The 56,491-nt window shown below is 60.8% G+C and carries 50 protein-coding genes and 1 pseudogene; 27 read left to right on the top strand and 24 right to left on the bottom strand.

Going from position 1 to position 56,491, the window contains the following annotated elements; all coding sequences use genetic code 11:
* The first annotated feature begins 35 nt into the window (after positions 1–35).
* Complete coding sequence (locus AC3ZU9_RS21655) at positions 36–725, top strand: MlaA family lipoprotein (RefSeq protein WP_102060924.1); 690 nt, start codon at positions 36–38, stop codon at positions 723–725.
* Positions 726–788: 63 nt separating this feature from the next.
* Here AC3ZU9_RS21655 and AC3ZU9_RS21650 read toward each other — a convergent pair whose 3' ends face one another.
* Positions 789–1,085, bottom strand: coding sequence for a PilZ domain-containing protein (locus AC3ZU9_RS21650; protein ID WP_320400367.1), 297 nt, complete (start codon positions 1,083–1,085; stop codon positions 789–791).
* A gap of 276 nt (positions 1,086–1,361) precedes the next feature.
* Here AC3ZU9_RS21650 and rssB point away from each other — a divergent pair, with 276 nt between their 5' ends.
* Together rssB and rssC are read left to right on the top strand one after the other, a co-directional pair.
* Positions 1,362–2,543, top strand: coding sequence for a two-component system response regulator RssB (rssB, locus tag AC3ZU9_RS21645; protein ID WP_012722871.1), 1,182 nt, complete (start codon positions 1,362–1,364; stop codon positions 2,541–2,543).
* Positions 2,543–3,025, top strand: coding sequence for an anti-sigma factor antagonist RssC (gene rssC / locus AC3ZU9_RS21640; protein WP_003172602.1), 483 nt, complete (start codon positions 2,543–2,545; stop codon positions 3,023–3,025). The genes rssB and rssC overlap by 1 nt, the downstream gene beginning before the upstream one ends.
* A 201-nt stretch (positions 3,026–3,226) precedes the next feature.
* On the opposite strand, the gene tal is transcribed toward rssC, so the two are convergent.
* Together tal and dusA are read right to left on the bottom strand one after the other, a co-directional pair.
* Complete coding sequence (gene tal / locus AC3ZU9_RS21635; RefSeq protein ID WP_012722872.1) at positions 3,227–4,153, bottom strand: transaldolase; 927 nt, start codon at positions 4,151–4,153, stop codon at positions 3,227–3,229.
* A gap of 253 nt (positions 4,154–4,406) precedes the next feature.
* Positions 4,407–5,402, bottom strand: coding sequence for a tRNA dihydrouridine(20/20a) synthase DusA (gene dusA, locus AC3ZU9_RS21630; protein ID WP_102060923.1), 996 nt, complete (start codon positions 5,400–5,402; stop codon positions 4,407–4,409).
* A 722-nt stretch (positions 5,403–6,124) separates the two neighbouring features.
* Between dusA and AC3ZU9_RS21625 the strand changes: the two genes are divergently transcribed.
* The 4 genes from AC3ZU9_RS21625 to AC3ZU9_RS21610 all read left to right on the top strand — a co-directional run bounded on the left by AC3ZU9_RS21625 (position 6,125) and on the right by AC3ZU9_RS21610 (position 9,130).
* Positions 6,125–7,771, top strand: a complete 1,647-nt coding sequence (locus AC3ZU9_RS21625) for an S-type pyocin domain-containing protein (RefSeq protein WP_490091302.1) — start codon at positions 6,125–6,127, stop codon at positions 7,769–7,771.
* Position 7,772: 1 nt separating this feature from the next.
* Positions 7,773–8,042, top strand: coding sequence for a hypothetical protein (locus tag AC3ZU9_RS21620; protein WP_490091296.1), 270 nt, complete (start codon positions 7,773–7,775; stop codon positions 8,040–8,042).
* Positions 8,043–8,404: 362 nt separating this feature from the next.
* A complete protein-coding gene (locus AC3ZU9_RS21615) occupies positions 8,405–8,764 on the top strand; it encodes a DUF6124 family protein (RefSeq protein WP_490091295.1) in 360 nt (119 codons plus the stop codon).
* 144 nt (positions 8,765–8,908) lie between these two features.
* Positions 8,909–9,130, top strand: coding sequence for a hypothetical protein (locus tag AC3ZU9_RS21610; protein ID WP_490091294.1), 222 nt, complete (start codon positions 8,909–8,911; stop codon positions 9,128–9,130).
* Between the two features lie 100 nt (positions 9,131–9,230).
* Here the strand turns inward: AC3ZU9_RS21610 and AC3ZU9_RS21605 are convergent, their stop codons facing one another.
* Complete coding sequence (locus AC3ZU9_RS21605) at positions 9,231–10,418, bottom strand: MFS transporter (protein WP_490091293.1); 1,188 nt, start codon at positions 10,416–10,418, stop codon at positions 9,231–9,233.
* A gap of 156 nt (positions 10,419–10,574) precedes the next feature.
* Here AC3ZU9_RS21605 and AC3ZU9_RS21600 point away from each other — a divergent pair, with 156 nt between their 5' ends.
* The 4 genes from AC3ZU9_RS21600 to AC3ZU9_RS21585 all read left to right on the top strand — a co-directional run bounded on the left by AC3ZU9_RS21600 (position 10,575) and on the right by AC3ZU9_RS21585 (position 18,280).
* Positions 10,575–13,397, top strand: a complete 2,823-nt coding sequence (locus AC3ZU9_RS21600) for an ATP-binding protein (RefSeq protein ID WP_490091292.1) — start codon at positions 10,575–10,577, stop codon at positions 13,395–13,397.
* Positions 13,394–14,593: a response regulator cyclic di-GMP phosphodiesterase PvrR gene (gene pvrR, locus AC3ZU9_RS21595; protein WP_064052312.1), complete on the top strand. Its 1,200-nt coding sequence runs from the start codon at positions 13,394–13,396 to the stop codon at positions 14,591–14,593. The genes AC3ZU9_RS21600 and pvrR overlap by 4 nt, the downstream gene beginning before the upstream one ends.
* 124 nt (positions 14,594–14,717) lie before the next feature.
* The gene (locus AC3ZU9_RS21590) at positions 14,718–17,633 is read left to right on the top strand and encodes a hybrid sensor histidine kinase/response regulator (protein WP_490091291.1); all 2,916 of its coding nucleotides are present in this window, start codon (positions 14,718–14,720) and stop codon (positions 17,631–17,633) included.
* Complete coding sequence (locus AC3ZU9_RS21585) at positions 17,633–18,280, top strand: response regulator (protein WP_046035089.1); 648 nt, start codon at positions 17,633–17,635, stop codon at positions 18,278–18,280. Before AC3ZU9_RS21590 ends, AC3ZU9_RS21585 begins: the two co-directional genes overlap by 1 nt.
* Here the strand turns inward: AC3ZU9_RS21585 and AC3ZU9_RS21580 are convergent, their stop codons facing one another.
* From AC3ZU9_RS21580 to AC3ZU9_RS21555, 6 genes are read right to left on the bottom strand one after another with little or no spacing between them, the layout of a single operon-like run.
* Positions 18,281–18,769: a fimbrial protein gene (locus tag AC3ZU9_RS21580; protein ID WP_102060913.1), complete on the bottom strand. Its 489-nt coding sequence runs from the start codon at positions 18,767–18,769 to the stop codon at positions 18,281–18,283.
* Entirely contained in the window at positions 18,766–19,233 is a 468-nt protein-coding gene (locus AC3ZU9_RS21575; protein WP_102060912.1) for a fimbrial protein, read from the bottom strand. The genes AC3ZU9_RS21580 and AC3ZU9_RS21575 overlap by 4 nt, the downstream gene beginning before the upstream one ends.
* 10 nt (positions 19,234–19,243) lie before the next feature.
* Positions 19,244–20,137 carry a fimbrial protein gene (locus AC3ZU9_RS21570; protein WP_256581502.1) on the bottom strand — a complete coding sequence of 298 codons (894 nt, stop codon included), beginning with the start codon at positions 20,135–20,137 and terminating at the stop codon, positions 19,244–19,246.
* A 2-nt stretch (positions 20,138–20,139) separates the two neighbouring features.
* On the bottom strand, positions 20,140–22,716 hold the full coding sequence (locus AC3ZU9_RS21565) for a fimbria/pilus outer membrane usher protein (protein ID WP_490091290.1): 2,577 nt from the start codon (positions 22,714–22,716) through the stop codon (positions 20,140–20,142).
* Positions 22,717–22,746: 30 nt separating this feature from the next.
* The gene (locus AC3ZU9_RS21560; protein ID WP_231808311.1) at positions 22,747–23,445 is read right to left on the bottom strand and encodes a fimbrial biogenesis chaperone; all 699 of its coding nucleotides are present in this window, start codon (positions 23,443–23,445) and stop codon (positions 22,747–22,749) included.
* 58 nt (positions 23,446–23,503) lie between these two features.
* A complete protein-coding gene (locus AC3ZU9_RS21555) occupies positions 23,504–24,076 on the bottom strand; it encodes a fimbrial protein (protein ID WP_490091289.1) in 573 nt (190 codons plus the stop codon).
* A 381-nt stretch (positions 24,077–24,457) separates the two neighbouring features.
* On the opposite strand from AC3ZU9_RS21555, the gene mqo reads away from it, so the two are divergent.
* On the top strand, positions 24,458–26,104 hold the full coding sequence (gene mqo, locus AC3ZU9_RS21550; RefSeq protein ID WP_012722900.1) for a malate dehydrogenase (quinone): 1,647 nt from the start codon (positions 24,458–24,460) through the stop codon (positions 26,102–26,104).
* An 85-nt stretch (positions 26,105–26,189) separates the two neighbouring features.
* Here the strand turns inward: mqo and AC3ZU9_RS21545 are convergent, their stop codons facing one another.
* Positions 26,190–26,855 carry an NADPH-dependent F420 reductase gene (locus AC3ZU9_RS21545; protein WP_490091288.1) on the bottom strand — a complete coding sequence of 222 codons (666 nt, stop codon included), beginning with the start codon at positions 26,853–26,855 and terminating at the stop codon, positions 26,190–26,192.
* Between the two features lie 100 nt (positions 26,856–26,955).
* Between AC3ZU9_RS21545 and AC3ZU9_RS21540 the strand changes: the two genes are divergently transcribed.
* Both AC3ZU9_RS21540 and AC3ZU9_RS21535 read left to right on the top strand, forming a co-directional pair.
* Positions 26,956–27,852 (top strand): LysR family transcriptional regulator, encoded by an 897-nt coding sequence (locus tag AC3ZU9_RS21540; RefSeq protein WP_122809806.1) that lies wholly within the window; start codon positions 26,956–26,958, stop codon positions 27,850–27,852.
* Positions 27,853–28,028: 176 nt separating this feature from the next.
* A complete protein-coding gene (locus AC3ZU9_RS21535; RefSeq protein ID WP_043204977.1) occupies positions 28,029–28,358 on the top strand; it encodes a YXWGXW repeat-containing protein in 330 nt (109 codons plus the stop codon).
* 7 nt (positions 28,359–28,365) lie between these two features.
* Here the strand turns inward: AC3ZU9_RS21535 and AC3ZU9_RS21530 are convergent, their stop codons facing one another.
* From AC3ZU9_RS21530 to AC3ZU9_RS21515, 4 genes and pseudogenes are all read right to left on the bottom strand, one after another.
* Positions 28,366–28,740: a hypothetical protein gene (locus tag AC3ZU9_RS21530; protein WP_046035083.1), complete on the bottom strand. Its 375-nt coding sequence runs from the start codon at positions 28,738–28,740 to the stop codon at positions 28,366–28,368.
* Positions 28,741–28,939: 199 nt separating this feature from the next.
* Positions 28,940–29,050 (bottom strand): annotated as a pseudogene (locus AC3ZU9_RS21525) (AbrB/MazE/SpoVT family DNA-binding domain-containing protein); the annotation flags it as partial.
* Positions 29,051–29,203: 153 nt separating this feature from the next.
* Positions 29,204–30,577: a nucleotide 5'-monophosphate nucleosidase PpnN gene (gene ppnN, locus AC3ZU9_RS21520; RefSeq protein ID WP_025856956.1), complete on the bottom strand. Its 1,374-nt coding sequence runs from the start codon at positions 30,575–30,577 to the stop codon at positions 29,204–29,206.
* 150 nt (positions 30,578–30,727) lie between these two features.
* The gene (locus AC3ZU9_RS21515; protein WP_490091287.1) at positions 30,728–31,552 is read right to left on the bottom strand and encodes an aspartyl/asparaginyl beta-hydroxylase domain-containing protein; all 825 of its coding nucleotides are present in this window, start codon (positions 31,550–31,552) and stop codon (positions 30,728–30,730) included.
* Positions 31,553–31,862: 310 nt separating this feature from the next.
* On the opposite strand from AC3ZU9_RS21515, the gene fabV reads away from it, so the two are divergent.
* The gene (gene fabV, locus AC3ZU9_RS21510) at positions 31,863–33,056 is read left to right on the top strand and encodes an enoyl-ACP reductase FabV (protein WP_231808313.1); all 1,194 of its coding nucleotides are present in this window, start codon (positions 31,863–31,865) and stop codon (positions 33,054–33,056) included.
* 218 nt (positions 33,057–33,274) lie between these two features.
* Positions 33,275–33,898 (top strand): HAD family hydrolase, encoded by a 624-nt coding sequence (locus tag AC3ZU9_RS21505; protein WP_490091286.1) that lies wholly within the window; start codon positions 33,275–33,277, stop codon positions 33,896–33,898.
* Here AC3ZU9_RS21505 and AC3ZU9_RS21500 read toward each other — a convergent pair.
* Positions 33,895–34,800, bottom strand: a complete 906-nt coding sequence (locus AC3ZU9_RS21500) for a LysR family transcriptional regulator (protein ID WP_490091285.1) — start codon at positions 34,798–34,800, stop codon at positions 33,895–33,897. The genes AC3ZU9_RS21505 and AC3ZU9_RS21500 overlap by 4 nt on opposite strands.
* A gap of 102 nt (positions 34,801–34,902) precedes the next feature.
* On the opposite strand from AC3ZU9_RS21500, the gene AC3ZU9_RS21495 reads away from it, so the two are divergent.
* Entirely contained in the window at positions 34,903–36,072 is a 1,170-nt protein-coding gene (locus tag AC3ZU9_RS21495; protein ID WP_012722911.1) for an aspartate aminotransferase family protein, read from the top strand.
* Positions 36,073–36,193: 121 nt separating this feature from the next.
* Here AC3ZU9_RS21495 and punR read toward each other — a convergent pair whose 3' ends face one another.
* Positions 36,194–37,108, bottom strand: a complete 915-nt coding sequence (gene punR, locus AC3ZU9_RS21490; RefSeq protein ID WP_490091284.1) for a DNA-binding transcriptional activator PunR — start codon at positions 37,106–37,108, stop codon at positions 36,194–36,196.
* A gap of 122 nt (positions 37,109–37,230) precedes the next feature.
* Here punR and punC point away from each other — a divergent pair, with 122 nt between their 5' ends.
* Positions 37,231–38,415 (top strand): purine nucleoside transporter PunC, encoded by a 1,185-nt coding sequence (gene punC, locus AC3ZU9_RS21485; protein ID WP_046035080.1) that lies wholly within the window; start codon positions 37,231–37,233, stop codon positions 38,413–38,415.
* Positions 38,416–38,543: 128 nt separating this feature from the next.
* Here punC and AC3ZU9_RS21480 read toward each other — a convergent pair whose 3' ends face one another.
* Positions 38,544–39,377: a hypothetical protein gene (locus tag AC3ZU9_RS21480; RefSeq protein WP_046035079.1), complete on the bottom strand. Its 834-nt coding sequence runs from the start codon at positions 39,375–39,377 to the stop codon at positions 38,544–38,546.
* 158 nt (positions 39,378–39,535) lie between these two features.
* Between AC3ZU9_RS21480 and AC3ZU9_RS21475 the strand changes: the two genes are divergently transcribed.
* Positions 39,536–41,038: a nucleobase:cation symporter-2 family protein gene (locus AC3ZU9_RS21475; protein ID WP_012722915.1), complete on the top strand. Its 1,503-nt coding sequence runs from the start codon at positions 39,536–39,538 to the stop codon at positions 41,036–41,038.
* Between the two features lie 115 nt (positions 41,039–41,153).
* Here the strand turns inward: AC3ZU9_RS21475 and AC3ZU9_RS21470 are convergent, their stop codons facing one another.
* Together AC3ZU9_RS21470 and AC3ZU9_RS21465 are read right to left on the bottom strand one after the other, a co-directional pair.
* Positions 41,154–42,086 (bottom strand): proline iminopeptidase-family hydrolase, encoded by a 933-nt coding sequence (locus tag AC3ZU9_RS21470; protein WP_490091283.1) that lies wholly within the window; start codon positions 42,084–42,086, stop codon positions 41,154–41,156.
* Positions 42,087–42,178: 92 nt separating this feature from the next.
* Positions 42,179–42,943, bottom strand: a complete 765-nt coding sequence (locus AC3ZU9_RS21465) for a LuxR family transcriptional regulator (protein WP_122809803.1) — start codon at positions 42,941–42,943, stop codon at positions 42,179–42,181.
* Between the two features lie 182 nt (positions 42,944–43,125).
* Between AC3ZU9_RS21465 and AC3ZU9_RS21460 the strand changes: the two genes are divergently transcribed.
* The 6 genes from AC3ZU9_RS21460 to AC3ZU9_RS21435 are packed head-to-tail and all read left to right on the top strand — an operon-like array spanning position 43,126 to position 49,286.
* Positions 43,126–44,013: a proline iminopeptidase-family hydrolase gene (locus AC3ZU9_RS21460; RefSeq protein ID WP_012722918.1), complete on the top strand. Its 888-nt coding sequence runs from the start codon at positions 43,126–43,128 to the stop codon at positions 44,011–44,013.
* A 3-nt stretch (positions 44,014–44,016) separates the two neighbouring features.
* A complete protein-coding gene (locus tag AC3ZU9_RS21455) occupies positions 44,017–44,964 on the top strand; it encodes an ABC transporter permease (protein WP_012722919.1) in 948 nt (315 codons plus the stop codon).
* A complete protein-coding gene (locus AC3ZU9_RS21450; RefSeq protein ID WP_012722920.1) occupies positions 44,961–45,818 on the top strand; it encodes an ABC transporter permease in 858 nt (285 codons plus the stop codon). Before AC3ZU9_RS21455 ends, AC3ZU9_RS21450 begins: the two co-directional genes overlap by 4 nt.
* Positions 45,815–46,771: an ABC transporter ATP-binding protein gene (locus tag AC3ZU9_RS21445; RefSeq protein ID WP_046035078.1), complete on the top strand. Its 957-nt coding sequence runs from the start codon at positions 45,815–45,817 to the stop codon at positions 46,769–46,771. The genes AC3ZU9_RS21450 and AC3ZU9_RS21445 overlap by 4 nt, the downstream gene beginning before the upstream one ends.
* Entirely contained in the window at positions 46,768–47,739 is a 972-nt protein-coding gene (locus AC3ZU9_RS21440; RefSeq protein WP_012722922.1) for an ABC transporter ATP-binding protein, read from the top strand. The genes AC3ZU9_RS21445 and AC3ZU9_RS21440 overlap by 4 nt, the downstream gene beginning before the upstream one ends.
* Positions 47,740–47,771: 32 nt before the next feature.
* Entirely contained in the window at positions 47,772–49,286 is a 1,515-nt protein-coding gene (locus tag AC3ZU9_RS21435; protein WP_012722923.1) for an ABC transporter substrate-binding protein, read from the top strand.
* 129 nt (positions 49,287–49,415) lie between these two features.
* Here the strand turns inward: AC3ZU9_RS21435 and AC3ZU9_RS21430 are convergent, their stop codons facing one another.
* From AC3ZU9_RS21430 to AC3ZU9_RS21415, 4 genes are all read right to left on the bottom strand, one after another.
* Positions 49,416–50,156, bottom strand: coding sequence for a YciK family oxidoreductase (locus tag AC3ZU9_RS21430; protein ID WP_490091282.1), 741 nt, complete (start codon positions 50,154–50,156; stop codon positions 49,416–49,418).
* A gap of 178 nt (positions 50,157–50,334) precedes the next feature.
* Positions 50,335–51,006 carry an N-acetylmuramic acid 6-phosphate phosphatase MupP gene (gene mupP, locus AC3ZU9_RS21425; RefSeq protein ID WP_012722925.1) on the bottom strand — a complete coding sequence of 224 codons (672 nt, stop codon included), beginning with the start codon at positions 51,004–51,006 and terminating at the stop codon, positions 50,335–50,337.
* A gap of 4 nt (positions 51,007–51,010) precedes the next feature.
* Positions 51,011–51,709, bottom strand: a complete 699-nt coding sequence (gene ubiG / locus AC3ZU9_RS21420; protein WP_003172645.1) for a bifunctional 2-polyprenyl-6-hydroxyphenol methylase/3-demethylubiquinol 3-O-methyltransferase UbiG — start codon at positions 51,707–51,709, stop codon at positions 51,011–51,013.
* 64 nt (positions 51,710–51,773) lie between these two features.
* Positions 51,774–53,105 (bottom strand): TRZ/ATZ family hydrolase, encoded by a 1,332-nt coding sequence (locus tag AC3ZU9_RS21415; protein WP_102060903.1) that lies wholly within the window; start codon positions 53,103–53,105, stop codon positions 51,774–51,776.
* Positions 53,106–53,213: 108 nt separating this feature from the next.
* On the opposite strand from AC3ZU9_RS21415, the gene mtnA reads away from it, so the two are divergent.
* A complete protein-coding gene (mtnA, locus tag AC3ZU9_RS21410; protein ID WP_102060902.1) occupies positions 53,214–54,290 on the top strand; it encodes an S-methyl-5-thioribose-1-phosphate isomerase in 1,077 nt (358 codons plus the stop codon).
* A gap of 423 nt (positions 54,291–54,713) precedes the next feature.
* The coding region (gyrA, locus tag AC3ZU9_RS21405; RefSeq protein ID WP_490091281.1) for a DNA gyrase subunit A at positions 54,714–56,491 on the top strand (1,778 nt) is incomplete at its 3' end.

Below are 56,491 nucleotides of genomic sequence, written 5' to 3'. Positions count from 1 at the left end.
AGCGCCCATGACAGACCATTCAAGGAGCAAAAGCTATGCGCTGGAGCCACTATTTCGCTCAGCTGTCGGTGTGTGCCACTGTACTGCTGGCGCCGTTTGCCGCACACGCAGCGTCGGAAGACGATCCGTGGGAAAGCATCAACCGCCCGATCTTCAGCTTCAACGACACCGTTGATACCTACGCCCTGAAGCCGTTGGCCCAAGGCTATGAGTGGATTACCCCGCAGTTTGTCGAAGACGGTATCCACAACTTCTTCCGCAACATCGGCGATGTGGGCAACCTGGCCAACAACGTGCTGCAACTCAAACCGCATAACGCCGGTGTCGACACCGCCCGTTTGCTGGTCAACACCACGTTCGGCGTGCTGGGCTTTATCGATGTCGGCACCAAAATGGGGCTGCAACGCAGCGATGAAGACTTCGGCCAGACCCTCGGTTATTGGGGCGTGGGCAGTGGTCCTTACGTGATGATCCCGCTGCTGGGCCCAAGCACACTGCGTGATGCGCCGTCCAAGTACGTGGACAGCTACACCCAACCGTACCGCTATATGAACGATATCGGCTGGCGCAACAGCACCATGGGCCTGAACATTGTCGACACCCGTGCCAGCCTGCTCGACAGTGAGAAGCTGATCACCGGCGATAAGTACACCTTTATCCGCAACGCCTACCTGCAGAACCGCGAGTTCAAGGTCAAGGATGGCAAGGTGGTTGACGATTTTTAAGCTGTGATGTTTTGAAATGAAAAAAAAGGCGACCCTGGGGGTCGCCTTTTTTGTGCGCGGGTTTCAGCGCATTTTCAAGATCTTAAGCCCCAGCTGTTGCTCTTCGCCTGCCGTCTTGGTCCATACCACTTCGGTATCCGCCTCCAGGCCGGCAAGGGCGGCATGCTCCGAATCGATGCGTACGGTCAATTCATCTCCCACGTTGAACTGGCGGGGTGCCTGCACCTGCATCCCGGAGCTGGAAAGGTCCACGCATACCCCGGCAATCTCCTGGCCGGCATGGATCAAAGACACATCGGCATCCACACGCATGCGGATGAAATCGCGTTTTTCGGCATAGTCGCGCTCGTGTTCGCTCATAGGTTCCATCCTTACTTTGTGTTGTGGTCGTGGCTGTTCTTATAACTCCCGGTGATTTGCGATGTAAAGACGCCCGGCGACCATCGGCATGAGCTTGAAACCCCTCACGGATGGGAGTACCGTCTGCGCCTTAGAAGGGCACCTCTGCTTTACCTTTGTGCATGGGCGAAATCCCAATGCTTTGTAGGACAGAGAGGCTAGAAAGCGAATCCAGTACGTGAGTCCGGCCATTGCCGAGCCGCCTACGCCAACCTAATTCTGGCGCCGTTTGCCCACATGCAAAAAACCAGTGCCACGCTGCTGATAATCGATGACGACGAAGTAGTGCGCGCGAGCCTCGCGGCCTATTTGGAAGACAGTGGCTTCAGCGTCCTGCAGGCCAGTAATGGCCAACAGGGTCTCCAGGTATTCGAGCGCGACCAGCCCGACCTCGTGATCTGCGACCTGCGCATGCCCCAGATGGGCGGCCTCGAGCTGATTCGCCAGGTGACCGAGCGCGCGCCGCAGACCCCGGTGATTGTCGTGTCCGGCGCGGGCGTGATGAACGATGCCGTCGAGGCCCTGCGCCTGGGCGCTGCCGATTACCTGATCAAGCCCCTGGAAGACCTGGCGGTGCTGGAGCACTCGGTGCGCCGTGCCCTGGACCGTGCCCGCCTGCTGGTGGAGAACCAGCGCTATCGCGAGAAGCTCGAAACCGCCAACCGCGAACTCGAAGCCAGCCTCAACCTGCTCCAGGAAGACCAGAACGCCGGTCGCCAGGTGCAAATGAACATGCTGCCGGTCAGCCCCTGGACCATCGACGAATTTCAGTTTGCGCACCAGATCATCCCGTCGCTGTACCTCTCGGGTGATTTTGTCGACTACTTCCGCGTTGACGAACGGCGTGTCGCGTTCTACCTGGCCGATGTATCCGGCCATGGTGCTTCCTCTGCTTTTGTCACCGTGTTGTTGAAGTTCATGACCACACGGTTGCTGTTCGAATCCAAACGCAATGGCACCTTGCCGGAGTTCACCCCCTCCCAGGTGCTGGGCCACATCAACCGGGGCCTGATCAGCTGCAAGCTGGGCAAGCACGTGACGATGGTCGGCGGCGTGATTGATGAAGAAACCGGTCTTTTGACCTACAGCATCGGCGGTCACCTGCCGATGCCGGTTTTGTACACTCCTGACAGTGTGCGTTACCTGGAAGGGCGTGGTTTGCCGGTGGGCTTGTTCAATGAAGCCACCTATGAAGACCACATTCTGGAGTTACCGCCGACGTTCAGCCTTACGCTGATGTCCGACGGTATCCTGGACCTTCTTCCAGAGCCTACACTCAAAGAGAAAGAAGCCGCCTTGCCTCAAAAGGTCAAGTCGGCGGGCGGCAGCCTGGATGGCCTGCGGCAGGTTTTTGGATTGGCCACGCTAGGGGAGATGCCGGATGATATCGCCCTATTGGTGTTGAGCAGGAATCTTTGATGAGTACCGGAAGAATCCAATTCGCCGAGCAAGACGGGACCTTTGTCCTGAAATTTGTCGGTGAAGTGCGCCTGACCTTGTGTTCGGCGCTGGATGCGACGATTGAGCGGATCTTCACAGCGCTGAACTTCTCGGCGATCGTGATCGATCTGACCGAAACCCGCAGCATCGATAGCACCACCCTGGGTCTCTTGGCCAAGTTGTCCATTCTGTCTCGGCAGAAGGTTGGCCTGTTGCCGACGGTCGTCACCACCCACGAAGACATCACCCGTCTGCTGCAGTCCATGGGCTTCGACCAGGTGTTCAACATCGTTGACCGCCCGATCCCCTGCCCGGAATGCCTGACCGACCTGCCGTCCCAGGACCAGTCCGAGGAAGTGGTGCGGGTCAAGGTGCTGGAAGCGCACAAGATCCTGATGGGCCTGAACGAGTCCAACCGTGAAGCCTTCCACGACCTCGTCAACGCGCTGGAACGCCACTGATCCAAATCCTGGAACACGGTCAACTGTGGGAGGGGGCTTGCCCCCGATGGCGGTGGGTCAGTTATGAATTTATTGACTGTCACTCCGCTATCGGGGGGCAAGCCCCCTCCCACCTTTGATCGCTGCTTGGCTTGAGACCGGGAAAAGGCAAAAAAAGGGCGGTACCCGCGAAGGTACCGCCCTTTTTGCCGCCTGCGCTTTTTACAGCTTGGCCGACAACAGCGCTTCCAGCTTCTCCTGGTCCCGAGCAAACTGACGAATCCCCTCCGCCAGCTTCTCAGTCGCCATCGCATCCTCGTTGGACTCCCAACGGAACTGCGCTTCAGTCAGATGCACCCGCGCTTCACCGGCATGGCCTGGCGACAACTTACGCTCCAGCTTGCCTTCATCCGCCGCCAGCTTCTCCAGCAGATCCGGGCTGATGGTCAGGCGATCACAGCCAGCCAACTCTTCGATCTGGCTGAGGTTGCGGAAGCTCGCACCCATCACCACGGTCTTGTAGCCGTTGGCCTTGTAGTAGTTGTAGATGCGCGTCACAGACTGCACACCCGGGTCTTCAGCACCGGTGTAGTCGTTGCCGTTGGCCTTTTTGTACCAATCGTAGATACGGCCCACGAAAGGTGAGATCAGGAACACGCCAGCCTCAGCACAGGCTACCGCCTGGGCGAAGGAGAACAGCAGCGTCAGGTTGGTCTGGATACCTTCTTTTTCCAGCTGCTCGGCGGCGCGGATGCCTTCCCAGGTGGAGGCGATCTTGATCAGCACACGGTCGCGGCCAACGCCGGCTTTGTCGTACAGGTCGATCAGACGGTGCGCACGCTTGAGTACGGCGTCAGTGTCGAACGACAGGCGGGCATCCACCTCGGTGGAAATACGGCCCGGCACCACTTTGAGAATCTCTTGACCCACCGCCACCGCAAAACGGTCGCTGGCCAGGCCTACATCACCATTGCAGTCCTGTACGCACTCATCGAGCAGCTTGGCATAGCCTGGGATCGACGCAGCCTTGAGCAGCAGGGAAGGGTTGGTGGTGGCGTCTTGCGGCTTGAGCTTGGCGAGGGTAGAAAAATCGCCGGTATCGGCTACGACGGTGGTGAATTGCTTGAGTTGTTCCAGCTTGGAAGTCATGGGCGTGCTCTGTCCTGTGGGTCTGATGACATTACCCGAGCGCCGACAGGCGCTCAAGGGCGCAAATGCGTTCGATCGTTTGCGAGGGCAACAACCTGAAAACAGCCGTTTGAATGACCGGCCGTGCTGCAAGATAGGAGGGCAAAACGTTCGGCAGGTTCAACCCAATTACCGCATGACCACCACAACCCAAATGTGGGAGGGGGCTTGCCCCGATAGCGGCAGGCCAGTCACCCCGGACCTGCACGGACACTCACCGCCCTTCCAGCAAAGCCCCAGCCTGATCCAGCAACGCCAACGGATCACTCGCCTTATGAATATCCACCGACAACAACTGCCTGAACTTGCGCGCCCCTGGAAAACCAGTGCCCAACCCCAGAATATGCCGAGTGATATGGTGCATCGAGCCACCGGTCGCCAAATGCTCAGCAATATAAGGCCGCAACTGCACCAGCGCCTCAGCCCGGCTGATCACCGGCGTGTCACTGCCAAACAACTGCTGATCCACCTCCGCCAACACATACGGATTGTGATAAGCCTCGCGCCCCAGCATCACCCCATCAAACGTCTGCAGATGCTCATGGCACTGCTCCAGCGTCTTGATGCCGCCGTTGAGCACAATTTCCAACTCAGGAAAGTCCTGCTTCAACTGCGCCGCCACGTCGTAGCGCAAAGGAGGAATGTCACGGTTCTCCTTCGGTGACAGCCCTTCCAGGATCGCGATCCGCGCATGCACGGTAAAACTGGTGCAGCCAGCGTCCTTCACCGTCCCGACGAAATCACACAACTGGGCATAACTGTCCCGCCCGTTGATCCCGATACGGTGCTTCACCGTCACCGGAATCGACACCGCATCACGCATCGCCTTCACACACTCCGCCACCAACGCCGGATGCGCCATCAAGATCGCGCCGATCATATTGTTCTGCACCCGATCACTGGGGCAGCCGACGTTCAGGTTTACTTCGTCGTAGCCTGCGGCTTCGGCCATACGTGCGCAGGCGGCCAGGTCGGCGGGCACGCTACCCCCCAATTGCAGTGCAAGCGGGTGCTCGGCTTCGTTATGGCGCAGGAAACGGTCGTGATCGCCGTGGAGGATCGCGCCGGTGGTGACCATCTCGGTGTAGAGCAGCGCGTGCTTGGAGAGCAGGCGCAGGAAGAACCGGCAGTGGCGGTCGGTCCAGTCCATCATCGGGGCGACGGAGAAGCGGCGGGAGAGGGCTTGCGGTGGAGCTTTTTCTGAGGGCATTGGGATCTGGGGGGGTGAATGCGAAGGGTGAGCAGTTTATCAGGAATGGGCTAGAGCGGCCGGGTGTTGATCGTGCGATGCGGAGTCGATGTTAAATAGATCTGTCCCATTTTTGGTCGTCAGTCGATCCGTTCTCCCACAGAAATGGCTAATACGAAGTAGTACCATTTGTCAGTTTTATGCATAAATGCATATAATTAGTTGCTCATGATGACTGTATGAATATACAGTTCATCTGCGACGTGCTGTAAGAAGGTAGAGAGTGGCGTTTTTGGTACAAATCACGAGGGTGACCCGTCAACCCAAGGAAGGAACCGCTCGTGAGGGCGTATCAGGTTGTGAAGAACCAGATGCCCATTTCATACAAATTAGTGCTGCATTACTACAATATCGGTTCCTCTGGATGTAGCCTGATTAGAACAAGCAGAGGGACCACAAAAACAAGGAGAGTTTTTATGTCTAATCCTGGCAGTTACCTAGGCCCTGGGTTTGTGCAGACAGGCCCAGGATCGTACGAGTTGCCATCTATTAACGTTGGCGCCGTAAACTATGAACCTCAGGTGTTTGGAAGTGGGGGGCGAGATGACAGTGATTTTTCTCACAGTCATACCGGGCAGCTAATTAACGTAGCGACACGTACTTATATTCTTAATACATTCCCCCCTGTCATTGCTCAGAATGTTAAGGACCAGGAGGCGAGTTTTGCAGCAAGTCTTCAGTCTATGCCCACGTCTATCGCACAAAGCATTTACTCAATAGAACAGGCTGAAGGAAACGCCGAGAACGAAGTCGCGCAAATTGAAAAACATATTCGTTCGATAGACACCCTTATCGCTCAAAAAGCACAGGCGTACACGGCTCAGCAAAAAATTGCTGATAAGTATTACTATGGTCATGATTTTTTTAGCCATCCCACCAGTCAGTTTATCAGTGATGCGATCAGCGGCAGTAAGACGAATTACCCTCCAGATAAAAACTATAAAGAATGGTACGCTTCACTTGAGGCTGCGTATGCTGCGAAATATAGCAATCTTGAAATCGATTATTTAAATGCTCTGAAGCAGAATCTTCAACAACAGGCTAACCAAGCACGTGCAGACGCCGAGGCCAAACGTATTACCGATGAGGCGGCGGCGATGGATGCAAGAATTGCTGCGGAGACCGCAGAACAAGCGCGACTTGCTGCTGAGGAAGAGGCGCAACGTGTGGCCGCTGAAGCTGCTGCTGACGCGGCTAGGGTGGCTGCTAGGGTAGCCGCTGAAGCCGCAGCGATTAAAGCCGCTCGTACGTTCAGGCTTCCCGCAGCTGGTGCAACGCAACTGAGTACTGCGGCAGGTTCTATTGTTATTACGACAGGGTCAGGCATTACACTTGAAGCCGCGATTCAAGCAGCTAAGGTCGCACTGGGTACAGTTGTTGGTGCAGCCACAGCAGTCGGTATTGGGGCGTTGACGTATTCAGAATCCCTTGGCAACGGGGAGTTGCCCACGACAATGCTGGACCTGCCAGCTAAGGACTTGGCACCTAACCTACCTGCTGATCTGCTCAATGTCGCGGCGGTAGGTGGGACGGTCGATGTGCCCTATCGGATTTATGGCGACCAATCGAAGTATTCGGTACTAGTTACGCAAGCTACCGGCGGGTTAACGTCAGCGGTGCCGGTAATGGCTTTGGTACTTGATCCTGTAGCCAACGCCTATACGTTCACCACAACAGACACACCGCCGATCACCCTGACATTCCCGATCGCGGTACCTGGTGACAGTTCAACGGCGACTCCAGCGCAGCCCACAGAAACTCCGGTATACGCCGGAATCACGCTGAGCCCAGTTGAAATCAAAGTAGAGTCGTTTCCGATTGCTGGCCAGTTGAATATCCGAGACGGTATTTACGTTTACCCCGCAGATTCGGGTTTGCCGCCGATTTATGCGGTGTTTAGTAGTCCGTATGAAGGCGCAACCACCAAAGGTGAACACAGCGGTCGCATGTACAATCCCGACGAAGCGGGAGGCCCCACTCAAGACCTGGACTGGACAACGGCATCGGTGTCTGAGGAAGGTATTGATCTAGTTAAATTGCATACCCGCCGTTTTGCCCCATCGGATGCTAATAAAATTATGATCGATCGGCTAGAAAAGATCTTAAGTGGTCAGATCACTATTACTGATGTTGACAAACGTTTTTACACACACGAAATACGAGAGTTAGAGCGTTACAGGGCGCTCGGGGTAGCTGATGGGGTAGAAGGGAAAGTTTGGAATAATGCTCATGCTGCAACCTTGGAAGATTACAAACTGAGGGACGCCGACGATTTATTCTATACCCCGGAAGCCATAGCTGCAGAAATTAAACAAGTATATGGAGAGTAGGATGAGTAATATTAATGATGTTGTAGTCGCTGAAGCGCCAAGGGATGTTGTTCTTTTTATTATAAGAAACAAGCCAATTTCGTATCCGATGCTGGATCGACTATACAATAGGAATGGATGGGTCAATATTTCAAATAACCTAGAGCTTCTGAAGCTTGTTGGCAATATGGAACTCGAAGGGTTAATTGAAAATGTTGATGGAGGGATAAGGAAAGGTCCTAATTGGAAAGAGCCAACATTCATGGCTGAGAATAAGTACTCGTTTGAGTAATATGTAGCTCTGCAAAAGAAAACCCAGCATTCGCAGGGTTTTCTTTTTCTTAATTCGTGAAAAGTTGCTCCGATCTGCATGCGGGGAACTCATGGTGCGTGTATTTTTTAGGTATACGTAAAAAGCCGCATCATGAGCTTCACCATTCTAGGTCTCATCGCTGAGGTCGGCGCGAAGTTGTATTCGTTCCAGGTCCCGGCCGGATTTCCCTCGCGTTTCTAGGAAATATCTCACACCTTCCTCAAATTGCCTCTCAGACCTTCCGTAGCTAACCTCCTCAAGCCACTGCAAACTAGCGGCCGGAGGTGGAAGTCCGTATTGCTAAGGCGTTTTTACTCCCGAAAATATTTGGAGCTTCGCCCATGCCTAACAAATCACGCAATGCTTATGTTGATCACAACACTACGCCCAGCGATGCCAAGCTTCACGGAGCAGGCCAGAGAGCTATTCATCATTATCTGCCCCCATCTGACAACGCTGCCTCAGCTGACCAACCAACCGGCCACCTATTACGCGTCAGCCCTAACATAGGCACCGAAACCCTCCTCGCCAACGCCGCCGAAAACCTCGCCTCCGCCAACCAAATGGCCGCCACACTGGCGTTCGACCTCGAAGACCCGCACCGTGCCATCGTCCTGGGCATCCAGCAGCTAATCGACCTAAGCGCTCTGCTCATCGACCGAGCCCAGGAGCAAGTTGCGCCTGCATCCAGCGCAGCCTGACATCGACCCCGCCGCCTTACCCAAGGCGGCAACCTGAACCCATCCTGTCACCCCGCCAAGTTTCATCATTCCCGGCGCCGCGGAGGTCTACGATCCTCTTCAAGAGAGGACGCCCGCGCCTCCAGTCCACAGGGAACCGAAAACATGATCTCGAACCTCGTTAAAGTCGTGATGGTTGCTTGCACATTGCTCTTGGGCGCTTGCTCGTCGAGTTCGTCGAACGTGAACAGCGACCCGTGCTTTTCAGGGGGATGCCAGGCGTTTGGAGACCACAGCCCGAGCAAGGCCGCGAAGATGAATTTTGGCGGCAGTGGGTTGGGGAGCAGTTATGGGGAGTATGGGTCGGGGTTGTTGCATGATGATTGATGGGGTGGTGGGTCAGGCGTTGGTGTGTTGACTGACCCACTGCTATCGGGGGCAAGCCCCCTCCCACATTCGATCTGTGGTGGGGGCAAAATTGTGGGCTTTAGTGGCCGCCCTTCATGCGCCGGGCGATCAGGTAGAGGCCCAGGCCGGCCAGTGCCGTAGCCGCGCCGATGTAGCCGGTGCTGGTCCAGCCATACCCCGCCGTAATCGCCATCCCGCCAAACCACGGCCCCAACGCATTCGCCAGGTTAAACGCCGCATGGTTGGACGCCGCCGCCAGGCTCGGTGCTTCGTGGGCAATATCCATCAGGCGGATTTGCAACGGTGCAGCCAACGACACCATGGTGCCGACCAGGCCCATGCTCAGCAGTACGCCCCATAGCGAGGACGCGGCGAAGGGGAAGAACAGCAACACGGCGATCGACCACACCAATATCAGGCCCACCGCACGAAACTGCATGCGATCAAACAGTTTGCCTCCCGCGATGTTGCCGATAATCCCACCCACGCCAAACGCGGCGAGGCCAAACGGAATCCATTGCGGCGACACCTTGGTCACTTCGAGCATGGTCGGCGCCAGGTAGCTGAACACGCAGAACATCCCGGCAAACCCAATCGCACCGATGGACAGGGCCATCCACACCTGAGGCTTGGTGAAGGCGCGCAGTTCTTTGCGCGGGTCGCTGCGTTGTTCGTCGTGGCGGTGCGGCACGAACTGCCAGACCAGGGCGATGGTGCACAGGGCGATCACGCTCACCAACGCAAACGCCGAGCGCCAGCCCAGGTGTTGGCCGAGGAAGGTGGCGATGGGGTTGCCGAGCAGCATGGCCAGGGTCAGGCCCAGCATGACGCGGGCCACGGCGCCGGCGCGTTTGTCGTTGGGCACCATGCTGGACGCCACTACCGCGGCAATCCCGAAATAAGCACCGTGGGGCAGGCCGCTGATAAAGCGGAAGGCCACCAGCGAACCAAAGGTGGGGGTAAACGCGGTCGCCAGGTTACCCAGGGCATACAGCCCCATGAGCAACAGCAGCATGTGTTTGCGCAGCAGCTTGGCGCCAAGAATGGCCAGCAACGGCGCGCCGACCATCACGCCGAGGGCGTAGGCGCTGATGGCGTGGCCGACCTGGGGTTCGCTTAGGCCCAGGTTCTGGGCGATGTCGGGCATCAGGCCCATGATGGCGAATTCGCCAGTACCGATAGCGAAAGCGCCCACGGCCATGGCCGCTTCCATTTTGGCGGCACTGCGCGCGGGCAGCACGTGCCCGGGAGTTTGGTGGATAGACATGGATCGCTCTGTTGGAATGAATAACACGAAAGACCGCCGCAGATGCTACGCACGCCGCGGCGAACCTGTCTAGAACAGCGTTTGGCGGCAGAGTTCAATGGCGCTTTGAGATCCGTCTTATTCTCCCGCCCCCTTGCGCTCCGTACGCTTGCGGTGATGAAACTCAAACATTTCCTGCAACCCCTCGACGCCACCTTCTCCACGCCCAAGGCCGCCCGCAAGCTGCTGCGCCTGTTCGCCCTGGCGTTGGTGTTGGGTGTGTATGCGGGCGCCTACAGCTATTTGCGCGCTGCGTTCAGCGAGGAGATTTCGTTGCGGCGCAGTTACATGAATGAGGCGATTTCCGATGCGCAGAGTTTTTTTGTCAGCCGCCAGACGCTGTTGAAAAGCCTCGGCCTGTCCACCGTGCGGCATGTGACGCCGCCCGTGGGCAACCTCAATAACGTGCCCGCCGAGGAAGTGCATATCACCCTGGGGGAGGCGGGCGATATCTGGAGCCTGTGGCTGACCCGGCGCATGCTCGACTACCTGGAGGCCAACCAGGTCAACCTGATTTATGTGGCCCAGCGTGCCGAGCCTGGCGTGGAGCGCCTGTTCACCGTCGGCCCGGCACCGGAGGCAGTGCCGGAGACGGTGTTGCAGCGACTGATGGCGGTCGATACCGGCAAGGTCTCGGTCAGCGACGAGCTGTGGCTCACCGAGCAAAGCCGGCTGGATTCGCCGCTGTATATTTTTACCCGCCTGGATGACCGCAGCCCCACCTCGGGTTGGCTCGGCCTGGAGGTCGATGGGCCGGACCTGATCAACGCCCTGCAGCATGAAAAGGCTGGCGACTTCATGTTGCTCGACGCCGCAGGCCAGCTGATTTTCAGCAGCACGCCCGATCAACCGGCGGCGGCGCAGGTGCTGCGCCAGTATCATTCCACGGCCAGTTTCGGCTGGGAGGGCAGTCGCTGGTTGCCGGACCGCTTGGCCATCCGCAAACACCTGGGCTATTCCCAATGGCAGATCGTTTACAGCCTGGAGCTGAGTTCGTTGCTGCCCAGCCTGGCGTTGCCGCTGTTGGTGTGCCTGCTCCTGTGCGCACTGGCGAGCCTGTTGATGATGCGGCTGGTGCGACGTATCGATCAGCGGCTGATCATCCCGGCGGCCAATCGCATCGAAGCCTTGGTAGAAAGCGAGGCGTTCAGCAGCGCAGTCATTCGTATCGCGCCGGTGGCCTTGTGCGTATTGCGCCGCAGTGACGGCGAAGTGGTGCTGGAGAATCCCTTGTCGCGCCAATGGCTGGGCAACGGGCAGGAGCGCCAGCAGTTGTGCCACGACTGGATTCGTCGGGCCTTTCACGCCGGCGAGCAAAGCAACACCGACGAGCTGCAAATAGCCGACGGTCGCCACTTGTTCCTGAGCTTCGCACCCACCCGTTATCAACGTGAAGAAGTGTTGATTTGCGCGTTCAGCGATATCACCGAACGCAAACAGGTGGAGCTGGCCTTGCAGCAGGCGCGTACCTTGGCGGATGCGGCCAATGAGGCCAAGACGTTGTTCCTGGCGACCATGAGCCATGAAATCCGCACCCCCCTTTACGGGGTGTTGGGCACCCTGGAATTGCTCGCCCGCACCGACCTCAACAGCCAGCAGCGCGGCTACCTGAATGCCATCGAAGGCTCGTCGGCGAACTTGCTGCAACTGATCTGTGATGTGCTGGATGTGTCGAAAATTGAGGCAGGGCAACTGTCCCTCGAACTCAGCGTATTTTCCCCGCTGGAGCTGGTGCAGGAGGTGATTCAAGGCTACGCGGGCGCCGCCCAGAGCAAGGGCTTGCAGCTGTTTGCCTGCCTCGACCCGCAACTGCCCGACCAGGTGCGCGGCGATGTCACGCGTATCCGCCAGATCCTCAATAACCTGCTCAACAATGCGCTCAAGTTCACCGAGAGCGGGCGCATCGTATTGCGCTTGCGCCTGGAGAGCCGCGAAGGCGAACGCGCCCTGTTGCAGTGGCAAGTGGTCGATACCGGCAAGGGGATTGCGGCGCACGATCAGCCGTATTTGTTCGAGCCGTTTTTCCAGGCCAGCGGCAATGCCAATGTGGTGGCGGGCACCGGGCTTGGGTTGTCGATCTGCAAGCGCCTGGTGCACCTCATGAACGGCACGCTGCGGCTGGTCAGCGAGCCGGGGCTGGGCAGCAGTTTTACCTTCACCTTGCCGTTGGAGCAGGTTGACGAATACGCGCATGAGCCGTGGGCGTTGCCCTTGCTGGGCGAACGCGTCTATGTAGTGTCGCCGGTACGCGAGCTGGCCGAAAGCATTGGCGGCTGGTTGCGGCGTTGGGGCGCGCGGGCGCAATTGGGCCTGCCGCACTCGGTCGAGGCCGACCCCGGCGCGGTGCTGGTGGAGCTGTATCCCGGCCCGGTCGACCCCGGCCAACGGCTGCGCTGGTCCGGGCCTCGGGTGATGGCCGCCGCCGATGAGCATGGTGTCCATCAAGGGCCGGGTGCCTGCTGGCAGATCGGCCTGAACCAACTGCAGGCGCTCAATCGCGCGGTCAGCCGCGCCCAGGGTATCGAGGAACACCCGTCGCCAACGCCTTGTGAGGTGCCGGCCGAGATCAACCTCAACCTGCGCCTGCTGGTGGCCGAAGACAACCTGATCAACCAGTTGATCCTGCGTGATCAACTCGAAGAGCTCGGCTGCACCGTGGTGCTCGCGGGCGACGGCATTGAAGCGCTGTCGCTGTGGGGCGAAACCGCGTTCGACTTGATTCTCACCGACGTCAACATGCCGCGCATGAATGGCTACGAACTCACCGAGCAATTGCGGCGCCTGGGCTGCGCCTTGCCGATCATCGGTGCCACCGCCAACGCCATGCTCGATGAAGCCGAGCGCTGCCTCAACGCGGGCATGGACCACTGCCTGGTCAAGCCCTTCACGTTGCGCGTGCTTCACCAGTGCTTGCAGCCTTATCAGAGGAGCGTGCTTTGAGTGCCTATCGCGTGCTCATTGTGGAAGACCATCCTTTTCAGCATGAGTACCTGATCAACGTGTTCCAGGGCATCGGCGGCTTTGACGTCGACGTGGTCTGGGACGGCGCGAGCGCGTTGCAGCGCCTGGCCCGCCAGCGCTATGACCTGTTGCTCAGCGACTTGATGATGCCGGGCATGGACGGCGTGCAGTTGATCCAGCAATTGGCGCACCTGCAGGCGCCACCGGCCTTGGCACTGATGAGCGTGGCCTCGCGGCGCATGCTGGTGGGCGCGGGCCAGGTGGCGGATAACCTGGGCCTCACTGTCGCGGGGTTGATCTCCAAACCGGTGCGCGAGCCCCAGGTGCGCACCCTGCGCGATTGCCTCGACAAACTCGCCGAACAGGCCCGCACACCCTGCTGCCATCGCGGTGTCGGTCTGGCCCGGGAGGACCTGGTGCGCGCCTTGGCCAACGGTGAAATCCAGGCCTGGTTCCAGCCCAAGAAGTCCCTGCATGACGGGCGCATCGTCGGCGCCGAAGCGTTGGCACGCTGGGTCCATCCGGTGGAGGGGTTGTTGCTGCCCAGTGAGTTCCTCGGTGAAATCGAGCGGCTGGGCCTGGAAACCCAACTGTTGACCTGCATCCTCACCCAGTCCCTGACCGCCCAGGCCCAGTGGGCGCAGCTCGGCTACCGGTTGCCGGTGTCGATCAACCTGCCCACGCACTTGCTTGACCAATGCGACCTGGTCGACCGCCTGCTGGCCCAGGTTCAGCAGCGCGATGCCGAGCCTCGGCAAATCACCTTCGAATTGATGGAAAGCTCCACCACACGGTTGCCCAGTAGCTACTACGCTGGAGCATGCCGCCTGCGCATGATGGGCTTTGGCTTGGCGCAGGACGATTTTGGCAAGGGGTTCAGCTCTTACTTCAACCTGGTTTCCACGCCGTTCAACGAAGTGAAGATCGACCGCTCGCTGGTGCACGGCTGTGCCGAGAATGAAAGCCTGGCGTCGGCCCTGCAAAGCATTGTCGAACTGGGCCGCAAGCTGGGGCTGACCACCACTGCCGAAGGCGCTGAAACACAGGCGGAACTGGCGGTACTGCGGCGTATTCGCTGTGACCAGGTGCAAGGCTTCCTGATCTCCCAGGGCGTGACGGCGGATAAATTCAGCGCGTTGTTGATCGAAGATGGCCCTGCGCCAGCACTTATCTGAGCGGCCAGGGTCACACAGTCAAGAAGCCCGAAGGAAGGGTCGCCCGGTTCGCCGGGCGTTATTGGCCAATGCCGGGATCATGCATAGGCTCCACGTCCTGATTCAGGCTTCTGCGGTACTGACGATGAAACATGCAAGCTTGCGCCTGGATAAACTCGCGCAAAGTTCCCAGCGCCTGAACAAAGCCCTGTTGTTGCTCACCGGGCTCGCCTTGTTGCTGTCCAGCAGTTGCTACTGGGCGGTGTCGCGGTTGCTCGATGCCGAACAGGAAAAAGTCGAGTTTCACTTCGCCCGCGTGGTGGAAATCATCCATGAGCATGAGGCGTTCCTGCGCAACGTTGCGGTCGGCTATAGCCGCAGCAATGCGCCGCCACTGCCGGTGGTGCAATCCACCCAGGTCGTGCAATTGCAGCACGACGCCGGGCAGGTCGTGGTGCAGGCCAAGGGCTTCGCGCTGTCGTTGCCGTTCACGTTGTCTTACGGTGCGGATTTCACCGAGGATGACACGCGCCGCGCGCTGGCGTTTGGCGTGCAATTGACCGACTACTACGGCGGCTATTGGGCCAGCTCGTTCTACGCCTCACCGCAGCTGTTCGTGTTTACCCCCAATGACGTCGCCAGCCTGGCCGTCCCTGGCATCGGCGGCCTGCGCCAGCATCAGCCGTTGTTGCGCGAGCACTACCGCGACGTAGTGAGCCGTTTGCACCAGTTGCAGCAGAGCCAAAACCTGTTGCTCACTGACAGGCGCGTGCGCTGGATGCGCGCACCCTTGCAGCTGTATCCAAACACCCGCAGCCTCGTCGCGATGATCGGCCTCGATGCGCCCGCCGCCGTATTGCCGGCCAACCAACCTCAGGGCCTGCTGACGTTAGCGGCGGTTGTCGATACGTCTCAGGTCGATGAGTTCGAGCGGGTGCTGCAACTGTCGGTCTACAACCAGTTCACGCTGATCTCGCCTCAGGGCGATGTATTGCTCGGCAGCCTTGGCGATGAACAATTGGCGCCGCTTGGGCTGAGCTTTAACAGCCAGGGTCTGCGCTTCAAGATGATCAGTGAGGGCGGCGAGCACTGGACCGGCTTGTACGCCATCAGCTACCAGGATTTCCTGCGCTACGCCAAATGGCCGCTGCTGGGCCTGGGTCTTACATTTCTGGCGGCGGTGCTGCTGGGCTGGTGGATCAACCATTGGTACAAGACCCGCATCGTCAGCCCGGCCCAGCGTGCCCAAGAGCGTCTGTTCGAGAGCGAAGCGTTCAACCGCATCATGTTGCACAACGCCCCGGCGGGCCTGTGCGTGGTGCGGCGCAGCGACTGCCAATTGCTGCTGGAAAACCAGCGTGCCCTGCAGCTGGGCGGCACCGCGCCGCTGGTGGACGTACTCCGCGCCAATAACGGGCCGGACACCCCCGGCGAGATGTGCCTGGCCGTACAGGGGCGCTACCTGCAGGTGGTGGTGGTTGCCGCGCGCTACGAGGGCGAAGACGTGTTTCTGTGCGGCTGCAACGACATCACCCGGCATGTGGACGAAACGCTGCTGCTCGACCAGGCGCGTCAGGAAGCCACCGCCGCCAACGAAGCCAAGACCGTGTTCCTGGCCACCATGAGTCACGAAATCCGCACACCGCTGTATGGCGTGCTCGGCAACCTGGAACTGATGGCCCTGACCGCCATGAGCGAGCGCCAGCGCCAGTACCTGGAAATCATCCAGGGCTCTTCCACCGTGCTGTTCCAACTGATCAGCAATATTCTGGACGTGTCGAAGATCGAGTCCGGGCAAATGGCCGTGGAAGCGGCGCCCTTCAACCCGCAGCAATTGGTCGAGGAAGCGGTGCTGGGCTTTACCGCCACGGCGCGCAACAAGGGCTTGCAGATTGATGCGGAGATCGACCCCCAAGTGCCATGCCAATTGCTCGGCGACGCGGGGCGTATCCGGCAGATCCTGCATAACCTGCTGGGCAATGCGATCAAGTTCACTGAGTCGGGGCGCGTGCGTTTACGGTTGACCGTACAGGCGCTGCTCGCGGATGAAGTCGCCCTGCAATGGCAGGTCACCGACACCGGCGTGGGGATTCCGGAAAAAGCCCTGGACCAGTTATTCAAGCCGTTCTACCAAGTGGCCAACGGCCAGGATGGCAACGGTGCAGGCCTGGGCTTGTCGATCTGTTCGCGCCTGAGCGAGCTGATGGGTGGCAGCATGCGCGTGGTCAGTGAGCCTGGGCTGGGCAGCAGCTTTTCGCTGTTCATCACCTTGCCGATTGTTGACAGCGCCCCTTCAGTGGCCAGCCCTGAGTTTGCACCGCCGTGTCTTGATGCGCCGTGCCTGAACGTACGGGTGCTGGTGGCCGAAGACAACCCGGTCAGCCAAGCCGTGCTGCAGGAACAGCTCGAAGCCCTCGGCGCCCAAGCCACCGTGGCGCGCGACGGTGAACACGCCCTGCAAATCTGGGGCTCGCAGCCGTTCGACCTGGTGATCACCGACATCAACATGCCGCGCCTCAACGGCTACGACCTGGCCCGCGCCCTGCGTGAACAGGGCGTGCAGGTGCCGATTATCGGCGTCACCGCCAATGCCCTGCGCGAGGAGGGCGAGCGTTGCTTGGCGGTGGGCATGAACGCCTGGGTGGTCAAACCGTTGAGCATGAGCATGCTGCGCCAGGCCTTGATGGCGCACTGTCGCCGGGCAAATGCCTTGGCGGTGCCCCCGTCAGACCGCGACCGCGAGGGCTGGATCGAGTTGTCCCCGGCCATGCGCCAATTGATGGGCGACACCTTGCTGGCGGACGTGCAGCACATCGAGCAGGGCCTGGCCGTCGGCGATTCCGAGCGGGTGCGCCAGCGCCTGCACAGCCTCAACGGTGCGCTGGCCAGTGTGCGCGCCGGGGTTTTATCCGGTGCGTGTCAGGCATGGGAAAACGCGCTGTACGAAGCCCCTCTGGATAACCACGCCGCCACGCAGATCCGCGGGTTGTGCGCGCGGCTGACGGCGGTGGCGCAGTGCTTGCTTGCAGAACTTTCTGCCCAGAACAAGGAAGCTGAATAATGCGAGACATGAACGTTGTGATCGCCGACGACCACCCGATCGTACTGGTGGGCGTGCGCGAGATTGTGCAGCGCGATTCACGTTATCGCCTGGTGGGCGAGGCCGTCAGTTCCAGCCAGTTGATCGAGCTGTTGCGCGCGCATCGGCCGCAAGTGCTGATCACGGATTTCAACATGCCGGGTGATGACACCTACGGCGATGGCCTGAAACTGATCGAGTACATCCTGCGCCACTTTCCCGACACCCAGGTGCTGGTGCTGACCATGATTTCCAACAGCCTGATTCTTACCCGCTTGCAGGAACTGGGCGTGGCCGGCGTGATCCAGAAAAACCACCTGCACGACGAAATCGAAAAAGCCCTGGGCGCCATCAGTGCCCAGCGCAATTACCAGGCGCCTATGCCTGCGGCGACGTCGGTGGTGGGCAATGCGTACCAGGTGCAGGAGCGCTTCCAGAGCCTGTCGCCGCGGGAAATGGAGGTGCTGCGTTTATTTGTGACGGGCATGAGCGTCAGCGATATCGCGCGGCAATTGAGCCGCAGCAACAAGACCGTCAGCGCGCAGAAAATCTCCGCCATGCGCAAGCTGGACGTGGACAGTGACCAGGCGTTGCTGACCTATTGCATCGAGGCACGGCAGTTCCAGTAGTCAGCGGTAGGTGATGTGCATCAACAGCATTGCGCTGTAGCTGCCCGCGTCGGGCAGTTCACCCACGGACACGGGCTTGACGCGCAGGGTCAGTTCCAGCGGTCCGTCGGTTACCGGCCAGGTGCCGGTTTCCCCCAGGCTGAAATCAGCCTTCACGCCTTTATTCAGCAAGCCAAGCTGCAAGCCCAGGGCCGGGCGGCTGGTGAGCAGGGTGTGGCTGTCAACGCTGCCCACGCCCGCCGTGAGGGTTAGGCTGACTTGGCTGTTGGCCTGGCAATCGAACACCAACGGCACGTCGGTGACGCTGGCACTGGCGTCGGCCAACTGGTTGAGGTTCACGTTGCCCAGGTCCACCTGTTGCGTACTGGGAAAACGCGCTGAGCAAGGGGGGGCGATCAGCTTGCCGGTGACGTCGATCTGCGCGTCATCCGCCGATTGCGCGAGGGCGGTGCCGGCCACCGCCAGCAGTATCCAGGTGAGCGCTTTCATAGGTAATTGAGGGTCATGACCATCGACGAGGTAAATGCGCCAGGCACCAGCGTGCCGCGCTCCACCAGCTTGGCCTTGAGGCTGATATCCACGGTGCCGCTGAGGTTGCTGTACGTCTTGGTGGTGCCGTTGAGGCTCGCCGCCGTGTCGTCCGCCCACAGTAACGAGACGCCGAGGTTGTCGGCGGTGGTCTTGGCCACGGTGGCGGTGTAGGTACCGTTGTTGGCGGTGAAGCTGACGTTCAGCGATGAACCTGTCGGGCACGTCATGCGTACCGGCAACGCGACGGTTTCGGTGGCCGCCACTTGGTCGGTGCGCACATTGCCGAACGCAGCGGTGAGGGTGGTGCCGGTGTTCAGCACACAGGGTGGGCGGGTGAGGGTGCCGCTGACGGTGATGTTTACCGTGTCGGCGGCCTGGGCGGTGGCGCTGAGCAGCGCCAGGGCGAACAGCGAAGTTTTCATGGCAAGGGCCTCAGCGGTAATCGATGGTCAGGGTGTATTGGCTCTGGAAGGCACCGGTGGGCGACTGGCCGGCGACCGGTTGCGGTTTGAAACTGAGATTGACGTTGTTGCTGCCGGTCCTCAGTTGCAGGTTGCGCACACTGCTGAAATCCACCGGGTTATAGGAGTCGGTCCAGATCGCCTGCATGTTCAGGCCGGCCAGTGTGGTGCGCGATACCCCGGTGGTGGCGCTGACCACTGCCTGGCTCGGCCTCAGGGTGGCCGTGGCTTGCACGGCGGTCGCACACGTGACCGACACCGTGGTGGATTGCACTTGGCTGCTGAGGTCGGCGTTGCTGATGGTGCCGAAGCGCAGGTTGACGGCACTGGGCGAGCTCAGCGTGCACGCCGGCGTGTAGACGGTGTACATAAAAGGCATATCCAGGAACCACTCGGCCCATGCCAGGTAGTTAAGGGAGGTCACGCCAATGCGTACCTGCACATTGCGCGTGCCGGTGGTTCTGGGCGCGGTGCCCACCAGGTTGTAGCGGTAGCGCACCACCGTGTTGATGGGCAATCGCTGGCACGTACCCCCCAGGCAGATACCACTGAATTGGCCAATATCAAGTAGCGGCATAACGGTCCAGCTGGAGGGGTCTACAAACTGCAGGGCGGCATGGTTGTAACCGGTTCCGTAGGTGATGCTGGTGTTCACGCCTGCGGCATAGGGAAAGGCACGGCGAATCGTGCATGTGCCGCTGTACTCGATATTGATCGCTTCGCCCGGCTGGAAACGGTAGCCATAGGTCGGATAGCCCGGCGTTCCGCACTCGACGTTGCCGCCGATCAGCGCCTGCGCCTGGAACGACAGGCAGCAAAGCACGCCGGCCCACAGCGCCAGCGTCATGCGCTTGCGTATGTTCATGATCACGAATCCTTGGCGCCCGACTCACCGGCCGCGCGCTCACATTGAATGTTCAGTTGAGTAATCCCACCCTCGGCAGGACCGTCGTCTTGCAGTTTCAATTCGCGGCTGCACCACGGTTGCCCGTCCACGCTGATCAACAGGCGTGCCTCGGGCGGCACGCCGGTCAGGAACGCGCGGCCCTTGTCCGCCACCAGGGTGTTGCCCAGCGAACGGCCGTCTGCCGCGAAGAGTTCGGCGCGGGCGGCAAAGGGCGCGGCTTCGCCTTGGGTGTCGCGGATGCGGAACAGAATGCGTTTGCCGCGCCGGGTGTCGAAGTCCGCCAGCACGAAGGCGCCGCGATTGGGCGTGACTTCCTGCACCGGCTCGGCGATGTCGACGTCGGCGGACATCGACTGGGTGTCCAGCGACACACGGTTCTTGCGATAGGGCAGGGCGGACGGCACCACCGTGTAGCCATTGGCATTGGTGCGCACCCCGCGCTTGTTGGTGACCGCCACGTCGGCGGCCCCCGGCGTGGCGACGATCACATTGGTTTCGCCCAGCGGCTGGCTGAACATCAGGTTGCTGCCGTACGCCACCACCGAACCTTCCACGCCCAGGTCCAGTTGGCGGTTGCCGGTGGACTCGTTGTAGGCACCGCGCACAATCGCGCTCGGCGCGTCGTACTGGGCGGCGAACGTGCCGCCCGCCTGGCGTTGGGCGCCGTTGACTTGCTGTGACACACCCGCGCTGTAGGCCAGGGTGTCGTCTTCAAATGCGTTGCCGCTGAGGGTCGCGGTGCGTGACGCCGAGCCGCGCGCGCTCTGGTTCATGTTGGCGGTGACCCGCTGGTTGCGCGTACCGCCCAGGGGCATGCTGATGCTCAGGGACAGGCTGCGATCGTGACTGTCGGCGCCTTTGTTCAGGCCCAGCCCGAGGGAGTAGGAAATGCTCCCGGAACTCACGCTGTAACCCAACTGGATCGAGGTGTCGGCCTGGCCCTTGTCCCAATACGCGGTTTTCGACACGTTGGCGTACACCCCGCCGTAGCCGCCCAGTTGTTGGGACACGTTGGCGGTGAAGTTGCTTTTCATATGGCCGCTGCGGTACGTGTCCAGGGTTTGCCCGGCATTGCGGCTGTTGAGCGCCTCGTTGAACGAGTAGTAGCCGCCGGTGGAGTAGCGGTAGCCGATCAAGCTGAAATTGGTGTCGGTGGCTGCCAGGGATTTGGAATAGCGGAAGCGGAACGACTGGCCGCTGGCGCTGGTTTTCTCATGGCCCATGGCGTCGCTGCGGGCGTGGGTCACGTCCACTGAAATCGCGCCGAAGCCGGCGAAATCGTGGGCGAAACCCAGCAGGCCGGCGTTGTATTGATCACTGAGCAGGCTGGCGCCGAACAGCGTGGTACTGCCGCTCAAGCCTCGGCGTAGCGAGGCCTGGATGAAGGTCGGGGTCTCTTGCACAAACGCTGACTGCGCCGGGCGGTATTGGCCGGCGAAGACGGAGTAGCTCTGTTGCCCCTCGCGCAGCATGTAGGGCACCGACGAAAACGACTGGGTGTAGACCTGGCGCTGGCCGTCCGGGCCTTCCACCGTGACCTCGATGTCGCCGTTGCTGGCGGTGGGATAAAGATCGGTCAAGGCAAACGGCCCTGAGGGCACCCATTGCTCATGGATCACGTAGCCGCGCTGGCGGATGATCACCCGCGAGCGGCCATTGGCAATGCCGCGAACCACCGGCGCGAATTCACGGGACTGGTCGGGCAGCATGTCCAGGTCCGAGGCGATGCCCAGGCCGCGATAGGGAATCGCGTCGAACAGGTCGCCTTCGGTGGTGGCGTCGCCCAGGGTGGCAATCGCCATCATGTTGCCCATGTCCCGCTGGGCGTAGGTTTCCATCGACTCCCAGCGCCCGGCGTCGCCCGTGCCTTTCTGCCAGGTCGAGAAATTGCGCAGGCGCCAGGCCCCGGCATTGATGCCGCTGCGCAGGCTGCCGAACTGGTTCTGGCGGCGGCCGCTGTCGGACTCTGCCGTGCTGCCGCTGAAGCTGTAGTTGGTGAACGCCACGTTCTCACCGTCGCTCCACTGTCGACGGCGCACCTCAAACGGAATGCTGCCCAGGTACGCTTGGGGAATCTCGATCGACAGCAATTGGTGGTTGAAGTCGTAGTCGTAGACCACCCCGGCCAGGCCCTGGTCGAAGGCAATGCAGGTGGTGTCGGCGTCGCTTCTGTTGTGCAGGGCGGTGTCGGCCACTCCCTGGGCGCGGAAAAACTCGACATCCAGGCACGGAAACAGCCCGGTGGCCGAGCGGTCCGCAGTGCCGGTGGCGCGTACGAAACGCACATCGCGTTGCTCGACCGCGTGCTGGTTGACCCGCACATCCACCCGATAAATGCCCGGCAACTGGCCTTCGCTCATGGCGCTGACCTGTTGTTTTACCGCCGCCGAACTCTGCCCGCCGCCGATCTCGAGGAACGACGCATCGAACTCGTAGCCGGCGTGTGCGGGGGCCAAGTGCAAGGCCATGGCCGCCGCGAGCGGGCAGCCGAAAGCCTTCACGGCGCGACGGCGCGTGAATCGGAATGAACGGGGCATGGGCGTTCCTGGTGGGGGCGTGCGCGTGTATCAGTGAATGCGGATAAGAGGGGCGGTCACGGTGCTGCCGTAGTCGTCGATATAGCTGAGCGACACTTCATCGCCCGCCTTGGCCTGGATCGGCAGTTCGCGCTGTTCCCCGGGGCGCAGCACATCCGGCGCCTGGGTGATCGGCAGGCCGTTGAGCGTGAGTTCGCTGACCACCACGTGAAGCTTGGAGCCGTTATTGAAATGCAATGCCCCCGCCTTGGACGTCCAGCCCACCTGGGCCACCGCGTCCTTGAGCGAACCTTTGACGCCGGCCGGGCGGTAGAACAGCTTGATGGTGGTCTTGAGGGCAATCTGCAGTACGTTCTTGCCTTTCTGGTCGTCGCTCATGGCCGGGATTGCCTTGACGTTCATCAGGAACAGGCTTTCGCGGTCCTGGGGCACATCGGTGCCGCCGGTAAAAATGACGCGCAGGATGTTTTCCTTGTTGGCATCCAGTCGGAACAGCGGCGGGGTGACGATAAAGCTGTCGACGCTTTCTTCATTGCCGCCGCCAAAGCGGCTGACCCAGGACTGCACCAGGTAGGGCGAGGTGTCTTCGCGATTGCTGACCGTGAGGTTGGCTTCGCTGGAAGCGCCGTCGTAGATCAGCCGCGTGGCGCCGACCGTGACGGCGGCGTTGGCGGCCGCGCTGTGCCAGAGCGGGAACAGGGCCAGCAAAAAGTACACTTTAAAACGCATGATGAGGGACCTTTGGAAGTCCGTGGGCCGGCGGACGGCCCACGGTATTGACGAGCAATTACTTGTAGGTAACGTCGAAGCTGGCCAGGGCGTGCACCTGACCGGTGCCGATACCGGACGTGGTCTTGGCGGTATCGCCTTCGCCGGTGGTCGTGTCGGCGACGGTGCGCACGTAGGCGGCGGTAAAGTCGAAGGTGTTGGACTGCGCACGCAGGTCGTAATCGGCGGTCGGCGTGTTCAGTGGCAGCTTGTTACCGTTTCGGGCGTCGGCGATCTGGATCGCGATACCGCGCACCTGGTTTTCACCGGTCAGGCCGAGCAGGGTCGAATCGGTGGCGTCCTGCTGACCGCTGAAGGTAATGGCGGCGTTCTTGCGGGTCGCGGTGCTGCAGTTGTCCAGGCTGATGGAGAACGCTTTGGGCTTGGCGGTGGAACCCACGGTGGGCGCGAAGTCGGCGATGCGTACCGCGTCCAGGGTCACGGACTTGTTCACGTCGCCAGTGGTGATGGTGCAGGCGTTATCGGTGACGGAACCGGTGAACTCGATCTGCCCATCGGCCGCGTGTGCGGTGCTGGCCAGCAGCCAGCAAGCGCCGCAGGCGAGGGTGAGTTGGCTCAGTTTGTTCAGCATTGCAATGCCCCTTTAGAGAGATGGATGGTTGTCTGCTCACGCTTGAGTGAGCCAATCCATGGTGCATTGCGGCGGTTGTGAGGCACATGAGACGGATCTTAAAAAAATGGCGAACTAGTGGCGCCATTCGACCGGCGAGCCCATATCTGGCGCTGGCCGTGATATTCTGCGCGCCATCTTGGTCTGGTCGTTCTCTGGTACGTACATCCGTATACGTCCCGGCGGTTGGCTGTCGCCCAGGTAGCTGAAGCCAATAATGATAAGAAGTCAGCGCAGAAGGGACATAAAAGTGAGGTCGATACATCGGCCTTGTGTGCTCACCCTGCGGCCTTGAGAGTCAGGGGCGGTGGGGCGGATGGCGTTTTATCATAGGTGCTACTGATGTTTAAAAAAGTAAACACTGCCCTGCTGGGGCTGGCTTTGTCGCTGGGGATCACGTCCGTTCAAGCGGAAGAGGCAAAGAAAGTCGATGTGCTGCTGATCGGCGGCGGCATCATGAGTGCGACCCTGGGTGTATGGCTCAATGAGCTGGAACCGAGCTGGTCGATGGAAATGGTCGAACGCCTCGATGGCGTGGCCGAAGAAAGCTCCAACGGCTGGAACAACGCCGGTACCGGTCACTCGGCCCTGGCTGAGCTGAACTACACCCCGGAAGATAAGAACGGCAACGTTGAGATCCCGAAAGCGGTCGAGATCAACGAAGCGTTCCAGATCTCCCGTCAGTTCTGGTCCTGGCAGGTCCAGCAGGGCGTGCTGAAGAACCCGCGTTCGTTCATCAACTCCACACCGCACATGAGCTTTGTGTGGGGCGATGACAACATCAAGTTCCTGAAAAAACGCTACGAAGCCCTGCAAGCGAGCCCGCTGTTCGCCGGCATGCAGTACTCCGAAGACCCGGCGCAGATCGCCAAGTGGGTTCCGCTGATGATGGAAGGGCGTGACCCGAACCAGAAAATCGCGGCCACCTGGAGCCCGCTGGGGACCGACATGAACTTCGGCGAGATCACCCGCCAGTTCGTCGCTCACCTGCAAACCACCCCTAAGTTCGACCTGAAACTGTCGAGCGAAGTGCAGGACATCACCAAGAACGCCGACGGTTCGTGGCGTGTCAGCTACAAAAACCTCAAAGACGGCACCAAGACTGAAACCGACGCCAAGTTCGTGTTCATCGGCGCCGGTGGCGGTGCACTGCACTTGCTGCAAAAGTCGGGCATTCCTGAAGCCAAGGAATACGCAGGCTTCCCTGTGGGCGGCTCGTTCCTGGTGACCGATAACCCAACCGTCGCCGAGCAGCACCTGGCCAAGGCCTACGGTAAAGCGTCGGTTGGCGCGCCACCGATGTCGGTTCCGCACCTGGACACCCGCGTACTGGATGGCAAGCGCGTTATCCTGTTTGGCCCATTCGCGACTTTCTCGACCAAGTTCCTGAAAGAAGGCTCGTACCTGGACCTGCTGACCAGCACCACCACCCACAACATCTGGCCAATGACCAAAGTCGGTATTCGTGAATACCCACTGGTCGAGTACCTCGCCGGCCAACTGATGCTGTCGGATGACGACCGCTTCAAGGCGCTGCAAGAGTACTTCCCCAACGCCAAGCAATCCGACTGGCGCCTGTGGCAGGCCGGTCAGCGCGTGCAGATCATCAAGCGTGACGAAGAGCAGGGCGGCGTCCTGAAACTCGGCACCGAAGTGGTCAGCTCCGCCGACAACACCATCGCCGGCCTGTTGGGTGCATCGCCAGGCGCGTCCACCGCGGCTCCGATCATGCTGACCGTGCTGCAGAAAGTGTTCAAGGACAAGGTAGCGACCCCTGAGTGGCAGTCCAAGCTGCACCAGATCGTACCGAGCTACGGCACCAAGCTGAACGACAGCCCTGAGGCCGTTGCCAAGGAATGGGCCTACACCGCCAATATCCTGCAACTGCCAACACCGCCTGTGATTCCGCAAAAGGCCGCTGTGAAGGCGCCTGAGGCTGCCAAGCCTGCGGCTGAGCCGAGCAAGCCGGCATCTGACCTGGCGTTGTAAGGCGCTGGCGAGGTTCTGAGATCAGGATCTCACCGGTCACGAAAAAACCGCTGAACCGGTAACGGTCAGCGGTTTTTTTGTGTTTTTAAATACGGGAGCGCTCGACAGGCGGCAGTTCAACCGTGCGCTCGGCGGCCGCCAGCGCTGCCTTCAAACCCGCTTGGTCCAGCGGGACGCAATACGCAGGCTTGCCCCGTTCCAGCCGCCAGCTTTCATCCAGGCCTCCGGCGTCGACGGCGTCGAAACCCAGTTCGTCGAGTAACGTGATGACCTGTGCCTTCGCTGCCGCGTCGTCCGCGGCCACCGGTAATGCTCGACGCTCGGGTGCGCCTTGTGGGCGGGCGTCCTGCGTCAGGTCGGGGGCGAAGATTGCATTGAACACTTTCACCACGTGCGAATGGGGCAAATGCTCGGCAAGCAGTCGGCTGGTGGTGGTTTCAAAGCGATCCAGGGCCGGGATATGCCCGTCGCGGTTCGGGTAGTAATTATTGGCGTCCATCACGGTCTTGCCCTCCAGCCATTGCGCCGGGACGCTGCGGTAATGTTCCAAGGGGATTGCCACGAGCACCACGTCGCCGAATTTGGCGGCGTCTTCGGCGCTGCCCACTTGCACGCCGAGTATGCCGCTGACCACGCTGCTCATGGTGTGTGGGCCGCGGGAGTTGCTCAACATCACCTCATGCCCGGCCGCCAGTGCCAGTTGGGCCACGGCGCGCCCGATAAAACCTGCTCCAATAACACCGATCTTCATGGCCTTGCTCCTGTTGAAAGGGGGAAGTCGCTATGATGATTGGCAACCGATTGGCGATAAATGATCGCTCTGGCGTGGCTGTTATTACTGGGAGTGGGGAATGATGGACCGTCTATCCAGCATGAGTGCCTTCGTGATGGCCGCTGAACTGGGCTCCTACGCCCGCGCCGCCGAGCGTTTGAACCTGTCACCGCAGATGGTGGCTAAGCATGTCAGTGCGTTGGAGCAACGCCTCGGCGCGCGCTTGCTCAACCGCACCACGCGTCGCCAAAGCCTGACGGAGTTGGGTAGCGCGTACTACGAGCGCTGCAAACACATCCTGACGGAGGCCGAGGCCGCCGATTCCCTGGCGCAGATCATGAATGACACCCCGAGTGGCAAGCTGAAAATTACTGCCCCGGTGACCTTCGGTTCCTACAGCCTGATGCCACTGATTACCGAATTTCTGCGTGATAACCCCGAGGTGGAAATCGACCTGCACCTGACAGATCGTTTCGTCGACTTGGTGGACGAGGGCTATGAAGCGGCGTTTCGTATCGGCCCCTTGGCTACTAACAGCCTGACGGCTCGGCCCCTGGCACCTTATCGCTTGGTCGTCTGCGCCTCGCCTGCGTACCTGGCGGCGCGTGGCACGCCGCAGGTGCCGGCCGACCTTATGCATCACGAATGCCTGGGCTACGCCTTCTGGTCGCGCCCGGCAGATCGTGAATGGGTGCTTTACCAAGGCCCGACACCTTACCGCGTGCAGGTTGCCAGCCGACTGCAAATCAACGAAAGCAGGGCGTTGATGTCGGCTGCGCTGGAGGGCTTCGGTATTGTCCTGGGGCCCGAAGACTTCCTGCGCCCGGCGCTGTTGAGGGGTGAGTTGGTGCAAGTGCTGGCGAACTTCGAGGCCCCGAGCCGGCCGATGCATTTGCTCTACACCGCAAATCGCCAGCGCACTGCCAAGTTACGACGGTTTGTGGAGGCGGTGCTGGAGCGTTTCGGGCCGGCTTGAGTGGGCCAATGCTGACGGTGCCTTTCATCTGCGTTCCTGAGTGCAACGCCCTCAGGTTCAGCAACCCGACAGACACTACCTGTTAAAAAAGACCCATGGCCGATCAGGAGAGCGGCTGCAACAAGGGGGCATTTTTTGCAGTGTAAGTGGTGGGCGTCAGCGCCCGAGGGGTTTGTATGTGGCTACGTTATGCAGCATTGGCGGCCATGGTCGTCGCGGCATCCGGGTGTGTGCAAGAGCGCGTGGTGCATGAGCGCAGGCCGGTGCAACGGGAGTATGTAGAAGTCGTCGCGCCGCAACCGCCGCCGGTGCAGGTGATTGAAGTCGAGCCACCGGTGCGCTACGGCTACATATGGTCACGCGGTTACTGGCGCTGGGAAGGCGGACGCTATGTCGCGGTGCACGGCCATTGGGAGCCGGTGCGCGAGGGCTATCGCTATGTGCATCCGCATTGGGTGCAGCGTAATGATGGGTACCACTGGCAGGGTGGCGGTTGGGTTCGCTGAGTCTCGGCTAAATCGGCTTCTGGGTGCCCAGGAGTCGAACCTCCCGCAGCAGTGCGGCACCGAGCTGATCGGTGCCCAGTTCCCTGTAGCCCACCGCCTTGACCTCGCCGTTCTCCTCCGCCTGGATGAGGATCACCGGGGTTTCCTTGCCGGTGGTTTCGTCGATGTGCAGGGCGTACTGCGGAATATCCAGCTTGATCGGCGTGCCGGCGGCCTTGCCTTTTACATTGATCAGGAACGCCGCACAGCCAGCGTCGACGTCCGTGCTGGTGGCAGAGCGACCACTGACAAAGCAGGTTTCCGGCAGGTCGGGCCAGGCGATGGTGTCTGCCTGGGCGAGGGTGGGGGCGATGGCCAGCGCTGCGAGTAGAAACGTGCGCACGTAGTCTTTCTCTCGATCAAGGGGATAAGCCGTTTTTACCAAAGCCCGCTCGCTGTCGCAACGCTGTGGTTCAGGCCAGCCGCTTCATGCCCGTTGTCTTGATCGCGTTGAGGTCGAAGGTGGCCGTGTACTCGCAACCGGCGGCGAACGGGATCATCCTGGGTGACGTAGCGTACCAGCACATTGGTATCCAGCCCGATCATCCGGCGTTTGCTCCCTGCGCTGCGATGGCCTGGTTCATCTGTTCGATGGAGACGGCCTTGGCAGGTTTGCGGATCAGCCCCTTGAGGTCCTGAACCGTCTTGCTCGCCCCCCTTCCACCGGGTTTAAAGCGATACAAACCATGACCAACCGCCACCCCATTATCCGCCTTCCCTGCACGCCATTGTCGAGCCCGCCGGCGACGTGATCGCGGTCAAAGTCGGCAAGACTTCGTGCTGTGCAGGGTCGGTTGAGCGCTAATTCATTGAACCACGCGGTAGCACGGCACATAGGCCGCGCCGCCCGGCAACTTCATGCGGTGCTGAGCGACGAAGGCCTGTAGCAGTTCGTCCAGCGGTTTCATGATGGCCGGGTCACCGTGGATTTCATACGGGCCGTTCTGCTCGATCAGGCGAATGCCCTTGTCCTTCACGTTACCCGCCACGATCCCCGAGAACGCACGGCGCAGGTTGGCGGCCAGTTCGTGCGGCGGCAGTGCGTGGCTCAACTGCAGGCTGGCCATGTTTTCGTGGGTCGGGTCGAACGGGCGCTGGAAGCCTTCGTCGATCTTCAGCAGCCAGTTGAAGTGGAAGGCATCGTTGCGCTCGCGGCGGAACTGCTTCACCGCCTTGAGCCCCGCGGTCATCTGGCGCGCCACTTCGGCCGGGTCATCAATGATGATCTGGTAGTGCGCTTGCGCTGCTTCACCCAGGGTGGCGCCGACGAAGGCGTGCAATTGTTGCAGGTAGGGCGCGGCGTGTTTGGGCCCGGTGAGGATGACCGGGAACGGCAGGTCGCGGTTATCCGGGTGCATCAGGATGCCCAGCAGGTACAGGAACTCTTCTGCCGTACCGGCGCCGCCGGGGAAGATGATGATGCCATGGCCGACGCGCACGAAGGCTTCCAGGCGTTTCTCGATATCCGGCAGGATAACCAGCTCATTGACGATCGGGTTCGGCGCTTCGGCGGCAATGATGCCCGGCTCGGTCAGGCCCAGGTAGCGCCCGCCGGTAATGCGTTGCTTGGCGTGGGAAATGGTCGCGCCCTTCATCGGGCCTTTCATCACGCCAGGGCCGCAGCCGGTGCACACATCCAGGCTGCGCAGCCCCAGTTCGTGGCCGACTTTCTTGGTGTACTTGTATTCTTCGGTATTGATCGAGTGCCCGCCCCAGCACACCACGATCTTCGGCTCGACACCGGGGCGCAGCGTACGAGCGTTGCGCAGCAGGTGGAACACGTAGTCGGTGATGCCCTGGGAATTGCTCAGGTCGATACGCTGGCTGTCCAGCTCGTTCTCGGTGTAGACGATGTCACGCAGGGCGCTGAAGAGCATTTCGCGGGTGCTGGCGATCATTTCGCCATCGACGAAGGCATCGGCGGGGGCGTTCAACAGCTCCAGGCGCACGCCGCGGTCCTGCTGGTGGATGCGCACTTCAAAGTCTTTATAAGCGTCGAGGATGGTCTTGGCGTTGTCGATATGCGCGCCCGTGTTGAGAATGGCCAGGGCGCACTGGCGGAACAGGGTGTAGATGCTGCCGGTACCGGCTTCGCTCAGTTGCTGCACTTCACGTTGGGACAGGGTTTCGAGGCTGCCCTTGGGGCTGACGGAGGCGTTGATGACTTGACGTTGGGGCATTCTGATTCCTTGAAAGCGCAGCCACCGCACCCGCGAGGGGCTGCGATGGCTCGAGAATGATGGGCGCCGAATTCGGACGCACGAGACGGTTATTTAACTCAGGCGCAAGGCCGAGTGCAAACACCGTCCAGCACCATCATGCCGCAGAACTCACTGAATCAGCTTCCAGTTTTTGTAGAAAACCCGACGCAGGGTAAAGGCCATGCCGGCAAACCCAGCGATCACGGCGTTAAGAACCCGGGGTACCGGGGTCGGCCGCACGATATCGATAAACAGACAGTAACGCTTGGCGTCGTTTTTGTTGAAAGACGCATGCATCAACGTGTCATCGAAGATGAACAGCGGGTCGTCGTGCCAGTAATGCTTGTGCTTGCCCACCTGGATGTAGACGCCCTCGTGATGGGGCGCCGGGGCCATGTTGTAGAGCACGCGGAACATCATGCGCAGGGGGCCAAAGTGAAACGAGGTCGAGCGGTTCTCATTGAACACCGACACACCAATGGTTTTCACGAACGGGAGTTTTTTGCGCAGTTGCGGAATGTCCAGGGTGGTCTCGATGGGGTGGCCATACCACTGAAAAAACAGCATGCCGCGCTTCTTCTCGGCCATGCGTTCGTCCAGGTAGCCGATGATTTCGTCCTTGTGGGCCATAGCGTCATCGATCACCCGTTGCAGGTCTTCGCGCCAGGCGGGTGGCAGGTCCTGCAGCGTGTAGACATGGCGGTTATGCGAGCTCACCAGGTCGAACAGGGTATTGAACGGCGCCAGCAGCCAGGTGTTGCGGCCACTGCCGATAAAGTATTTCTTGATCGTGGGCGCGTCATACAGGCCATTTCGCAGGAAGTCGTAGATGCCGCAGACCACCACCAGGCCGAGAAAGACCAAGGTGGTCTCGGGGAACACATCAATGATCAGCAACACGCCGAGTACCCAGGCGACCGATACCGCTTTTTTACGCAAGGCAGGCATATTCATGTAACTCAGCTCCAGCAGGACGCCATTCGACAGGTCCGGATCCGTGGCCGCGAGTGGTTAGGTTTTGAAACATGTTGAAACAACTACCGCATAATAAGGCGTTCTGCGCGGGATTGGCGTTTTAAATAGTGCGAAATTGTGAAGGCCTTACACGGTTTTTAACCCCTCGATGCGTTGATTGGATTGGATTTTGTAAACGGAAGATTTACGACTATCGTGACGCTTCGGTTTTTCGGACGTCATAGACCGGTACGATTGAAGTTGAGTGGCCACCACTGGCCTTCGACACCTTGGAAGAGGCAGAAATTTTATGATCATCAAACCGCGGGTTCGTGGCTTTATCTGTGTGACCGCTCACCCTGTTGGCTGTGAAGCGAACGTCAAGGAACAGATCGACTACGTGACTCAACACGGCGTCATCGAAGGTGGCCCGAAAAAGGTGCTGGTCCTCGGTGCTTCCACCGGTTACGGCCTGGCCGCGCGCATCAGTGCCGCGTTTGGCTGCGGTGCCGACACCCTGGGCGTGTTTTTTGAGAAAGAAGGCGAAGAAGGCAAGTTGAGCTCCGCCGGCTGGTACAACAGCGCTGCGTTCGAGAAGTTTGCCGTCGAAAAAGGCCTGTACGCCAAGAGCATCAACGGCGACGCGTTCTCCGACGAGATCAAGCGCCTGACCATCGAAACCATCAAGAAAGACCTGGGCAAGATCGACCTGGTCGTCTACAGCCTGGCCGCGCCACGCCGTACCGACCCACAAGGCGTGGTGCACACCTCCACCCTCAAGCCGATCGGCAAGGCCGTGACCCTGCGCGGTATCAACACCGACAAAGGCGTTGTGGTCGACACCACCCTTGAGCCGGCTACCCAGGAAGAAATCGACGGCACCGTGAAAGTCATGGGTGGCGAAGACTGGCAGCTGTGGATCGACGCCCTGCGTGACGCCGACGTCCTCGCCGAAGGCGCCAAGACCACCGCGTTCACCTACCTCGGTGAAAAGCTGACCCAGGACATCTACTGGAACGGCTCCATCGGCGAAGCCAAGAAAGACCTCGACAAGAAAGTCCTGACCCTGCGCGACAACCTCGCTGCACTCAAGGGCGACGCCCGTGTGTCGGTGCTCAAGGCGGTGGTCACCCAGGCCAGCTCGGCCATCCCGATCATGCCGCTGTACCTGTCGCTGCTGTTCAAAGTGATGAAAGAGCAGGGCACCCACGAAGGTTGCATCGAGCAGGTCTACGGCCTGTTCAAGGACAGCCTGTACGGCAGCGAGCCTAAACTCGACGCCGACGGCCGCCTGCGTGCCGACCTGGCCGAGCTGGAACCGAAAGTCCAGGACGCCGTGGCGGCGCTGTGGAACCAGGTCACCGACGACAACGTCAACGAGATCAGTGATTTCGCCGGTTACAAGGCGGAGTTCCTGCGTTTGTTCGGCTTTGAAATCGACGGCGTGGACTACGACGCTGACGTGAATCCTACCGTGAAGATCAATGGTTTAGTCCAAGCCTAAAACGCGGTTAAAAATGTGGGAGGGGGCTTGCCCCCGATAGCAGTCTGTCAGTCAATACATACCGACTGATAGACCGCCATCGGGAGCAAGCCCCCTCCCACATTTGATGTGTGTCGATCATTCTTTGTGGGCATGTTCCGGCACGCCATCACGCTCCCACAGCCGCCCTCAATCTGCCAGACTCCTTCAGCTGTCAAACCATGCTAACGGAGGATCTGATGACGATTCGTGCAGTAGTTTTTGATTTCGGCGGTGTTCTGTTCGACTGGAATCCTCACCATCTGTACCGCAAGCTGATTGCCGACGATCACCAACGGCAACACTTTCTCGACACCATCTGCACTCAGGCCTGGAACACCGAGCAGGATGCCGGTCGCTCCCTGGCCGATGGCACCCGCAGCCTGATCGGGCAATACCCGCATCATGAGCGCTTGATTAAGGCCTATTACGACCGCTGGCACGAGATGCTGCGTGGCCCGTTGCCGGAAGGCGTAGCGATCCTCAACGCGTTGCACCGCGCCGATATGCCGCTGTTCGGGCTCACCAACTGGTCCGCTGAGACTTTTCCGTATGCGCGGGCCAATTACCCGTTCCTCGGGTACTTTCGCGACATTGTGGTGTCCGGCGAGTTGAAACTGATCAAGCCTGACGCCGCGATCTACCACGCCAGCCTCGGCCAGGTACGCGTCCACCTGCCGGATATCCTGCCGGCTGAAGTGGTATTTATCGATGATGTTGCCGGCAATATCGAGGCGGCCGTTGCCCTGGGTTGGCAGGGGATTCACCACGTGTCGGCTGAAAGTACAGCGACGCGCTTGCGCGAATTGGGCGTGGACTTCTAGCGCGCCCATTTCTCCATGGCGAAATCCACAAAGGCGCGTAGCTTGGGCAGGCGATAACGGTCCTGGCCGTAGAGCAGGTGCATGGGGCGGCTGGGCAGTTTATAGGTGGTCAGCAAGGCCACCAACTTGCCGCTCTCCAGGTCCGGTTGCACCAGGGCATCGGCCAGCATGATGATGCCCATGCCGTTTACGGCCGCCTGGCGCAAGCCTTGCGAGCTGTTGATGGTCAATGAGCCGGACACCGGAACCTCCAGCTCGCCTCCATCACCGGTCATGCGCCACAGTTTTTCGGTATCGCGCCAGTTGTCATTCGCCGGGTAGGCGAACGCCAGGCAGTCGTGCTGCTGCAGTTCTGCTGGGCTCGAAGGCGTGCCGCGTCGCGCCAGGTAGGCTGGCGACGCGCAGAGGGTGAGGGTGTAGTCCTGCATGGGCCTGGCGATCAGGCTGGAGGTTTCCAGTTCGCCAAGACGGATGGCCACGTCGAAGCCGCTGTCGACCAAGTCCATCCGCTCATTACTTAGCACCACATACAGGTTGATCTGCGGGAAGCGCCGGGAAAATTCGCTCAAGGCCGGTGTAAGGCGTTCGGTGCCGAACACGGGGGGCGCAGTGATACGCAGGGTGCCTTTGGGGATGTCGCTATGGGCTTGCTCGGCAAGCTGCTCGGAGTCGGCCACCAGCCCCAGCACCTCAAGGCAGCGCTGGTAATACTGCCCGCCAAATTCCGTGAGGCTTTGCTTGCGCGTGGTGCGCTTGAGCAGGCTGACGCCCAATCGTTGCTCCAAGGCGCGCAGGTGGTTGCCGACCATGGTCGTGGACATGCCGCAGGCTTGGGCTGCCGCCGTCATGCTGCCGGCCTCGACCACTTTCACGTACACCGACATTGCCTGGAACAGGTCCATTATCAAGCCCTGATTTAAAGTCATTGCAGGAATGCGCAGTTTATCCAGCTCAGGTGGTTAACGATACTGCTCCCATCACTACGATGCACTGGAGCCCGCACCATGACTGCCGCCTGCCTGATGACCACGTACCAACCCTTGGCCCTGAGTTTTACCCGTGGCCTGGGCACGCGCCTGTGGGACCAGCAAGGTCGCGAATACCTGGATGCGGTGGCCGGCGTGGCGGTGACCAATGTCGGTCATTCGCACCCCAGGCTGGTGACGGCGATCAGCGAGCAGGCGGGTTTGCTGTTGCACACCTCCAACCTCTACAGCATCGATTGGCAACAACGGCTGGCCCAGCGCCTGGCCCAGCTGTCCGGCCTGGACCGCGCTTTCTTCAACAATTCCGGTGCCGAAGCCAACGAAACAGCGCTGAAACTGGCGCGGCTGCATGGCTGGAAAAAGGGCATCGAAGCGCCGCTGGTCGTTGTGATGGAAAACGCCTTTCATGGCCGCACACTGGGCACGATGGCCGCGAGCGATGGGCCATCGGTGCGCCTGGGCTTCCAACGTTTGCCGGGGGATTTTCTCAAGGTGGGCTTTGGTGATATCGCCGCGATAGAAGCCATCACACAAGCATTTGGCACGCGTATCGCGGCGGTGCTGTTGGAGCCGATCCAAGGCGAAAGTGGCGTACTGCCGGCGCCGCCGGGCTATCTGCAAGCCGTGCGTGATCACTGCACGCGCCACGGTTGGCTGATGATGCTCGACGAAATCCAGACCGGCATCGGCCGCACCGGCGCCTGGTTTGCCTTCCAGCATGAAGGCATCGTCCCGGACGTGATGACCCTGGCCAAAGGCCTCGGCAACGGTGTACCGATCGGCGCCTGCCTGGCCCGCGCCGCCGTGGCTCAGTTGTTTACACCGGGCAGCCACGGCAGCACCTTCGGCGGCAACCCGTTGGCGTGTCGGGTCGGGTGCACCGTGCTGGACATCATCGAAGAACAAGGCTTGCTGCAGAACGCGGCGCAGCAGGGTGAGCGCTTGCTGGCGCGGTTGCGGGTGGAGTTGAGTGAGCACCCGCAGGTGCTGGCGATTCGGGGGCAGGGGTTGATGATCGGTATCGAGCTGGCCAATCCCTATCGTGACCTGGCCCAGCGTGCCGCACAGGAGCACGGTTTGCTGATCAACGTGACGCGGGGCAAGGTCATTCGCCTGCTGCCACCGCTGACCCTGGATGCCAAGGAAGTCGAGATGATCGTGCGCGCCATCACCCGTCTATTGGATTGAAATGACGTCCACCCTGTGGGAGCGGGCTTGCCCGCGATAGCGGTGTATCAGTCGAAATATTGGCAAACTGACACTCCGCCATCGCGGGCAAGCCCGCTCCCACAGGGGATCTCCATGATTGTCAGGGATCGTTTCCGTTCAGCCACTCCTGGTTCATCGTCTCGGTATCCCCCAAATACTCCAACAACCACGCCATGGCCGGCGACAGCTTGCTCTGCGCCCAGGCCACACACGACGGGCTGGCCGGAAACGGTCGGCTGAGCTGCAGCGCCACCAGTTCACCGCGTGCGATCCACGGCAACACCTGATGCGCGGGGGCCATGCCGACACACAGGCCGTCACGCAGGCAATCGATGGCCGAGGACCAATTGGGCACCACCAGCCGCCGCTGGTTATCCAGGGTCCAGGTGTCGCGCTTGGGCAGGTTGCGCGAGGTGTCGGTCATGCACAGTGACGCGAAAGGGCGCAGTTGATCGTCACTCAGCAACCCGTCGATGCTCGCCAGTGGGTGCCGCGCGCTGACCACGCACAGCCAGTTCAACAAGCCCATATCGCGAAAGGTAAAGTGACTGGCCACCGGTACCGCGCTGGTGGCGCCGATCACAATATCGGTGCGCTCATCCGCCAGGGCATCCCACACACCGTTGTACACCTCGTACTCCAGCAGTAATTCCACCTCGGGAAACTGTCGATAGAAATCCAGCACCAGTTGCCGACAACGCTGGGGTTTGACGATGGAATCCACCGCGACCTTTAACTGGCCACTCCAGCCATTCGCCACTTGCTGGCACAAACGCCGCGTGCCGAGCATTTTTTTCATCACGCCACGGGCTTCGTCGATAAACAGCCGACCTGCGGGCGTCAGCTCTACGTCGCGGTGCCGGCGCACAAACAACGGCACTGCCAACCATTCCTCAAGCTGACGCACGGTATAGCTGATAGCGGACGGCACACGGTGCAATTCCTGGGCGGCGGCGCTGAAGCTGCCATGGCGCGCCACGGCGTCGACCACGTCCAGGGAGTATTCGGACCACATGGCGAGTGCCTTCAAAAATATTGATAAGAGTGTCCAATTATTATCGCTTCACACACATACTGTCAGCTTCATAATGGGCGCCAGTCAGCAAATAGTTTGATGGCAGGTTAAACAAGGCTTCAATGAAAAATTCTTTTGGTTTCACCTGGTACCTGGCGGGGCTGAGCATGCTCGGTTACCTGGCCATGGACATGTACTTACCGGCGTTCGGCGCCATGGGCGAGCACCTGCACATTGGCGCGGGCGCGGTAGGCGCCAGCTTGAGTATTTTCCTCGCCGGCTTTGCACTGGGCCAACTGGTGTGGGGGCCGTTGTCCGACCGCCTGGGGCGCAAACCGGTGCTGCTCGCCGGCCTGAGCCTGTTTGTGCTGGGCTGCGCGGGGATGTTCTGGGTCGAGACGACGCCGCAACTGCTGGCGCTGCGCTTTATGCAGGCAATTGGCGTGTGTGCCGCCGCCGTAAGCTGGCAGGCGCTGGTCATCGACCGCTACCCGGCCGACAAGGCGCACCGCGTGTTCGCCAGCATCATGCCACTGATGTCATTGTCGCCAGCGCTGGCGCCGTTGTTGGGGGCGATGGTACTGAACCACTTCGGTTGGCAGGCGATCTTCGGGGTATTGCTGGGCGTGTCGCTGCTGTTACTGCTGCCGACGTTGTTCCTGCGTACGCCGCCGAAACCTCGGGCGCAGGAGGGCGCACCTTCGCGCCTGGGGTATGGCCAGCTGTTCACCTCGCGCGTGTTTACCGGCAACGTCATGATCTTCGCCGCGTGCTCTGCCAGCTTTTTCGCGTGGTTGACGGCGTCCCCCTTCATCCTCGGTGGCATGGGCTACAGCCCGAATGACATTGGCCTGAGCTACGTGCTGCCGACCTTGGCGTTTCTGGTCGGTGGCTACAGTTGCCGCAGCGCCCTGCAGCACGTTCAGGGCAAGACGCTGCTGCCCTGGTTGCTGCTGGCGTACTGCATCAGCATGGTGGCGTTATACCTGGTCGCCACGTTGACGGTACCGACCCTCACTACCTTGCTGATTCCGTTCTGCCTGATGGCGCTGTGCAACGGCGCGAGTTACCCCATCGTGGTGGCGAATGCGCTGATGCCCTTTGCGGAAAATTCCGGCAAGGCGGCAGCCCTGCAAAACACCCTGCAACTGGGGCTGTGCTTTCTCGCGAGCCTGATAGTGTCGTGGATGATCGATGAGCCGCTGCTGATTACGGTGATCGTGATGTTGGCGACCGCGCCGTTGGCGGTGTTGGGTTACTGGCTGGCGCGGCCCAAAAAGGGTAATTCGGCACTGGCACAAGCCTGAAGTGACAATCCGATCCAAGTGTGGGAGCTGGCTTGCCTGCGATGCCGGCGACTCGATGTGTCAGTTGCACCGGGGCGATGCCATCGCAGGCAAGCCAGCTCCCACACTTGATCGGATTCCTTCAGGTATTAGAAGGTGACCTCAAGGTTCACCGTCGGCGTTGAGGTGCGGCTACCCCGGCCGCCATCCACGCCGAACTTGTTATGCCAGTACTCGTAACCCACCCCCAGGTACAGGTTCGGCTTGACGCTTTTGCCCGGTCGCACCGCCACCATCAGCGCGGTGCGCATCAGGGCTTCCGGCGCGGTGTCGCGGCCGTGGTAATCCTCGCCTTTTTCGCCGACGTAATTGATAAAACCCTGGAATTTCGCCGCGTGGTTGGCGATTTCGAACGGGCGCATCCACGTCAGGTTGAGCAAGTAGGTGTCGTCGAAGGTGTGGTTCGACTCTTTTGCACCGGGAATGCCGGTGTGGTTCCTTTCCTTGTAGTACATCAGGCTCAGGTCCAGCACGCCGACGGTGTTGAACTTCAAGGTCGGGCCGATCACCAGCGCGCGCTTCTTGGCTGAGGCGAAGTTGTTGTTGCGGTTGGCATCGAAGCCCAGGGTCAGCGCGTAATCCTTGATCAGCCCGGTGCCCAGCGGCACGTCGAATACCCGCGACGCATACAACTGGTGGCGATACACCGCGTACACCTCACTCCCACCATGGTCGGTGCCCTTGCGCGGGTCGCGGCTGTCGGACAGGAACACATCAAGGTTGAGGAAATTGCTGCCGTACCGGTAGCCGCTGGCGTGGGTAAAGCTGTAGATGCGCTTGCTGAACTCGTCGGGGTTATTCGGGTTGGTGAACTGCTGGCCGTAGCGAAATCCTACGCTGTTGTTCATCCATTCCAGCGCGACGGCCTCCCCACCGCCGAGGAGCGTGAGTGCAACGGTGGCGCCCTGCAATGCCTTTTTCATTGTTCTAGGTCCTTTGGCGTTCTGGCTCATCTCGGCCGGATTGTTTTTGTAACGCCGATGGAGGGTATCTTGTTCGATTGATTGTATACAACTCTATGGACATCCAGTCCGAACATTGCATACAGTGGCCGCACAACAAAAACAGAGAACCCCTCACCATGACTATCCCGAAGGCGTCACCGCAGCGGCCAGAAGATGAGAATCTCGGCGTCGCCGCCAACATGGCTTACGGCCTGCAACATGTGCTCACCATGTACGGCGGTATCGTCGCGGTACCGTTGATCGTCGGCCAGGCAGCCGGGTTGTCGCCGGCAGACATCGGCTTGCTGATTGCTGCGTCATTGTTTGCCGGTGGCTTGGCCACGCTATTGCAGACCCTGGGGTTACCGTTTTTTGGCTGTCAGTTGCCGCTGGTGCAGGGCGTCTCGTTTGCCGGTGTGGCAACCATGGTGGCGATTGTCGGCAGCGATGGCGCTGGCGGGGTGCCGGCGATTCTCGGGGCGGTGATGGCCGCGTCGTTTATCGGGCTGCTGATTACCCCGGTGTTTTCGCGGATCACCAAGTTTTTCCCGCCGCTGGTGACGGGTATTGTGATCACCACTATCGGCCTGACCCTGATGCCCGTTGCGGCGCGCTGGGCCATGGGCGGCAACAGCCGCGCCGCGGATTTCGGCAGCATGTCAAACATCGGCCTGGCGGCATTGACGCTGGTGCTGGTGTTGCTGCTGAGCAAGATCGGCAGCGCGACCATTTCGCGCTTGTCGATCCTGCTGGCGATGGTGATCGGCACCGTGATTGCAGTGTTCCTCGGCATGGCCGACTTCTCCGGCGTGACCCAGGGGCCGATGTTCGGTTTCCCCACGCCATTCCATTTCGGCATGCCCACCTTCCATGTCGCCGCGATCATTTCCATGTGCATCGTGGTGATGGTGACCCTGGTCGAGACCTCGGCGGACATCCTGGCCGTGGGTGAAATCATCGACACCAAGGTCGATTCCAAACGCCTCGGCAATGGCCTGCGCGCCGACATGCTGTCGAGTATGTTTGCGCCGATCTTCGGGTCCTTCACCCAGAGTGCCTTCGCCCAGAACGTCGGCCTGGTCGCGGTTACCGGGGTCAAGAGCCGCTTTGTGGTGGCCACGGGCGGGCTGTTCCTGGTGGTCCTCGGCCTGCTGCCTTTTATGGGGCGAGTGATCGCGGCGGTGCCCACCTCGGTGCTGGGCGGGGCGGGGATTGTGCTGTTTGGCACTGTGGCAGCCAGTGGTATCCGCACCTTGTCCAAGGTCGATTACCGCAACAACATGAACTTGATCATCGTGGCGACATCCATCGGTTTTGGCATGATCCCGATTGCTGCGCCGAGCTTCTACGATCACTTCCCGAGTTGGTTTGCGACCATCTTTCACTCGGGGATCAGCTCCTCGGCGATCATGGCGATCCTGCTGAACCTGGCGTTCAACCATTTCACCGTTGGCAATTCGGACCAGCAATCGGTGTTTGTGGCGGGGACTGAGCGCAGTTTGTGCTTCCGTGATGTGTCGGAACTGCGTGATGGGGATTACTTCAAAGGCGGCAAGCTGTTTGATGCCGAGGGCAGGGAGATCCCGTTGGTGGCGGAGGTGTCGAGGAAGGTCACCAAACCCGAGGCTAGCGAGGCCTGAATGTGGGAGGGGGCTTGCCCCCGATTACGGTGTATCAGCTGAGTGATTGGCTCCTGACACACCGCTATCGGGGGCAAGCCCCCTCCCACAATTGGAATGCATCCAGCTTGAGCATTCAGCCCGCCTTGAGCACGTTGTGCGGTACTGAACACACCTCATCCAGAAACTTCACCACGGTCCCCATGCACGCCTGGCGTTCTTCCACATGCGGCATGTGGCTGGAGTCTTCAAACAGCGCCCAGCGCACATCTGCGATTTCATCCAGGAACGGCTTGACCACCAACGGCGTCGCTTCGTCGTGCCGGCCGGAAATCACCAGCGTCGGCACGTTGATGGCCGACAGGCGGCCAATGGATTTCCAGTCCTTCAAGCTGCCGATCACATGGAATTCGGTCGGGCCGCTCATGGAGTGGTACACCGTCGGGTCCGCATCGACCTGGGCGAAAGTGCGTGCCACTTCTTCCGGCCACGGGTTGACCCGGCACACGTGATGGTCATAAAACACCCGCGACGCCGCGAGGTATTCCGGGTCCTGATAGGTGCCGGCGGCTTCATGCTTGAGCAGGGTTTCATGCACACCTTCCGGCAGCAATTTGCGCAGGCGGTTGGCTTCGCTGACCCAGGTGCGCATGCACGTCGGCGAGTTGGCCGGGATGAAGGCGCGCAGGCCCTTGGGTTGCAAAATCGCATGTTCACTGCCGAGCATGCCACCCCAGGACTGGCCGAGGATCGCGTAGTTATCGCTGATCTGCAGGTGGTCCAGCAGGTTGTTCAGTTCTTCGAGGAACAGGCCCACGGTCCAGAAGGACGGGTCTTTGTCAGGCAGATGGGTGGAGCGGCCGTTGCCCAACTGGTCGTAGTGGATCACGGCGTGGCCGCTGGCGGCGACGTCCTTGAAGGCGTCTACATAGTCATGCGTGCATCCGGGGCCGCCGTGGATAACCACCAAGGGGGTGCGGCCGCTGGAGAGGTCACCGGTGACGCGGTACCAGGTTTGGTAGGCGCCAAACGCCGCATAGCCTTCGCGGATCTTTTCGATGAATTCCATTTCGTGCCCTGCTCTGAAAAAAGGATCAGGGACACGATAAGGCGTCATGGAAATTTAAGTAACTAGCAAAACAGCTAGGTTTTGCCGGACGGTCAGTCCTCCAGCAGGCGGTAATGAGTGGCGCGAACCACCGCCTGTACGCGGTTCTTGGCCCCCAGCTTGTGCATCGCCGAGGCCAGGTGCAGGGTGACCACCGCCAATGAGCGGCTCAGTTGCGTGGCTATTTCAGCGGCGGTCAGGCCGTCGGCGGCCCATTTGAGGCACTCGCGTTCGCGTTTGGTCAGGTGAATATGCGGGTAAGTGCGCAGTTCCTTGCTGAACAGCGGGTAGGCCGCTTCCTGCAAGGCGTGGGAAATCAGGCTGAAATCCGACAAGGTCTGCTGCGCATCCTGCAGCACACTGTAGGCCTTGCCGGTGCGCAAGCCGGTCAGCGAGGCGAAGCCGCCGCGTGGCAGGTGGATCGGCACGCTGACGCCGCAGGTCAACTGCTGGTCATGCAGGTAGGTCGACACCGGGGCGTGGCAGGGATCGATGATCTTTTGCAGGGGGGTGTCGACCTTGACGTCGTAGGACCACACGAAGGGCGACACCGTACTCAGGGCCAGATGTTGCACCGGATCGATCTGGTAGAAGCCCTTGCTGCACCATAAGGCGTGCCAGTCGGGCGGGGTGTTGCGCAGTTCCAGCACCGAAGGGGTGATCAAGGCGCCATCCTGGTCGATCGGCACCGGGGTGTAGTCATACACCAGTGCATCGAAACCCAGCTGCTGGGCGAGGATAAACGTGTTGTCCATCTGCTCGTCCAGGCTCCTGCCCGGCATCAGACGGTGATTTAAGGCAGTAAGCTTGGCCAGCATCCGTTCTGCTCCCGAATTCATTTGAATCTCGACTTGCTGCAAGTAGAATGCCACGCCCCGGCGAAGGACTGCCAGGCCAAACCTATAAGAAATGCTAGGTTATGGACGCGCGGCATCCTCGGTAGTGTTGGTCGATAAACGGCCGCTACCTGCCAGGCCGACACAACACAAGGAATGTATGCATGTGGCGTGAAATTGCCCCCGACCAGCAGTACAACGTGCAAGTCGACGGCCATAACCTCGTGGTCTACAGCTTTGGCGAAGGCGATGAGGTGCTGCTGTGCCTCAACGGCGGGCCGGGCCTGCCGTGTGACTACCTGCGCGACGCCCATGGCTGGCTCAAGGAACACAACCTGCGAGTGGTTGCATTCGACCAGCTTGGCACGGGCGCATCAGCCAGACCCACCGACGTTTCGCTGTGGGAAATCGGCCGATATGTCGAAGAAGTTGAAACCGTGCGCCAAGCCCTGGGCCTCGGCCGCGTGCATCTGCTCGGGCATTCCTGGGGCGGCTGGCTGGGCATCGAATACGCCATCCATTACCCCGACGCGCTGAAAAGCCTGATCCTCGAAAACACCGTCGGTGACATTCCGCACCTGTCCCAGGAGCTCGAACGCCTGCGTGGCGCCCTCGGCAGCGAAACCGTGGCGATGATGCAGCGCCACGAAGCCATGGGCACCCTGGACCACCCGCAGTACCAGGCCGCGATCACGTTGCTCAACTACCGCCACGTGTGCCGTCTCGACGAATGGCCCGAGCCGGTCAAACGTTCCCTCGGCGACTGGAACATGGGCCCTTACGAAACCATGCAAGGTCCCAACGAGTTCCTCTACATCGGTAACCTCAAGGACTGGAACCGCATCCCTGAGATGGCCGCGTTCACGATGCCGATCCTGATCACCACCGGCCAGCACGACGAACTCACCCCGGCCTGTGCCCTGCGCATGAAAATGGCGGCTAAACACGCCCAATTGCACGTTTTCCCCAACAGCAGCCATATGCCCTTTTATGAGGAGCCCCAGGCGTACTTCCCGGTGCTGTTGGACTTCCTTGCGCGTCATCGAGGCTGACGGATGAACCTGGCGCGCTACCGTTTTGTCCTGTCCCGGCCGCTGCAGTTGCTGCCGGTGCTGTTTGGCATCAGCCTGATTACCTTTGTGCTGGTGCGCTCGATTCCCGGCGACCCGGCCCGTGCCCTGCTGGGTTCGCGCAGCACGCCCGACGCCTTACTGAAAATCCGCGCCCAGTACGGCCTCGACCAGCCGTTGTGGCTGCAATATTTCTACTTCCTGAAAAATCTGCTCAAGGGCGACCTCGGCCAATCGCTGCTGTACAAGGTCGACGCGCTCAAGCTGATCGTCACCCGCATCGAACCCACGCTGGTATTGGTGCTCGGCAGCGTGGTGCTGGCGCTGCTGATCGCGGTGCCGCTGGCGACGTTGGCCGCGCGTAACAAGGGCGGCTGGGCGGATAACCTGATCCGCGTGTTCACCACGGTCGGCCTGGGCATGCCGGCGTTCTGGCTGGGCTTGATGCTGATCCTGTTGCTGAGCGTGCAGTGGGGCTTGTTTCCCGTGTCCGGTTACGGTCGTACCTGGCTGGACAAGGCGCATCACATGGTGCTGCCGTGCCTGACCATCGCCCTGGCGCTGTCGGCGGTGTTGGTGCGCAACCTGCGGGCGAGCATGCTGATGGAGTTGCAGGCTGACCATGTCACCGCCGCCCGGGCTCGTGGGCTGTCGGAAGCCGCCGTGTTTCGCCGCCATGTGTTGCCCAATTCCCTGGTGCCGGCGGTCAACCTGCTGGCGGTGAATATCGGCTGGCTGATCAGCGGCACGGTGGTGATCGAAAGCCTGTTTGCCATTCCCGGCATCGGCCAGTTGCTGGTGCGCGGCATTTTCACCCGCGACTACATGGTGGTGCAGGGCGTCGCCATGGTGCTCGCCTGCGCGACAGTGGTGGTCAACTTCATCGCCGACGTGGTGACCGTGGCCCTCGACCCACGGGTGAAGATGCAATGAGCAGCCGCCCGTTGATTGCCCCGTGGCGTCTGCGCCTGCGTTTTGGTTTTCGCAATGGCCGGCTGACGGCTGCGTGGGGCCTGTTGATTTTGCTGGTGTGGCTGGCGCTGGCGCTGTGTGCGCCGTGGATTGCACCTTATGACCCGATTGCGCAAAACACCGATATCAGTTTGCTCGGCCCGAGCCTTGCTCATCCCTTTGGCACGGATAACTACGGTAGGGACATCCTGTCGCGGGTCATCTGGGGCGCGCGCATTGACCTGCAGTTGGCCATCGTCGGGGTGATTTTCCCGTTCATGATCGGCACCTTTGTCGGCGCGGTGTCGGGCTATATCGGCGGGCGTTTCGACAGTTTTTGCATGCGCCTGATCGACGTGATCCTGGCATTCCCGTTCCTGGTGTTGATGCTGGCGATCATGGCCATCCTTGGTCCAGGCCTGAAGAGTTTCTATATCGCCATGGCGTTGGTGGGCTGGGTGTCGTATGCACGGCTGATCCGCTCGCAAATCCTGGTGCTCAAGGAAAGCGACTTTGCCCTGGCCGCCAAGAGCCTGGGCTTTGGCCATGGGCGCATTCTGTTCCGGCATTTATTGCCTAATGCCATGTTCGGCTCGATCGTGTTTTCCATGTCTGACGCCGTATTGGTGCTGCTCAATGGCGCCGCCGTGAGTTACCTGGGCCTGGGCGTGCAACCGCCGACCGCCGAGTGGGGGACGATGGTGGCCGAGGGGCAAGCCTTTATCACCACCGCGTGGTGGATCTGCACCTTCCCAGGGCTGGCCATCGTGACCTTGGCGATGGGCTTCAGCTTGCTGGCGGATGGCGTGGCGCAAGTGTTGGGAGATCGCTCATGAGTGTGCTGCAGGTGCGCGATCTCAGCGTGATCGCCAACAATGCCGGGCGCGAGGTGACCTTGGTCGACCGCGTGTCTTTCGATCTGGCCGAGGGCGAAATCCTTGGCTTGGTGGGTGAGAGCGGCTCGGGCAAGACCATGGCCTGTCGCGGTCTTATGCGCTTGCTGCCATCGCCCAACCTGCGGGTGCAGGGCGGTGCTGTAAGGCTGGCCGGGCAGGACCTGTTGCAGCTGGATGATGCGGGGATGCGCGCGATACGCGGCGGGCAACTGGGCATGATTTTCCAGAACCCCAGCAGCCACCTTGATCCGCTGATGCGCATTGGCGAACAGATTGCCGAAGGCATTCGCCTGCACCAGGGCGCATCGAAGAAAGATGCCCGGTTGCAGGCCATCGACGTGTTGCGCCAGGTGGGCATTCCCGATCCCCAGGCGCGCATCGACAACTACCCCCACGAGTTTTCCGGCGGCATGCGCCAGCGCGCAATGATCGCCGTGGCGCTGGGCTGCAACCCGAAAGTGCTGATCGCCGACGAGCCGACCACCGCCCTGGATGTGACGGTGCAGGCGCAAATCCTGCGGCTGTTGCTGGACCTGCGCGATCAACGCGGTCTGTCGATCATCATGATCACCCACGACCTCGGTGTGGTCGCGCAAACCTGCGACGCCATCGCCGTGATGTATGCCGGGCGCCTCTGCGAGCACGGCAGCAAATACGACCTGCTGGCCCGGCCACAGCACCCGTACACCGCCGGTTTGATCGACTGCCAGCCCGCCCACAGCAGTGGCCACGCCTTGCTGCGCACCATCCCCGGGCAGCCGCCGTTGCTGGATGCATTGCCCGCCGGCTGCCGGTTCAACCCGCGTTGCCCGCAGGTCGGCGCCTTGTGTACCGAGGTGCTGCCGGAAGGCGCGCGCGTCGCCTGTCATTACCCGTTGGGAGCGCAGCCATGAGCCTGTTGCAGATCAAGGACCTCGAGGTGAAGTTTGCCGCGTCCGGCACCGGCTTGTTTGGTTTGAACAAGCAGTGGGTAAGGGCGGTGAACGGCGTGTCGCTGAACCTGGCGGCGGGCGAAACCCTGGGGCTGGTCGGCGAGTCCGGCAGCGGCAAAAGCACCTTGGGCCGCGCCATTCTGCACCTCAACCCGATCAGCGCCGGGCAGGTGTTGTTTGATGGCGTCGACATGGCGCATGGCAGCGCCATCGACATCACCCGCCTGCGGCATGAAACCGCGATGATCTTCCAGGACCCGTACGCCGCGCTGAACCCGCGCCACACCATCGGCGAAACCATCGCCGAAGTGCTGCGGGTGCAGCGCAAGGTCGCGCCGCAGCAGATTCCCGCGCGCGTGAATGAGTTGCTCGACCTGGTCGGCCTGCGCCCCGAACTCGCCGACCGCAAACCCGGCTCCCTCAGCGGCGGGCAATGCCAGCGCGTCGGCATTGCCCGGGCGCTGGCGGTGGAGCCACGACTGATCATCGCCGATGAGTGCGTGGCGGCGCTGGATGTGTCGATCCAGGGCCAGATCATCAACCTGCTGCTGGAACTGCAACAGCGCATGAACCTGGCGATCCTGTTCATCGCCCATGACCTCGCCATCGTGCGCCGCCTGTGCGACCGCGTGGCGGTGATGTACCTGGGCAAGATCGTCGAGGAAGGCCCGGTGGAGGCGGTCTTTACAACGCCACGCCATCCGTACACGGCGGCGCTGATCCAGGCGATTCCCGAGATTGACCCGCATCGGCCGTTACCTACGGAGCCCTTGCCGGGTGAACCCCCGAGCCCACTGAATTTGCCTACGGGCTGTGCCTTTCATCCGCGTTGCCGGCATGCCCGCTCCATGTGTTCCGTGGTGTTGCCGCCGACGCATTTCCTGCACGAGCATCGGTACAGTTGCGTGCTTGAAGAACCTTTGCTTTAACCCTCTGCCATTCATTAACAAGGAGTTGTGATATGCAATCGCGCCACTTGAAGTTGCTCGCCGCCGCCACATTGACCGCCTGGTCGCTGACCGCTGGTTTTGCCCAGGCGGCGGGTGTATTGACCATCGGCTGCCGTGAAGACAGCACCACGTTCGACCCGATCAAAAGCGCTCAGAACCGCGACACCTGGGTCTTCGCCAACGTCTACGACACCCTGGTGCGCGTCGACAACCTGGGCACCAAGATGGAGCCGGGCCTGGCCGAAAGCTGGGACATCTCCAAGGACGGCCTGACCTACACCTTCAAGCTGCGTGATGCGAAGTTCTCGGATGGCTCGCCGATCACCGCCGAAGATGCGGCGTTCAGCCTGTTGCGTATTCGCGACAACAAGGCCTCGCTGTGGGCCGATCCGTTCAACCTGATCAACACCGCCAAGGCGTCGGACCCGAAAACCCTGGTGGTCACCCTCAAGACTCCGGCGGTAGCCTTCCTCTCGCAACTGGCGTCGCCGACGGTATCGATCCTGTCGGAAAAAGCCATGACCAAGATGGGCGAAGACGCCTACTCGGAAAACCCGGTGACCTCCGGTGCGTTTACCGTGGACGAGTGGCGCAAGGGCGATCGGGTGATCCTCAAGAAGAACCCGAACTTCTGGCAGGCCAAGAACGTGAGCCTGGATGGCGTGGAGTGGGTGTCCGTCACCGACGACAACACCCGCATGCGCATGGTGCAGAACAACGAGCTGGACACGGCGATCTTCGTACCGTTCTCACGGGTTGAAGAGCTGAAGAAAGACAAGAACGTGGTGATCCACGCCGACCCGTCGACCCGTGAAGATCACCTGCTGATCAACCACGCCCATGGCTTGCTGGCCAAGCAGGAAGTGCGTGAAGCGCTGGACATGGCTATCGACAAACAATCGCTGGTCAAGACCGCCACCTACGGTCAGGGCACCGTGGCCTATTCCTACATTCCAAAGGGCTCGCTGTACCACTACGCCAACAACCTGCAGCGCCCGTACGACCCGACCGCCGCCAAGAAGCTGCTGGAGCAGGCCGGCGCCAAGGACTTGAAGCTCAACTACGTGGTCAACGCCGGCAACGAAGCCGACGAGCAGATTGCGGTGATCATCAAGGACCAACTGGCCAAGGTCGGCGTGACCGCCAACCTGCAAAAGGTCGACCCGACCCAAAGCTGGCAGATGCTGGTGGACGGTGAGTACGATATTTCGGTGATGTACTGGACCAACGACATCCTCGACCCGGACCAGAAGACCACCTTCGTGCTGGGCCACGACACCAACCAGAACTACATGACCCGCTACAAGAACGACAAGGTCAAGGACCTGGTAGCCGCCGCACGCATCGAGGCCGACCCGGCCAAGCGTGAGCAGATGTATGTGGAATTGCAGAAATTGGCGAAACAGGACGTGAACTGGATCGACTTGTACTACAGCCCGTACATCAACATCTCACGCAAGAATGTGAGCAACTTCCTGCAAAACCCGCTGGGGCGTTTCACCCTTGAGGAAGTGGTGAAAAACTAAAGAACACTGCAATAAAAAATGTGGGAGGGGGCTTGCTCCCGATAGCGGTGCATCAGTCAAAGAGGTTGTGACTGATCACCTGCTATCGGGGGCAAGCCCCCTCCCACATTTGGTTTTATAGTGTGCCTGTTATTGCGCGTCGAACGCCTGCCCGTTGATGCCGGCACTGTCCGGCCCCATCAGGTACAGGTACACCGGCATGATCTCTTCCGGCGCCGGCCTTTCCATCGGGTTTTCCCCTGGGTACGCCTGGGCGCGCATGCTGGTGCGCGTGCCACCGGGGTTGATGCTGTTGGTCCGTACCGCCGCCACATCCTCCAGCTCATCGGCCAGGGTTTGCATCAGCCCCTCGGTCGCAAACTTTGACACCCCATAAGCCCCCCAATACGCCCGGCCCTTACGCCCGACGCTGCTGGAGGTGAAGACCACCGACGCATCCTGGGACAGTTTGAGCAGCGGCAGCAGGGTGCTGGTCAGCATGAACATCGCGTTGACGTTCACGTGCATGACTCGCATGAAATTCTCACCGGACAACTGCTCGATCGGCGTGCGTGGGCCGATGATCGAGGCGTTGTGCAGCAGGCCGTCGAGGTGGCCGAATTCTTTTTCGATCATCGCGGCCAGCTCATCGTACTGATGGGGCAGGGCGGTCTCCAGGTTGAACGGGATCACCACCGGTTGCGGCTGGCCCGCCGCTTCGATTTCGTCATAGACCTGGGCCAGGTTGGCTTCGGTCTTGCCCAGCAACAGCACGGTAGCGCCATGGGCGGCGTAGGTTTTCGCCGCTGCCGCGCCAATCCCGCGACCGGCACCGGTCACCAGGATGATTCGGCCTTTGAGCAGTTCTGGACGTGCGGAGTAATCAAACATAAACAACCTCGACAGAATTCACAGAAAATCCATGTGATTGATCGCAACCTTTGCTTTTGTGGCGAGGGAGCTTGCTCCCGCTGGGGCGCGAAGCGGCCCCAAAAGATGGGCCTGCTACGCAGGCCAGCGGGAGCAAGCTCCCTCGCCACAAAGGCACATCAGCCGCAAGCATTCCCAATCAGCAACTGCACAGTGCGTTATCCAGTACTTTACGCAGCTCCAGCGGGTGATCCACCACCACATCGGCACCCCAATGGCGCGGGTTGTCGTCCGGGTGGATATAGCCGTAGGTCACCGCCGCGGTACGGGTGCCGGCGTCGCGGCCGGACTCGATATCGCGCAGGTCATCGCCCACGAACAGCACGCTGGCCGGGTCCAGGTCGAGCATCTTGCACGCCAGGATCATCGGCTCCGGGTCCGGCTTGCTGTTTTTCACATGATCGGGGCAGATCAGCAGCGCCGAGCGCTCGGCCAGGCCCAGCTGCTGCATGATCGGTTCGGCAAAGCGCAGTGGCTTATTGGTGACCACGCCCCAGATCAGTTTGGCTTTTTCGATGTCTTCCAGCAGCTCGGCCATGCCGTCGAACAATGTGCTGTGGACCGCGCAGCCCTTGAGGTAGCGCTCGAGGAACTCCTGGCGCAGCGCTTCAAAGCCTGGGGATTCCGGGTCCATCGAGAAGGTCACGGCGACCATCGCCCGTGCACCGCCGGAGATTTCATCGCGGATGTGCTGGGGATTGATCGGCGCCAGGCCGCGGTCGGCGCGCATGGCCTGGCAGATGGCGATAAAGTCCGGCGCGGTGTCCAGCAGGGTACCGTCCATATCGAAGAGAACCGCTCGCAACTTCACAGGCTCACTCCTCGCGCAGGGTCTGGATCATGTAGTTGACGTCAACATCGCTGGCCAGCTTGTAGTGTTTGGTCAGCGGGTTGTAGGTCAGGCCGATGATGTCCTTGACGGTCAGCCCGGCCTGGCGGCTCCAGGCGCCCAGCTCGGAAGGGCGGATGAATTTCTTGAAGTCATGGGTGCCGCGCGGCAGCAGCTTCATGATGTATTCGGCGCCGATGATCGCGAACAAGTAGGCCTTGGGGTTGCGGTTGATGGTGGAGAAGAACACCTGGCCGCCCGGCTTGACCATGCGGAAGCACGCACGGATCACCGAGGACGGGTCCGGCACGTGCTCGAGCATTTCCAGGCAGGTGACCACGTCGAACTGCTCGGGCATCTCTTCAGCCAGGGCTTCGGCGGTGATCTGGCGATACTCCACGCTCACGCCGGATTCCAGCTGGTGCAGCTGGGCCACCGCCAAGGGCGCTTCACCCATGTCGATGCCCATCACGGTCGCGCCGCGCTGGGCCATGGCTTCGCTGAGGATGCCGCCGCCGCAGCCCACGTCCAGCACCTTCTTGCCGGCCAGGTTGACGCGTTCGTCAATCCAGTTGACCCGCAGTGGGTTGATGTCGTGCAGGGGTTTGAACTCGCTTTCGCGGTCCCACCAGCGGTGAGCCAGGGCTTCGAATTTGGCGATTTCGGCGTGGTCGACGTTGCTCATGGTGAATCCTCTAAATCTGATAAATCGGTTTGTCAGCCCTGAACGATACGGTTCAAGACCGGCGTTATTCGCTGTGCCCGCTGATACGTTGGCCCCAGGCGATGGCCGTGGCGGTCAACTGGTGTTCATCCATGCGGGTCAACTGCCGGTCGTCGAGCAATTGCTTGCCGGCGACCCAAAGGTGTTTCACGCAATCGCGTCCGGTGGCATATATAAGCTGTGAGACCGGATCGTAGATCGGTTGTTGCGCCAGCCCCGACAGATCGAAGGCAACGATATCCGCCGCCTTGCCGACCTCCAGCGAGCCAATCTCGTTTTCCAGGCCCATGGCCCGCGCGCCATTGAGCGTCGCCATGCGCAGGGCACGGTGGGCATCCAGCGCTGTGGCCGAACCGGCGACGGCCTTCGCCAGCATCGCCGCAGTGCGGGTTTCGCCCAGCAGGTCGAGGTCATTGTTGCTGGCGGCGCCATCGGTGCCGATGGCCACATTCACGCCAGCCTGCCACAGACGCTCCACCGGGCAAAAGCCGCTGGCCAGTTTCAGGTTGGATTCCGGGCAATGGATGACGCTGGTGTTGCTTTCTACCAGCAAAGCCAGGTCATCCTCGCTGATTTGGGTCATATGAACGGCCTGGAAGCGCGGCCCCAACAGCCCGAGGCGGCCCAGGCGCGCCAGTGGGCGCTCGCCGGTCTGCTCGACGGCTTGCTGCACTTCAAAGGCGGTTTCGTGAACATGCATATGGATCGTGGCGTCCAGCTCTTCGGCGATTACGCGGATTTTTTCCAGGTTGTCATCGCACACGGTGTAAGGCGCATGGGGCCCGAAGGTGATCTTGATGCGCGGGTGGTGCTTGAGGTCGCCGAACAGTTCAATGCCCTGGCGAATCGCCTCATCGGCCGTGCTGGCGCCGGGAATCGGGAAGTCGAGGATCGGAATCGCGATCTGTGCGCGCATGCCGCTGTTATGCACGCAGTCGCTGGCGACCTTGGGGTAAAAGTACATGTCGGAGAAGCAGGTGATGCCACCCTTGAGCTGCTCGGCGATGGCCAGGTCGGTGCCGTCGCGTACGAACGCTTCATCGACCCACTTGGCCTCGGCGGGCCAGATGTGTTTTTCCAGCCAGGTCATCAGTGGCAGGTCGTCGGCCAGGCCGCGAAACAGGCTCATCGCCGCATGCCCGTGGGCGTTGATCAGGCCGGGGCTGAGCAGCATGCCCGGCAGCTCGCGCACCTCGTGGGTTGCCAGCTTCAAGGCCGCTGCCCGTGGCCCGATAAAGGCAATGCGCCCATCGCGGATGCCCAGGCCATGCTCCTTGAGCACCACGCCAGCGGGTTCGACAGGCACCAGCCAGGTTGGCAGCAGCAACACGTCGAGCGGGGCGGCAGTGGCGGTCATCGCGGGCTTCTTCCCAGGCAGCTATAAAAGAAGGGCGAAGTATACCCGAGCGCCCTGGCTGGCGGATCGCTATAATCGGCGGCTTTGTTCTTGAGTGCGGAGTAAGGGATGCGCGATCGACTGTTGGCAGCGGAGAAGGTGAAGGCCATCGATTGGCGTGATGGCGCGCTGTACCTGCTCGATCAGCGTGCCTTGCCATCCCGGGAAAGCTGGGTGGCCTGCGTGACGGTCGAAGACGTGGCGGCAGCCATCCGTACGATGGTGGTGCGCGGTGCGCCGGCCATTGGCATCAGTGCTGCGTATGGCCTGGTGTTGGCGGCCCGTGTGCGCATCGCCGAGGGCGGTGACTGGCAGGCTGCCTGGGAAGAAGACTACGCACTGTTAGCCGATGCCCGTCCCACCACATCGAACCTGTTCTGGGCGTTGAAGCGCATGCGCGACCGTCTGGATCGTGTCAAGAAGCACGCCGATCCGCTGGCGGTGCTGGAAGCCGAAGCCATCGCGATCCATGAAAGTGATCGCGAAGCCAACCTGACCATGGCCCAACTGGGCGTCGAACTGATCCGCAAGCACCAGGGCAATGCCCAGGCCATCCTCACCCACGGCAACGCAGGCGCCCTGGCGACCGGCGGCGTGGGAACGGCGCTCGGAGTGATTCGCGCAGCCTACCTGGAGGGCATGGTCGAGCAGGTCTATGCCAACGAAACGCGCCCCTGGCTGCAAGGTTCGCGGCTGACCGCCTGGGAACTGGCGGGCGAGGGTATCCCGGTGACGGTGAATGCCGATTCGGCGGGGGCGCATATCCTCAAGACCAAAGGCGTGACGTGGGTGATCGTCGGCGCCGATTGCATTGCCGCCAATGGTGACGTGATCAGCAAGATCGGCACCTACCAGCTGGCGGTGTGCGCGATGCACCATGGCGTGCGTTTCATGGTGGTGGCGCCGAGTTCCACCCTGGACATGATGATGGCCACTGGCGATGACGTTGCCCTGGAAGAGCGCGATGCCGGTGAGTTGCTGGAAGTGGCCGGCCAGCGCTTTGCGGCGGATGTGAATGCCTACAACCCGGTGTTTGACGTGACGCCGGCCGACCTGATCGACGTGATCGTGACCGAGAAAGGTGTGGTCGAGCGGCCGGATACGGCCAAATTGGCCAAGTTGATGTGCCGTAAGCGGTTGCATTGAGGGGTGTGGTGTTTGTGGAATGGCCTTCGGGGGCAAGCCCCCTCCCACACGTGAGCGGCGAATGCATTCAAAATGGGGGAGGGGCTTGCCCCCGATTGGCTTTATAAGTCAACAAAACCCTCGGATCTGCCCTCAGAAAAAAGCACCAACCCACCTCTGAGCCCCTCTCGTCGCCCTCAAGCCTGTCATCCGTCAACTTACTATGCTCCATGCGCATCAGGGGGATAGGTGCGTGGCGGCGATTGTGATAACATCCGGCGGTTTCCAGGGCCACCCCGAGGGGTGGCCTATAACGTGCAGATCCGTGTCATAACTCGTTGATTTGTCGTAAGTCGTTGTCAGGCACTCTGCCGGCAGCGGCGAGCTTCGTTCGTCCCAAATGGATGTGACGAGGTTTCACCCGAAAAAGGAATCAGGCTTCTCATGGGCGAACTGGCCAAAGAAATCCTCCCGGTCAATATCGAAGACGAGCTGAAACAGTCCTACCTCGACTACGCGATGAGCGTAATTGTCGGTCGGGCACTGCCTGATGCGCGCGATGGCTTGAAGCCCGTGCACCGGCGTGTGCTGTTCGCGATGAGCGAGCTGGGTAACGACTGGAACAAGCCGTACAAGAAATCTGCCCGTGTTGTCGGTGACGTGATCGGTAAGTATCACCCTCACGGCGACACTGCGGTGTACGACACCATCGTTCGGATGGCCCAGCCGTTTTCCCTGCGCTACCTGCTGGTAGACGGCCAGGGCAACTTCGGTTCGGTCGACGGCGACAACGCTGCGGCCATGCGATACACCGAAGTGCGCATGACCAAGCTGGCGCACGAGCTGCTGGCCGACCTGCATAAAGAAACCGTGGACTGGGTGCCGAACTACGACGGCACCGAAATGATCCCGGCCGTCATGCCAACCAAGATCCCCAACCTGCTGGTCAACGGTTCCAGCGGTATCGCCGTGGGCATGGCCACCAACATCCCGCCGCACAACCTCGGTGAAGTCATCGACGGTTGCCTGGCCCTCATCGACAACCCCGAGCTGACCGTCGATGAGCTGATGCAATACATCCCCGGTCCGGACTTCCCGACCGCCGCGATCATCAACGGTCGCGCCGGCATCATCGAAGCCTACCGCACCGGTCGCGGCCGCATTTACATGCGCGCCCGCTCGATGATCGAAGACATCGACAAGGTCGGTGGTCGCCAGCAGATCGTCATCACCGAGCTCCCTTACCAACTGAACAAGGCGCGTCTGATCGAGAAGATCGCCGAGCTGGTTAAAGAGAAGAAGCTGGAAGGCATCACCGAGCTGCGCGACGAGTCTGACAAAGACGGTATGCGCGTCGTGATCGAGCTGCGCCGTGGCGAAGTGCCTGAGGTGATCCTCAACAACCTCTATGCCCAGACCCAACTGCAAAGCGTGTTTGGTATCAACGTGGTTGCACTGATCGATGGCCGCCCACGCATCCTGAACCTCAAGGATCTGCTGGAAGCCTTCGTCCGTCACCGTCGCGAAGTCGTTACCCGCCGTACCGTGTTCGAACTGCGCAAGGCCCGCGAGCGCGGCCACATCCTGGAAGGCCAGGCGGTTGCGCTGTCGAACATCGACCCGGTGATTGCCCTGATCAAGGCTTCGCCGACCCCGTCGGAAGCTAAAGAAGCCCTGATCAAGATGCCGTGGGAGTCCAGCGCCGTGGTGGCGATGGTTGAACGTGCCGGCGCCGACTCGTGCCGTCCGGAGACCCTGGATCCGCAATACGGCCTGCGTGACGGCAAGTACTTCCTGTCGCCGGAACAGGCCCAGGCCATCCTGGAATTGCGCCTGCACCGCCTGACCGGTCTTGAGCACGAGAAGCTGCTGGCCGAGTACCAGGAGATCCTCAACCAGATCGGCGAGTTGATCCGCATCCTCAGCAGCGCCGTGCGCCTGATGGAAGTGATCCGCGAAGAACTGGAAGTGATCCGCGCCGAATACGGCGACGTGCGCCGCACCGAGATCCTCGACGCGCGCCTCGACCTGACCCTGGGTGACATGATCCCGGAAGAAGAGCGTGTGGTGACCATTTCCCACGGTGGCTATGCCAAGACCCAGCCGTTGGCGGCGTACCAGGCCCAGCGCCGTGGTGGTAAAGGTAAATCGGCTACCGGCGTCAAGGATGAGGACTACATCGCTCACCTGCTGGTCGCCAACAGTCACACCACGCTGCTGCT

This window comes from Pseudomonas sp. A39 (assembly GCF_058145955.1).
The sequence above is the reverse complement of the archived record's forward strand: the minus strand, read 5'-3'. Positions and strand labels throughout refer to the sequence as shown.

What these genes read in the sequence shown, in the direction of transcription:
- AC3ZU9_RS21655 (WP_102060924.1), top strand. Translation starts at nt 36, where the DNA reads ATGCGCTGGAGCCACTATTTCGCTCAGCTGTCGGTGTGTGCCACTGTA.
- AC3ZU9_RS21650 (WP_320400367.1), bottom strand. Translation starts at nt 1,085, where the DNA reads ATGAGCGAACACGAGCGCGACTATGCCGAAAAACGCGATTTCATCCGC.
- rssB (WP_012722871.1), top strand. Translation starts at nt 1,362, where the DNA reads ATGCAAAAAACCAGTGCCACGCTGCTGATAATCGATGACGACGAAGTA.
- rssC (WP_003172602.1), top strand. Translation starts at nt 2,543, where the DNA reads ATGAGTACCGGAAGAATCCAATTCGCCGAGCAAGACGGGACCTTTGTC.
- tal (WP_012722872.1), bottom strand. Translation starts at nt 4,153, where the DNA reads ATGACTTCCAAGCTGGAACAACTCAAGCAATTCACCACCGTCGTAGCC.
- dusA (WP_102060923.1), bottom strand. Translation starts at nt 5,402, where the DNA reads ATGCCCTCAGAAAAAGCTCCACCGCAAGCCCTCTCCCGCCGCTTCTCC.
- AC3ZU9_RS21625 (WP_490091302.1), top strand. Translation starts at nt 6,125, where the DNA reads ATGCCCACGTCTATCGCACAAAGCATTTACTCAATAGAACAGGCTGAA.
- AC3ZU9_RS21620 (WP_490091296.1), top strand. Translation starts at nt 7,773, where the DNA reads ATGAGTAATATTAATGATGTTGTAGTCGCTGAAGCGCCAAGGGATGTT.
- AC3ZU9_RS21615 (WP_490091295.1), top strand. Translation starts at nt 8,405, where the DNA reads ATGCCTAACAAATCACGCAATGCTTATGTTGATCACAACACTACGCCC.
- AC3ZU9_RS21610 (WP_490091294.1), top strand. Translation starts at nt 8,909, where the DNA reads ATGATCTCGAACCTCGTTAAAGTCGTGATGGTTGCTTGCACATTGCTC.
- AC3ZU9_RS21605 (WP_490091293.1), bottom strand. Translation starts at nt 10,418, where the DNA reads ATGTCTATCCACCAAACTCCCGGGCACGTGCTGCCCGCGCGCAGTGCC.
- AC3ZU9_RS21600 (WP_490091292.1), top strand. Translation starts at nt 10,575, where the DNA reads ATGAAACTCAAACATTTCCTGCAACCCCTCGACGCCACCTTCTCCACG.
- AC3ZU9_RS21590 (WP_490091291.1), top strand. Translation starts at nt 14,718, where the DNA reads ATGAAACATGCAAGCTTGCGCCTGGATAAACTCGCGCAAAGTTCCCAG.
- AC3ZU9_RS21585 (WP_046035089.1), top strand. Translation starts at nt 17,633, where the DNA reads ATGCGAGACATGAACGTTGTGATCGCCGACGACCACCCGATCGTACTG.
- AC3ZU9_RS21580 (WP_102060913.1), bottom strand. Translation starts at nt 18,769, where the DNA reads ATGAAAGCGCTCACCTGGATACTGCTGGCGGTGGCCGGCACCGCCCTC.
- AC3ZU9_RS21575 (WP_102060912.1), bottom strand. Translation starts at nt 19,233, where the DNA reads ATGAAAACTTCGCTGTTCGCCCTGGCGCTGCTCAGCGCCACCGCCCAG.
- AC3ZU9_RS21570 (WP_256581502.1), bottom strand. Translation starts at nt 20,137, where the DNA reads ATGAACATACGCAAGCGCATGACGCTGGCGCTGTGGGCCGGCGTGCTT.
- AC3ZU9_RS21565 (WP_490091290.1), bottom strand. Translation starts at nt 22,716, where the DNA reads ATGCCCCGTTCATTCCGATTCACGCGCCGTCGCGCCGTGAAGGCTTTC.
- AC3ZU9_RS21560 (WP_231808311.1), bottom strand. Translation starts at nt 23,445, where the DNA reads ATGCGTTTTAAAGTGTACTTTTTGCTGGCCCTGTTCCCGCTCTGGCAC.
- AC3ZU9_RS21555 (WP_490091289.1), bottom strand. Translation starts at nt 24,076, where the DNA reads ATGCTGAACAAACTGAGCCAACTCACCCTCGCCTGCGGCGCTTGCTGG.
- mqo (WP_012722900.1), top strand. Translation starts at nt 24,458, where the DNA reads ATGTTTAAAAAAGTAAACACTGCCCTGCTGGGGCTGGCTTTGTCGCTG.
- AC3ZU9_RS21545 (WP_490091288.1), bottom strand. Translation starts at nt 26,855, where the DNA reads ATGAAGATCGGTGTTATTGGAGCAGGTTTTATCGGGCGCGCCGTGGCC.
- AC3ZU9_RS21540 (WP_122809806.1), top strand. Translation starts at nt 26,956, where the DNA reads ATGATGGACCGTCTATCCAGCATGAGTGCCTTCGTGATGGCCGCTGAA.
- AC3ZU9_RS21535 (WP_043204977.1), top strand. Translation starts at nt 28,029, where the DNA reads ATGTGGCTACGTTATGCAGCATTGGCGGCCATGGTCGTCGCGGCATCC.
- ppnN (WP_025856956.1), bottom strand. Translation starts at nt 30,577, where the DNA reads ATGCCCCAACGTCAAGTCATCAACGCCTCCGTCAGCCCCAAGGGCAGC.
- AC3ZU9_RS21515 (WP_490091287.1), bottom strand. Translation starts at nt 31,552, where the DNA reads ATGAATATGCCTGCCTTGCGTAAAAAAGCGGTATCGGTCGCCTGGGTA.
- fabV (WP_231808313.1), top strand. Translation starts at nt 31,863, where the DNA reads ATGATCATCAAACCGCGGGTTCGTGGCTTTATCTGTGTGACCGCTCAC.
- AC3ZU9_RS21505 (WP_490091286.1), top strand. Translation starts at nt 33,275, where the DNA reads ATGACGATTCGTGCAGTAGTTTTTGATTTCGGCGGTGTTCTGTTCGAC.
- AC3ZU9_RS21500 (WP_490091285.1), bottom strand. Translation starts at nt 34,800, where the DNA reads ATGGACCTGTTCCAGGCAATGTCGGTGTACGTGAAAGTGGTCGAGGCC.
- AC3ZU9_RS21495 (WP_012722911.1), top strand. Translation starts at nt 34,903, where the DNA reads ATGACTGCCGCCTGCCTGATGACCACGTACCAACCCTTGGCCCTGAGT.
- punR (WP_490091284.1), bottom strand. Translation starts at nt 37,108, where the DNA reads ATGTGGTCCGAATACTCCCTGGACGTGGTCGACGCCGTGGCGCGCCAT.
- punC (WP_046035080.1), top strand. Translation starts at nt 37,231, where the DNA reads ATGAAAAATTCTTTTGGTTTCACCTGGTACCTGGCGGGGCTGAGCATG.
- AC3ZU9_RS21480 (WP_046035079.1), bottom strand. Translation starts at nt 39,377, where the DNA reads ATGAAAAAGGCATTGCAGGGCGCCACCGTTGCACTCACGCTCCTCGGC.
- AC3ZU9_RS21475 (WP_012722915.1), top strand. Translation starts at nt 39,536, where the DNA reads ATGACTATCCCGAAGGCGTCACCGCAGCGGCCAGAAGATGAGAATCTC.
- AC3ZU9_RS21470 (WP_490091283.1), bottom strand. Translation starts at nt 42,086, where the DNA reads ATGGAATTCATCGAAAAGATCCGCGAAGGCTATGCGGCGTTTGGCGCC.
- AC3ZU9_RS21465 (WP_122809803.1), bottom strand. Translation starts at nt 42,943, where the DNA reads ATGCTGGCCAAGCTTACTGCCTTAAATCACCGTCTGATGCCGGGCAGG.
- AC3ZU9_RS21460 (WP_012722918.1), top strand. Translation starts at nt 43,126, where the DNA reads ATGTGGCGTGAAATTGCCCCCGACCAGCAGTACAACGTGCAAGTCGAC.
- AC3ZU9_RS21455 (WP_012722919.1), top strand. Translation starts at nt 44,017, where the DNA reads ATGAACCTGGCGCGCTACCGTTTTGTCCTGTCCCGGCCGCTGCAGTTG.
- AC3ZU9_RS21450 (WP_012722920.1), top strand. Translation starts at nt 44,961, where the DNA reads ATGAGCAGCCGCCCGTTGATTGCCCCGTGGCGTCTGCGCCTGCGTTTT.
- AC3ZU9_RS21445 (WP_046035078.1), top strand. Translation starts at nt 45,815, where the DNA reads ATGAGTGTGCTGCAGGTGCGCGATCTCAGCGTGATCGCCAACAATGCC.
- AC3ZU9_RS21440 (WP_012722922.1), top strand. Translation starts at nt 46,768, where the DNA reads ATGAGCCTGTTGCAGATCAAGGACCTCGAGGTGAAGTTTGCCGCGTCC.
- AC3ZU9_RS21435 (WP_012722923.1), top strand. Translation starts at nt 47,772, where the DNA reads ATGCAATCGCGCCACTTGAAGTTGCTCGCCGCCGCCACATTGACCGCC.
- AC3ZU9_RS21430 (WP_490091282.1), bottom strand. Translation starts at nt 50,156, where the DNA reads ATGTTTGATTACTCCGCACGTCCAGAACTGCTCAAAGGCCGAATCATC.
- ubiG (WP_003172645.1), bottom strand. Translation starts at nt 51,709, where the DNA reads ATGAGCAACGTCGACCACGCCGAAATCGCCAAATTCGAAGCCCTGGCT.
- AC3ZU9_RS21415 (WP_102060903.1), bottom strand. Translation starts at nt 53,105, where the DNA reads ATGACCGCCACTGCCGCCCCGCTCGACGTGTTGCTGCTGCCAACCTGG.
- mtnA (WP_102060902.1), top strand. Translation starts at nt 53,214, where the DNA reads ATGCGCGATCGACTGTTGGCAGCGGAGAAGGTGAAGGCCATCGATTGG.